The organism is Leclercia sp., from assembly GCF_036780805.1.
Lineage (GTDB): Bacteria > Pseudomonadota > Gammaproteobacteria > Enterobacterales > Enterobacteriaceae > Enterobacter.
The window spans coordinates 112,914-169,607 of the sequence record NZ_DAIQCE010000004.1 but is presented as its reverse complement, the minus strand read 5'-3'; the positions used below and the strand labels follow the sequence as shown (position 1 = coordinate 169,607).

The 56,694-nt window shown below is 56.6% G+C and carries 53 protein-coding genes and 1 tRNA gene (2 of these 54 running past the window's edge); 34 read left to right on the top strand and 20 right to left on the bottom strand.

All coding sequences use genetic code 11. The features are described 5' to 3' along the window. From V7Q49_RS13640 to kbl, 3 genes are all read right to left on the bottom strand, one after another. Positions 1-528, bottom strand: partial view of a glycosyltransferase family 2 protein gene (locus V7Q49_RS13640; protein ID WP_333852706.1) — the 5' portion only. The gene continues 273 nt to the left of window position 1, outside the view; the window shows 528 of its 801 coding nt (coding positions 1-528); its start codon is at positions 526-528; its stop codon lies beyond the left edge, outside the window. A 139-nt stretch (positions 529-667) separates the two neighbouring features. Continuing rightward, a complete protein-coding gene (gene tdh / locus V7Q49_RS13635; protein WP_333852704.1) occupies positions 668-1,693 on the bottom strand; it encodes an L-threonine 3-dehydrogenase in 1,026 nt (341 codons plus the stop codon). 9 nt (positions 1,694-1,702) lie between these two features. Next, on the bottom strand, positions 1,703-2,899 hold the full coding sequence (kbl, locus tag V7Q49_RS13630; protein ID WP_333852702.1) for a glycine C-acetyltransferase: 1,197 nt from the start codon (positions 2,897-2,899) through the stop codon (positions 1,703-1,705). Between the two features lie 215 nt (positions 2,900-3,114). Here kbl and rfaD point away from each other — a divergent pair, with 215 nt between their 5' ends. The 5 genes from rfaD to V7Q49_RS13605 are packed head-to-tail and all read left to right on the top strand — an operon-like array spanning position 3,115 to position 8,288. Beyond that, positions 3,115-4,047, top strand: a complete 933-nt coding sequence (rfaD, locus tag V7Q49_RS13625; protein WP_156262640.1) for an ADP-glyceromanno-heptose 6-epimerase — start codon at positions 3,115-3,117, stop codon at positions 4,045-4,047. Between the two features lie 2 nt (positions 4,048-4,049). Next, positions 4,050-5,096, top strand: a complete 1,047-nt coding sequence (rfaF, locus tag V7Q49_RS13620; RefSeq protein WP_333852698.1) for an ADP-heptose--LPS heptosyltransferase RfaF — start codon at positions 4,050-4,052, stop codon at positions 5,094-5,096. Positions 5,097-5,099: 3 nt separating this feature from the next. Further along, positions 5,100-6,086: a lipopolysaccharide heptosyltransferase RfaC gene (gene rfaC, locus V7Q49_RS13615; protein ID WP_333852696.1), complete on the top strand. Its 987-nt coding sequence runs from the start codon at positions 5,100-5,102 to the stop codon at positions 6,084-6,086. Beyond that, positions 6,079-7,182: a putative lipopolysaccharide heptosyltransferase III gene (rfaQ, locus tag V7Q49_RS13610; RefSeq protein WP_333852694.1), complete on the top strand. Its 1,104-nt coding sequence runs from the start codon at positions 6,079-6,081 to the stop codon at positions 7,180-7,182. Before rfaC ends, rfaQ begins: the two co-directional genes overlap by 8 nt. Beyond that, entirely contained in the window at positions 7,179-8,288 is a 1,110-nt protein-coding gene (locus tag V7Q49_RS13605; protein WP_333852693.1) for a glycosyltransferase family 4 protein, read from the top strand. Before rfaQ ends, V7Q49_RS13605 begins: the two co-directional genes overlap by 4 nt. Here V7Q49_RS13605 and V7Q49_RS13600 read toward each other — a convergent pair. Beyond that, positions 8,267-9,370 carry a glycosyltransferase family 4 protein gene (locus tag V7Q49_RS13600; RefSeq protein ID WP_333852692.1) on the bottom strand — a complete coding sequence of 368 codons (1,104 nt, stop codon included), beginning with the start codon at positions 9,368-9,370 and terminating at the stop codon, positions 8,267-8,269. The genes V7Q49_RS13605 and V7Q49_RS13600 overlap by 22 nt on opposite strands. A gap of 256 nt (positions 9,371-9,626) precedes the next feature. On the opposite strand from V7Q49_RS13600, the gene V7Q49_RS13595 reads away from it, so the two are divergent. The 7 genes from V7Q49_RS13595 (at position 9,627) to coaD (ending at position 17,420) form a co-directional block, all read left to right on the top strand. Continuing rightward, positions 9,627-10,997: an O-antigen ligase family protein gene (locus V7Q49_RS13595; protein WP_333852869.1), complete on the top strand. Its 1,371-nt coding sequence runs from the start codon at positions 9,627-9,629 to the stop codon at positions 10,995-10,997. A 124-nt stretch (positions 10,998-11,121) separates the two neighbouring features. Beyond that, positions 11,122-12,105 carry a glycosyltransferase gene (locus V7Q49_RS13590; RefSeq protein ID WP_333852690.1) on the top strand — a complete coding sequence of 328 codons (984 nt, stop codon included), beginning with the start codon at positions 11,122-11,124 and terminating at the stop codon, positions 12,103-12,105. Between the two features lie 8 nt (positions 12,106-12,113). Further along, positions 12,114-13,085 carry a glycosyltransferase gene (locus tag V7Q49_RS13585; RefSeq protein ID WP_333852689.1) on the top strand — a complete coding sequence of 324 codons (972 nt, stop codon included), beginning with the start codon at positions 12,114-12,116 and terminating at the stop codon, positions 13,083-13,085. Between the two features lie 18 nt (positions 13,086-13,103). After that, on the top strand, positions 13,104-14,738 hold the full coding sequence (locus tag V7Q49_RS13580) for a sulfatase-like hydrolase/transferase (RefSeq protein WP_333852687.1): 1,635 nt from the start codon (positions 13,104-13,106) through the stop codon (positions 14,736-14,738). Positions 14,739-14,892: 154 nt separating this feature from the next. Beyond that, a complete protein-coding gene (waaA, locus tag V7Q49_RS13575) occupies positions 14,893-16,167 on the top strand; it encodes a lipid IV(A) 3-deoxy-D-manno-octulosonic acid transferase (RefSeq protein ID WP_333852685.1) in 1,275 nt (424 codons plus the stop codon). Continuing rightward, the gene (locus V7Q49_RS13570; RefSeq protein WP_333852683.1) at positions 16,167-16,937 is read left to right on the top strand and encodes a glycosyltransferase family 2 protein; all 771 of its coding nucleotides are present in this window, start codon (positions 16,167-16,169) and stop codon (positions 16,935-16,937) included. Before waaA ends, V7Q49_RS13570 begins: the two co-directional genes overlap by 1 nt. 3 nt (positions 16,938-16,940) lie before the next feature. Then, positions 16,941-17,420, top strand: a complete 480-nt coding sequence (gene coaD, locus V7Q49_RS13565) for a pantetheine-phosphate adenylyltransferase (RefSeq protein WP_333852681.1) — start codon at positions 16,941-16,943, stop codon at positions 17,418-17,420. Positions 17,421-17,469: 49 nt separating this feature from the next. On the opposite strand, the gene mutM is transcribed toward coaD, so the two are convergent. The 4 genes from mutM to radC all read right to left on the bottom strand — a co-directional run bounded on the left by mutM (position 17,470) and on the right by radC (position 19,660). Continuing rightward, positions 17,470-18,279: a bifunctional DNA-formamidopyrimidine glycosylase/DNA-(apurinic or apyrimidinic site) lyase gene (gene mutM, locus V7Q49_RS13560; RefSeq protein WP_333852679.1), complete on the bottom strand. Its 810-nt coding sequence runs from the start codon at positions 18,277-18,279 to the stop codon at positions 17,470-17,472. 72 nt (positions 18,280-18,351) lie between these two features. Beyond that, positions 18,352-18,519 carry a 50S ribosomal protein L33 gene (rpmG, locus tag V7Q49_RS13555; protein WP_003024094.1) on the bottom strand — a complete coding sequence of 56 codons (168 nt, stop codon included), beginning with the start codon at positions 18,517-18,519 and terminating at the stop codon, positions 18,352-18,354. Between the two features lie 22 nt (positions 18,520-18,541). Further along, the gene (rpmB, locus tag V7Q49_RS13550) at positions 18,542-18,778 is read right to left on the bottom strand and encodes a 50S ribosomal protein L28 (protein WP_002436699.1); all 237 of its coding nucleotides are present in this window, start codon (positions 18,776-18,778) and stop codon (positions 18,542-18,544) included. A gap of 216 nt (positions 18,779-18,994) precedes the next feature. Next, positions 18,995-19,660, bottom strand: coding sequence for a RadC family protein (gene radC / locus V7Q49_RS13545; RefSeq protein ID WP_333852677.1), 666 nt, complete (start codon positions 19,658-19,660; stop codon positions 18,995-18,997). A gap of 174 nt (positions 19,661-19,834) precedes the next feature. On the opposite strand from radC, the gene coaBC reads away from it, so the two are divergent. From coaBC to V7Q49_RS13525, 4 genes are all read left to right on the top strand, one after another. After that, the gene (coaBC, locus tag V7Q49_RS13540) at positions 19,835-21,046 is read left to right on the top strand and encodes a bifunctional phosphopantothenoylcysteine decarboxylase/phosphopantothenate--cysteine ligase CoaBC (RefSeq protein ID WP_333852867.1); all 1,212 of its coding nucleotides are present in this window, start codon (positions 19,835-19,837) and stop codon (positions 21,044-21,046) included. After that, positions 21,024-21,482, top strand: coding sequence for a dUTP diphosphatase (dut, locus tag V7Q49_RS13535; RefSeq protein WP_139563925.1), 459 nt, complete (start codon positions 21,024-21,026; stop codon positions 21,480-21,482). The genes coaBC and dut overlap by 23 nt, the downstream gene beginning before the upstream one ends. 117 nt (positions 21,483-21,599) lie before the next feature. Next, the gene (slmA, locus tag V7Q49_RS13530) at positions 21,600-22,196 is read left to right on the top strand and encodes a nucleoid occlusion factor SlmA (protein WP_032615703.1); all 597 of its coding nucleotides are present in this window, start codon (positions 21,600-21,602) and stop codon (positions 22,194-22,196) included. Positions 22,197-22,348: 152 nt separating this feature from the next. After that, complete coding sequence (locus V7Q49_RS13525; protein ID WP_333852674.1) at positions 22,349-23,365, top strand: SMP-30/gluconolactonase/LRE family protein; 1,017 nt, start codon at positions 22,349-22,351, stop codon at positions 23,363-23,365. A gap of 34 nt (positions 23,366-23,399) precedes the next feature. Here V7Q49_RS13525 and pyrE read toward each other — a convergent pair whose 3' ends face one another. Beyond that, the gene (gene pyrE / locus V7Q49_RS13520) at positions 23,400-24,041 is read right to left on the bottom strand and encodes an orotate phosphoribosyltransferase (RefSeq protein ID WP_333852672.1); all 642 of its coding nucleotides are present in this window, start codon (positions 24,039-24,041) and stop codon (positions 23,400-23,402) included. 71 nt (positions 24,042-24,112) lie between these two features. Further along, positions 24,113-24,829 carry a ribonuclease PH gene (gene rph / locus V7Q49_RS13515; RefSeq protein ID WP_032615700.1) on the bottom strand — a complete coding sequence of 239 codons (717 nt, stop codon included), beginning with the start codon at positions 24,827-24,829 and terminating at the stop codon, positions 24,113-24,115. A 124-nt stretch (positions 24,830-24,953) separates the two neighbouring features. On the opposite strand from rph, the gene V7Q49_RS13510 reads away from it, so the two are divergent. The 3 genes from V7Q49_RS13510 (at position 24,954) to V7Q49_RS13500 (ending at position 28,414) form a co-directional block, all read left to right on the top strand. After that, positions 24,954-25,817, top strand: a complete 864-nt coding sequence (locus V7Q49_RS13510; RefSeq protein WP_333852669.1) for a YicC/YloC family endoribonuclease — start codon at positions 24,954-24,956, stop codon at positions 25,815-25,817. A 204-nt stretch (positions 25,818-26,021) separates the two neighbouring features. After that, complete coding sequence (locus tag V7Q49_RS13505) at positions 26,022-26,639, top strand: trimeric intracellular cation channel family protein (RefSeq protein WP_333852667.1); 618 nt, start codon at positions 26,022-26,024, stop codon at positions 26,637-26,639. 122 nt (positions 26,640-26,761) lie between these two features. Beyond that, on the top strand, positions 26,762-28,414 hold the full coding sequence (locus V7Q49_RS13500; RefSeq protein WP_333852665.1) for a phosphoethanolamine transferase: 1,653 nt from the start codon (positions 26,762-26,764) through the stop codon (positions 28,412-28,414). Here V7Q49_RS13500 and ligB read toward each other — a convergent pair. Then, entirely contained in the window at positions 28,411-30,081 is a 1,671-nt protein-coding gene (ligB, locus tag V7Q49_RS13495) for an NAD-dependent DNA ligase LigB (protein ID WP_333852663.1), read from the bottom strand. The genes V7Q49_RS13500 and ligB overlap by 4 nt on opposite strands. A gap of 251 nt (positions 30,082-30,332) precedes the next feature. Between ligB and gmk the strand changes: the two genes are divergently transcribed. The 5 genes from gmk to recG all read left to right on the top strand — a co-directional run bounded on the left by gmk (position 30,333) and on the right by recG (position 36,320). After that, complete coding sequence (gene gmk / locus V7Q49_RS13490; protein ID WP_333852661.1) at positions 30,333-30,956, top strand: guanylate kinase; 624 nt, start codon at positions 30,333-30,335, stop codon at positions 30,954-30,956. A 54-nt stretch (positions 30,957-31,010) separates the two neighbouring features. Beyond that, positions 31,011-31,286: a DNA-directed RNA polymerase subunit omega gene (gene rpoZ, locus V7Q49_RS13485; protein WP_032615688.1), complete on the top strand. Its 276-nt coding sequence runs from the start codon at positions 31,011-31,013 to the stop codon at positions 31,284-31,286. A 19-nt stretch (positions 31,287-31,305) separates the two neighbouring features. Next, positions 31,306-33,420, top strand: a complete 2,115-nt coding sequence (gene spoT, locus V7Q49_RS13480) for a bifunctional GTP diphosphokinase/guanosine-3',5'-bis pyrophosphate 3'-pyrophosphohydrolase (RefSeq protein ID WP_106995430.1) — start codon at positions 31,306-31,308, stop codon at positions 33,418-33,420. 129 nt (positions 33,421-33,549) lie between these two features. Continuing rightward, the gene (trmH, locus tag V7Q49_RS13475; RefSeq protein WP_333852658.1) at positions 33,550-34,239 is read left to right on the top strand and encodes a tRNA (guanosine(18)-2'-O)-methyltransferase TrmH; all 690 of its coding nucleotides are present in this window, start codon (positions 33,550-33,552) and stop codon (positions 34,237-34,239) included. Positions 34,240-34,241: 2 nt separating this feature from the next. Then, complete coding sequence (gene recG / locus V7Q49_RS13470; RefSeq protein WP_333852656.1) at positions 34,242-36,320, top strand: ATP-dependent DNA helicase RecG; 2,079 nt, start codon at positions 34,242-34,244, stop codon at positions 36,318-36,320. Here recG and gltS read toward each other — a convergent pair whose 3' ends face one another. Continuing rightward, positions 36,321-37,523 carry a sodium/glutamate symporter gene (gene gltS, locus V7Q49_RS13465; protein ID WP_333852654.1) on the bottom strand — a complete coding sequence of 401 codons (1,203 nt, stop codon included), beginning with the start codon at positions 37,521-37,523 and terminating at the stop codon, positions 36,321-36,323. A 224-nt stretch (positions 37,524-37,747) separates the two neighbouring features. On the opposite strand from gltS, the gene V7Q49_RS13460 reads away from it, so the two are divergent. Further along, positions 37,748-39,139 carry a nucleobase:cation symporter-2 family protein gene (locus tag V7Q49_RS13460; RefSeq protein ID WP_333852652.1) on the top strand — a complete coding sequence of 464 codons (1,392 nt, stop codon included), beginning with the start codon at positions 37,748-37,750 and terminating at the stop codon, positions 39,137-39,139. 118 nt (positions 39,140-39,257) lie between these two features. After that, a complete protein-coding gene (locus tag V7Q49_RS13455) occupies positions 39,258-40,970 on the top strand; it encodes an AsmA family protein (RefSeq protein ID WP_333852650.1) in 1,713 nt (570 codons plus the stop codon). Between the two features lie 106 nt (positions 40,971-41,076). On the opposite strand, the gene yicI is transcribed toward V7Q49_RS13455, so the two are convergent. Next, positions 41,077-43,395, bottom strand: coding sequence for an alpha-xylosidase (gene yicI / locus V7Q49_RS13450; RefSeq protein ID WP_333852648.1), 2,319 nt, complete (start codon positions 43,393-43,395; stop codon positions 41,077-41,079). 12 nt (positions 43,396-43,407) lie between these two features. Further along, positions 43,408-44,802, bottom strand: a complete 1,395-nt coding sequence (locus tag V7Q49_RS13445; protein ID WP_333852646.1) for a glycoside-pentoside-hexuronide family transporter — start codon at positions 44,800-44,802, stop codon at positions 43,408-43,410. A gap of 283 nt (positions 44,803-45,085) precedes the next feature. On the opposite strand from V7Q49_RS13445, the gene V7Q49_RS13440 reads away from it, so the two are divergent. Then, positions 45,086-45,180 (top strand) — tRNA-Sec (locus V7Q49_RS13440). A 16-nt stretch (positions 45,181-45,196) separates the two neighbouring features. On the opposite strand, the gene V7Q49_RS13435 is transcribed toward V7Q49_RS13440, so the two are convergent. From V7Q49_RS13435 to V7Q49_RS13425, 3 genes are all read right to left on the bottom strand, one after another. Continuing rightward, positions 45,197-46,093: a Kiwa anti-phage protein KwaB-like domain-containing protein gene (locus tag V7Q49_RS13435; RefSeq protein WP_333852643.1), complete on the bottom strand. Its 897-nt coding sequence runs from the start codon at positions 46,091-46,093 to the stop codon at positions 45,197-45,199. 7 nt (positions 46,094-46,100) lie between these two features. Then, positions 46,101-46,619 (bottom strand): hypothetical protein, encoded by a 519-nt coding sequence (locus V7Q49_RS13430; protein WP_333852641.1) that lies wholly within the window; start codon positions 46,617-46,619, stop codon positions 46,101-46,103. 83 nt (positions 46,620-46,702) lie between these two features. Continuing rightward, on the bottom strand, positions 46,703-46,894 hold the full coding sequence (locus tag V7Q49_RS13425) for a toxin-antitoxin system HicB family antitoxin (protein ID WP_077226502.1): 192 nt from the start codon (positions 46,892-46,894) through the stop codon (positions 46,703-46,705). A 125-nt stretch (positions 46,895-47,019) separates the two neighbouring features. Here V7Q49_RS13425 and V7Q49_RS13420 point away from each other — a divergent pair, with 125 nt between their 5' ends. The 4 genes from V7Q49_RS13420 (at position 47,020) to V7Q49_RS13405 (ending at position 52,312) form a co-directional block, all read left to right on the top strand. Beyond that, complete coding sequence (locus tag V7Q49_RS13420) at positions 47,020-47,310, top strand: SymE family type I addiction module toxin (RefSeq protein ID WP_333852639.1); 291 nt, start codon at positions 47,020-47,022, stop codon at positions 47,308-47,310. Positions 47,311-47,555: 245 nt separating this feature from the next. Next, entirely contained in the window at positions 47,556-48,917 is a 1,362-nt protein-coding gene (locus tag V7Q49_RS13415) for an MFS transporter (RefSeq protein ID WP_333852637.1), read from the top strand. A gap of 15 nt (positions 48,918-48,932) precedes the next feature. Then, positions 48,933-51,287, top strand: coding sequence for a beta-glucosidase (locus tag V7Q49_RS13410; RefSeq protein ID WP_333852635.1), 2,355 nt, complete (start codon positions 48,933-48,935; stop codon positions 51,285-51,287). A 59-nt stretch (positions 51,288-51,346) separates the two neighbouring features. Further along, on the top strand, positions 51,347-52,312 hold the full coding sequence (locus V7Q49_RS13405) for an AraC family transcriptional regulator (RefSeq protein WP_333852633.1): 966 nt from the start codon (positions 51,347-51,349) through the stop codon (positions 52,310-52,312). A 111-nt stretch (positions 52,313-52,423) separates the two neighbouring features. Here the strand turns inward: V7Q49_RS13405 and V7Q49_RS13400 are convergent, their stop codons facing one another. The 3 genes from V7Q49_RS13400 to V7Q49_RS13390 all read right to left on the bottom strand — a co-directional run bounded on the left by V7Q49_RS13400 (position 52,424) and on the right by V7Q49_RS13390 (position 54,752). Further along, on the bottom strand, positions 52,424-52,861 hold the full coding sequence (locus tag V7Q49_RS13400) for an acetyltransferase (RefSeq protein ID WP_333852631.1): 438 nt from the start codon (positions 52,859-52,861) through the stop codon (positions 52,424-52,426). A 292-nt stretch (positions 52,862-53,153) separates the two neighbouring features. After that, positions 53,154-54,152, bottom strand: a complete 999-nt coding sequence (locus V7Q49_RS13395; protein WP_333852630.1) for an SAM-dependent methyltransferase — start codon at positions 54,150-54,152, stop codon at positions 53,154-53,156. A 75-nt stretch (positions 54,153-54,227) separates the two neighbouring features. Next, a complete protein-coding gene (locus V7Q49_RS13390) occupies positions 54,228-54,752 on the bottom strand; it encodes a lipocalin family protein (RefSeq protein ID WP_333852628.1) in 525 nt (174 codons plus the stop codon). 115 nt (positions 54,753-54,867) lie between these two features. Between V7Q49_RS13390 and V7Q49_RS13385 the strand changes: the two genes are divergently transcribed. The 3 genes from V7Q49_RS13385 to V7Q49_RS13375 form a co-directional block, all read left to right on the top strand. Next, on the top strand, positions 54,868-55,593 hold the full coding sequence (locus V7Q49_RS13385; protein ID WP_333852627.1) for a MerR family transcriptional regulator: 726 nt from the start codon (positions 54,868-54,870) through the stop codon (positions 55,591-55,593). 99 nt (positions 55,594-55,692) lie between these two features. Further along, complete coding sequence (uraH, locus tag V7Q49_RS13380; RefSeq protein WP_106995614.1) at positions 55,693-56,106, top strand: hydroxyisourate hydrolase; 414 nt, start codon at positions 55,693-55,695, stop codon at positions 56,104-56,106. A 102-nt stretch (positions 56,107-56,208) separates the two neighbouring features. Beyond that, positions 56,209-56,694, top strand: partial view of a YbgA family protein gene (locus tag V7Q49_RS13375; protein WP_333852626.1) — the 5' portion only. 474 nt of this gene lie beyond the right edge of the window; the window shows 486 of its 960 coding nt (coding positions 1-486); the start codon lies at positions 56,209-56,211; its stop codon lies off the right edge, out of view.

The following is a 56,694-nucleotide window of genomic DNA, read 5'->3' as shown; positions in this document are numbered from 1 at the left end:
GTGCAGCGAATAGAAGGTGTCATGACGCACGCGGCCCGGGATTTTAACCGACTGGATGATCCCTTCCACTTTGTCATCCACCGGCCGCTGATTAAAGCGCGCCTGAGTACGGTTAAAGAGCCGTACCGGGAAATCGGGCGAGGAGATGGGATAAATCGTCCGCACCTCTTCCCCCAGGACATGCCAGTAGCGGGCAATTCGCCATGCCTGCTGCGGATGAGGTTCGTCACCCGCCTTCAGGCGCAGGATAAAATCGACGGTTTCGGCATCCAGAATCTCATCGCTGTCCATGCACAGCACCCAGTCGTTATTCGCCAGATCGATGGCATGGTTCATCTGCACGCCATGCATGGTATAGGGCTGGTGATGGGGAGTGATGCCGTATTCCTGGCAAATCGCTAATGTGGCGTCGTGGCTACCCGAGTCGAGGACGATGATTTCATCGGCAACAACGATCAACGGAGGCAGGACTTCACGCAGCAGTCGTGCTGAGTTACAGGTCAATAAACAAACGGTGAGCTTGAACATAGGCGCTGTAAAGTTGAGTAAACTTCCCCAAACTCTATAAGCGAAGACTGAAAAAAGCGAAGAAAACCTGACAACTATCCGTTTGTGGACTGAAAAACGTGAGGCCAGCGGAAAAAAAGCGCCCGCAGGCGCTTTTTGTTTAGTCCCAGCTCAGGATCACTTTCCCGGACTGGCCTGAACGCATCGCGTCAAAGCCCTGCTGGAACTCATCGATGGAGAAACGATGAGTAATGATTGGGGACAGATCCAGACCGGACTGGATCAGCGCCGCCATCTTGTACCAGGTTTCGAACATCTCGCGGCCATAAATCCCCTTGATGAACAGCCCCTTGAAGATGACTTTGTTCCAGTCGATGGACATATCTGACGGTGGAATACCCAGCATCGCGATACGGCCGCCGTGGTTCATGGTGTCGAGCATGGTGCGGAACGCCGGTGGCGCGCCGGACATCTCAAGGCCGACGTCAAAGCCTTCGGTCATCCCCAGCTCTTCCATCACGTCGGCCAGGCTCTCTTTAGAGACATCCACCGCACGGGTGACGCCCATCTTGCGCGCCAGCGACAGGCGGTATTCGTTGACGTCGGTGATCACCACGTTGCGGGCACCTACGTGCTTCGCCACCGCTGCCGCCATGATACCGATTGGGCCCGCGCCGGAGACCAGCACGTCTTCGCCTACCAGGTCGAACGACAGGGCGGTGTGCACCGCGTTGCCGAACGGGTCGAAGATAGAGGCCAGATCGTCAGAGATATTGTCCGGGATTTTGAAGGCGTTAAACGCCGGGATCACCAGATATTCTGCGAAGCAGCCCGGACGGTTCACGCCCACGCCGACGGTGTTGCGGCACAGATGCGTGCGGCCGCCGCGGCAGTTACGGCAGTGGCCGCAGGTGATATGGCCTTCGCCGGAGACGCGATCGCCGATTTTAAAGCCCTTCACTTCCTGGCCAATACCCACCACTTCGCCGACATATTCGTGACCGACCACCATCGGCACCGGAATGGTCTTCTGCGACCACTGGTCCCAGTTGTAGATATGCACGTCGGTACCGCAGATGGCGGTTTTACGAATTTTGATCAGCAGATCGTTATGACCGACTTCCGGCTCAGGAACGTCGGTCATCCAGATGCCTTCTTCTGCTTTCAGTTTGGATAATGCTTTCATTACGCGTCCTCAGGCAATCACGCCCAGTTGTTTGCCGATGCGGGTAAAGGCTTCCACCGCACGCTCAATTTGCTCAGGGGAATGCGCCGCCGACATCTGGGTGCGAATACGCGCCTGGCCTTTTGGCACCACCGGGAAGAAGAATCCGGTGACGTAAATGCCCTCTTTCTGCAGCTCGCGGGCAAAGTTCTGCGCCACCACCGCATCGCCCAGCATCACCGGGATAATGGCGTGATCGGCACCGGCCAGGGTAAAGCCCGCCGCGGTCATTTTTTCGCGGAACAGACGGGCATTGGCCCACAGACGGTTACGCAGTTCAGCACCGGATTCCACCATCTCCAGCACCTTGATAGAGGCGGAAACAATGGCCGGGGCCAGCGAGTTAGAGAACAGGTACGGGCGGGAACGCTGACGCAGCCACTCGACCACCTCTTTGCGCGCGGCCGTGTAGCCGCCAGATGCGCCGCCGAGCGCTTTGCCCAGGGTGCCGGTGATGATGTCCACGCGGCCCATGACGTCACAGTATTCGTGGGATCCACGACCGTTTTCGCCGACAAAACCGACCGCGTGCGAGTCATCGACCATCACCAGCGCATCGTATTTGTCCGCCAGGTCGCAGACGCCTTTCAGGTTGGCGATCACGCCGTCCATGGAGAACACGCCGTCGGTGGCGATCAGCACATGACGCGCCCCGGCCTCGCGAGCCTCTTTCAGACGCGCTTCCAGCTCAACCATGTCGTTGTTGGCGTAGCGGAAACGCTTCGCTTTACACAGACGCACGCCGTCGATGATTGAAGCGTGGTTCAGGGCATCGGAGATAATGGCATCTTCCGCACCGAGCAGGGTCTCAAACAGACCGCCGTTGGCGTCGAAACAGGAAGAGTACAGAATCGCATCCTCCATGCCGAGGAAGGCGGCCAGCTTGCTCTCCAGCGCCTTGTGGCTGTCCTGGGTGCCGCAGATGAAACGCACGGAGGCCATGCCAAAACCGTGGGTGTCCATGCCTGCCTTCGCGGCAGCGATCAGCTCAGGGTGATTCGCCAGACCTAAATAGTTGTTGGCGCAGAAGTTGATCACGTGGCTGCCGTCGGCAACGGTAATATCCGCCTGTTGAGCGGACGTAATGATTCGCTCTTCTTTGAACAACCCTTCCGCTCGCGCGGTTTCCAGGTCACTGTTTAACTGTTTGTAAAAATCACCACGCATTGCAATTCTCCAGACTCGGCAAATTTCGGCACATATTACCCAAAGCTATACCCCGATACGAGATGACGCATTAACAGTTCTCGTTTTTGCAGCATAAATCACGTGTACCCCTGCGCTGTGAAGGTGAATGGCTGAAGGGCAGCCATACTAATGATATGATAGAAACATTAGCGTCCGGGATTGTCCCCGGACTCCACACTTCAAAGGTTACAGCTATGATCATCGTTACCGGCGGCGCGGGCTTTATCGGCAGCAATATTATTAAGGCCCTCAATGACAAAGGCATCACCGACATCCTGGTGGTGGACAACCTGAAAGACGGCACCAAGTTTGTTAACCTGGTGGATCTGAACATTGCCGACTACATGGATAAAGAAGACTTCCTTATCCAGATTATGGCGGGTGAAGAGTTCGGTGAGATTGAGGCTATCTTCCATGAAGGTGCCTGCTCCTCTACCACGGAGTGGGACGGCAAGTACATGATGGACAACAACTATCAGTACTCCAAAGAGATCCTGCATTACTGCCTGGAGCGTGAAATCCCCTTCCTGTACGCCTCTTCTGCAGCGACCTACGGCGGCCGTACCTCTGACTTTATTGAATCCCGTGAATACGAGCAGCCGCTGAACGTCTACGGCTACTCCAAGTTCCTGTTCGACGAATACGTGCGCCAGGTATTGCCAGAAGCGAACTCCCAGATCGTTGGCTTCCGCTACTTCAACGTCTACGGACCGCGCGAAGGGCATAAAGGCAGCATGGCGAGCGTGGCCTTCCACCTGAACACGCAGCTGAATAATGGCGAAAGTCCGAAACTGTTCGAAGGCAGCGATGGCTTCAAGCGCGACTTCGTTTACGTAGGCGACGTGGCAGCGGTGAACCTGTGGTTCTGGGAAAACGGCGTTTCCGGCATCTTTAACCTGGGTACCGGCCGCGCAGAATCCTTCCAGGCCGTTGCAGACGCGGCGCTGGCGTACCATCAGAAAGGCAGCCTTGAATACATCCCGTTCCCGGACAAGCTGAAAGGCCGTTACCAGGCGTTCACCCAGGCTGACCTGACCAACCTGCGCGCCGCAGGCTATGACAAGCCGTTCAAGACCGTTGCCGAAGGGGTGACGGAATATATGGCCTGGCTGAACCGCGACGCGTAAGTATGAAAATTTTGGTGATAGGCCCGTCCTGGGTGGGCGACATGATGATGTCGCAAAGTCTCTATCGCACGCTCAAGGCGCGCTATCCCCAGGCGATAATCGACGTGATGGCACCCGCGTGGTGCCGTCCGCTGTTATCGCGGATGCCGGAAGTTAACGAAGCTATCCCGATGCCGCTTGGTCACGGGGCACTGGAACTCGCAGAGCGCCGCAAGCTCGGCCATAACCTGCGCGACAAGCGCTACGACCGCGCTTACGTGCTGCCTAACTCCTTCAAGTCTGCGCTGGTGCCTTTCTTTGCCAGCGTGCCGCACCGCACCGGCTGGCGTGGCGAGATGCGCTATGGCCTGCTGAACGACGCCCGGATACTCGATAAAGAGGCCTGGCCGCTGATGGTGGAACGCTATGTGGCGCTGGCCTATGACAAAGGCGTAATGCGCAGCGCGAAAGATCTGCCGCAGCCGCTGCTGTGGCCTCAGCTCCAGGTTAACGAGGGTGAAAAATCCCAGACCTATAACGCGTTTGGACTGTCGGCTGAACGCCCGATGATTGGCTTCTGCCCTGGCGCCGAATTTGGCCCGGCGAAGCGCTGGCCGCACTATCACTATGCTGAGCTGGCAAAGCAGCTGATTGACGAAGGCTACCAGATAGTCCTGTTCGGCTCGGCAAAAGACCACGAGGCAGGCAATGAAATCCTCGCCACGCTGAGCATCGAGCAGGAGGCCTGGTGCCGTAATCTGGCCGGGGAAACCCAGCTGGAGCAGGCCGTCATTCTGCTGGCCGCCTGTAGAGCCGTGGTCACTAACGACTCCGGCCTGATGCACGTTGCCGCGGCGCTGAACCGCCCGCTGGTAGCGCTGTACGGCCCGAGCAGCCCGGACTTTACCCCGCCGCTGTCGCATAAAGCGCGGGTGATCCGCCTGATCACCGGCTACCACAAAGTACGTAAGGGTGACGCCGCCGAAGGCTATCACCAGAGTCTGATCGACATTACCCCGCAGCGTGTCCTCGACGAGCTTAACGAACTGCTGTTGAGCGAAGAAGGATAACGGATGCGGGTACTGATCGTTAAAACCTCCTCGATGGGCGACGTGCTGCATACCCTGCCCTCGCTTACCGACGCCATGCAGGCTATCCCGGGCATCCGTTTTGACTGGGTGGTGGAAGAAGGCTTCGCGCAGATCCCGGGCTGGCACGAAGCCGTAGACCGGGTGATCCCGGTGGCGATCCGTCGCTGGCGCAAAGCCTGGTTCTCCGCGCCCATTAAGGCTGAACGTCAGGCCTTTCGCGACACGGTTCAGGCTCAGCGTTACGATGCGATCATCGACGCTCAGGGGCTGGTGAAAAGCGCGGCGCTGGTCACCCGACTGGCGCACGGCGTAAAGCACGGAATGGACTGGCACAGCGCCCGCGAACCGCTGGCGAGCCTGTTCTACAATCGCCGCCACGCCATCGCCAGGCAGCAGCACGCGGTGGAACGCACCCGGGAGCTGTTCGCCAAAAGCCTGGACTACGCAAAACCGCAAATCCAGGGGGATTACGCGATCTCCCGTCATTTCCTCCACGATGCGGAACACGCCAGCACGCCTTATCTTATTTTCCTGCACGCCACCACCCGGGATGACAAGCACTGGCCGGAAGCCCACTGGCGCGATCTGATCGGCCTGTTGAGCGGTGCGGGCCTGCGCATCAGGCTCCCGTGGGGCGCCCCGCATGAAGAGGCGCGGGCGAAGCGGCTGGCAGAAGGTTTTGATTACGTGGACGTGCTGCCCCGCATGAAGCTGGACGGCGTGGCGAAGCAGCTGGCGGGTGCCGCGGCGGTGGTGTCGGTGGATACCGGCCTCAGCCACCTGACGGCGGCGCTGGATCGTCCTAATATTACGCTTTACGGCCCGACGGATCCGGGTCTGATTGGCGGCTATGGCAAAAATCAATATATCTGCCGCCCGGAACATTCATCGCAGCTGAGCGACCTTTCCGCCGCTGCGGTATTTGCGCAATTAGAGCCGTTGCTGGCAGCAGAGAGAGCCTATGTCTGATTTTTTCTCAGCGGAGCGTCCACCGAAGCGCGTGCTGATCGTTAAGCTGCGTCACCACGGTGACGTCCTGCTGACCTCGCCGGTCTTTACGGTGTTGAAAAAGAACTACCCCGATGTCGAAGTGGATGCCCTGGTGTATGACGACACCCAGGCGATGCTCACCAGCCACCCTTATATCGACCAGGTACATACCATTGGCCGCAACTGGCGCAAAAAAGGCTGGTTCGCACAGTTCCGTCTGTACCGTGCTCTGCTGAATACCCTGAAGGCGCGTCAGTATGACGTGCTGATCAACCTGACCGAACACTGGCACGGTGCGCGTCTGGCGCGTCGTCTGAAACCGCGCGTGTCCGTCGGCTTTAAGCCCGATAAACGCGGCGGGCTGGCGCGTCGCCGCTGGGTGAAATCCTTCACCACCCTCTACCCGGCGATCCAGGATAACAGCCGCCATATGGTGGAGGTGAATCTGGATGCGCTGCGGCGGATCGGCATTCATCCGCAGACCGATGCCGATAAACATACCCTGTTTGTACCGGGCGATGCGGCGGAAGCGTCGATTGCAGAGAAACTGGCCGGCTTCGGGCTGGCGAGCCAGTCCTACATTCTGGTACACCCGACGTCGCGCTGGATGTTTAAGGCCTGGGATATTAACAAGCTGGCGGCGACCATCGATAACCTGGCGGCCCGCGGCCTGCCGATTATCCTCTCGGCGGCGCCGTCAAAAGAAGAGACCGCTTACATGGATGAGCTGCGTGCTGCGCTCACCCAGCCGGTGTTTGATTTAAGCGGCCAGCTTAATCTGAAAGAGCTGGGCGCGCTGATGAAGCACGCGCGGGTCTACTTTGGCGTCGATTCGATGCCGATGCACCTCGCCAGCGCGGTGGGAACGCCGACCGTCGCCATCTTCGGCCCGACCGGGGCGATCAAGTGGGCGCCGTGGGGGGTCAACTATCGCGTGATCGTTGCTGGCTTTACCTGCCAGCCCTGCGGTAAAGCGGGCTGCGGCGACAGCGGCGTCTCCGACTGCATTACGGCGATCACCCCGCAAATGGTACTGAGCGCCATCGATACGCTGCTGCTGGAAAACCCGGCATGAAGCTCGCTATCGTCCGACAGACCTATAATCCCAACGGCGGTGCGGAGCGCTTTGTCTCCCGCGCGCTGAACGTACTGGCGCAGGATACGGCTCTGGACGTAACGCTGATTGCCCGTCAGTGGGAGGACGCCGCCGGCTGGAAAACCCTGACGGTCAACCCGGCCTTCCGCAACCGTCTCGACCGCGAGTCGGGTTTTGCCGCTGCCGCGGCGGCGCAGTTTGCCCAGTTTGATATCGTGCAGAGCCACGAGCGCATTCCGGGGGCGACCCTCTTCCGCGCCGGGGATGGCGTACACGCCACCTGGCTTGCGCAGTACAACCGTATCCAGTCGCCGCTGGCGCGCTGGGCGCAGTCCCTGAGCCGCTACCATCGCTATATTTTGCAGGCGGAAGCGCAAATGTTTACCCATCCTGCGCTGCGCAACGTCATCTGCAATTCGAAAATGGTCCGGGATGATATCGCCCGCCGTTTTGGCCTGCCGGATGACAAACTGACGGTGATCTACAACGGTGTGGATACTGCGCACTTCAGCCCTGAGGTGCGCTCCCTCTCCCGGCGTGATGCGCTGGGGATCCCGCCGACGGCACCCGTACTGGCCTACGTCGGTTCCGGGTTCAGCCGTAAAGGGGTAGCGACAGCGCTGCGCGCTATTGTTCCCCATTCGCATGTCTGGCTGTTGGTGGCCGGGCGCGATAAACACGCGCGCAAATTTGAAAAGCTGGCGCAGACCCTCGGCGTGGCATCGCGGGTGCGTTTTCTGGGGCCGGTTGCCGATGTCCGTCAGGTGTACGGTACCGCCGATGCGCTGATCCTGCCCACGCTGTACGATCCCTTCCCGAATGTCTGCGTTGAAGCGCTGGCCTGCGGCCTGCCGCTGCTCACCAGCCATGGCTGCGGCGCGGCGGAGTGGATAGAAGAAGGGGTTAACGGCTGGGTGCGCGACGCGCTCGACGGCGCTGGCTATCAGCAGGCGATCGGCGAATGGCTGAATGGCCGTGAACAGGGTGTGGATTACTCAGCAGCGGCGCGCGCCACTGCTGAGCCTTATACTCTGGAACGGATGGCGAAAGAGCTGCAGGCGCTTTACCGCGACCTGCTGCGCTGAGCCGCGGCGGCAAAGACCTTCTCCATCGCCTCCAGCATGCATTCACGGGTGAAATGGCTGCTCAGGTAGTCGTACCCCTGCTGCGCCAGCTGTTCACGCAGCGCGGCGTCATCGTATAACTGCACAATCGCCTCGCGCAGCGCCGTTTCGTCGCGCTGCGCAATCAGGATCCCGGTCTGGCCGTTAATCACCGCATCTGCCGTACCGCCCGCGTCGGTGGCAATGGTCGCAATTCGCGAAGCCAGTGACTGCAGAACGCCCTGCGGAACACCTTCCATATCGTGCGACGGGCTGAGCGCAACATCAAAGGCCGGGAACCAGCGCTCTGGATCGCTGCGGTGTCCCGCCATTACGACCCGCTGCTGCAAGCCGAGGTCGATAATCTCCTGCTCCAGCGTCGCTTTATGCGGCCCTTCACCGACGATCGCCAGCCTGATGTGCGGGTTGTCTATGGCGGCTAACGCACGCAGCAGCACGCTATGGCCTTTGTTAGGCCGCAGGTGCGACACCACACCCAGCCAGAAATCCTCCTGCGACAGGCCGCAATGTTCACGGGCAGCCTGTTTATCCGCCGGATGAAAACGCTGCGTGTCCACGCCGCTCGGCACGGACGTGCTCTGGGCCATCGGCACACCGATATCCGCCATCTGCTGACGCAGCGCCTCACCGGTGGTCACGATATGGGCGCAGGCTTTGCGAAACAGCCAGCGGGTAGTCCAGTTATTACGCGGGACACCCGAGGCGTGACGGGTACGCACCAGCGGAACCGGGTTAGACAGCGTAAGATTGGCCAGCGCCACCAGCCAGGTATCGGCGGAATTGTGACTGTTGATGACATCAACGGACGGGCGGTTCTCTTTTAGCCAGCGGCGCAGTAGCTGCAGGTTATGCAGGTTTTTACGCCGAAGCGGCATAGTCACCACCGTTAACCCGGCATCGCGGGCCAGACCGTGTAGCGGTGCACTCTCCGGGCAAAGTATGGTCACTTGATGGCCGCGCTGAATCATCCCTAAGGACTCATTAATGATGCGTAATGGCTGACCGCCCTTACCACCGTCTGCTTCAGTGTGAACGATATGCATACTTTTCCTGTTTATTGTGCAAGGACTTGCCATAACAACAAATTATAACCGTTACGGCTTAGGTAATACATAAAGCCTGGCGCCGGAAAGCGCGTAACGGATTATTCTTGCTTACAAACATTGTCCTTCTGTAGGTCAGGCATTTGTGATAGTTTTCTCTGGCTTTTTATTTCCCACGGAAAAACCGTGGAGATCGCTCACAGCGTTATTAACCAGCCGGTCAAGAACCGAAAAATCCTTAACCAGCCTAAAATATATGACAAATACTCGTAACATTCTGACAGGTCTGTTAGTCCTTGCTGTACTGGCTTTATGTTTTATGTGGCCTATTCCCAACGATCAGCTGCCGTTTCACCGCAATGGATTGATTTACCCAATCGTCGCCGTGGCACTTGGCCTGTTCTTTAGTGAGATAACAACCAGACAACGGCTGGATTTAAGCAAAATTAAGTTCGTTCTTATTGTGATATGGGCGTTAACTTTCTTTATCGTGATTAATGGCTTTTTTGTCGCCCCCGACATAAAAGAAATGGTTTCTGCATGGAGTGGCCAGTGGCTACGCCCGGTATTACTGTTCTGCGCTGGCCTGGTATTATTACCGGCTATCCAGCGGACATTCCCCTCCATGACCGCCGCCCGCTTCTTTACATTAGTCATCCTCTTTTTCTGGGGCGTGGTCTGCGTACATTTGCTGGATTCAGTCTGGCTCTACTGGCGCGACGGTTATATCCACTGGGGCGAAACGCGGATCGTCTATAACCGCACCCGCATGAGTTTCCAGGTCAACATGATCACCGGCTTTTTAATGGCCGAGTTGCTGGCGCGGGGCCTGTTACATCAACGCTTCCTGCGCCTGAAAACGCCTTTGTTGGCATTAATGCTGCTCAGTAACCTGCTGTGTACCGCGCTGGTTGATTCCCGCTGGGGTACCATTGGCCTGATCGGCAGCCTGTTTTCGACCTTTTTCCTGCTGAGCCTGCACAGCATGCGGCGCAGCCGGGTCGTCGCCACAGGCGGTATCCTTGTCGGAATTATCATTGCCTCGGTGTTACTGGGCTACGCTTCATGGAAATCTGACCCACGCTGGCAAAGTCTGGAAAGCGATGCCATAACGGGCTGGAACGCGCCGTTTACCAGCTATTGCTACAATAAAACGGACGGTATGATTCCCCTAAATGGGTTTGGGAAGCCAATGGATCATTCCAACGGCTGTCGTGCCAGCTTCTTCCATCAGGGTTGGCAGCTTATTGCCAAACATCCTGCAGGGATCGGAGAGCGCAAAGAGGCCTTCCGCTACGTACTGCGTCGGGATACCCAGGATAACCGTATTAATATTCCCCATAGCCACTACGGCCTGATTGAATTTGGTATTCAGAACGGTGTGATTGGTATTGCAGGCTGGCTAATTCTGCTGGTGGGCTGCTGGTACATCGGCTGGCGGGAGTTCCGTCGCGGCAACATGATGGTGGGGATGTTCCTGCTGCTCTTTACCGTTGGCTTCTTCTGCCGAACCATGGTCGATCACAATCTCAAAGATCACTATCTGGAGCAGTATATGTTACTGACCGGCCTGCTGGTTGGCATGTGTGCCCTGCGCCCTGCCCAGAGAGAAAAGCAAACGTCCTGATCAATCTGACGCGCCAGTGGGATAATCACCCTGGCGCGGAACGCTTTAGCCTGTCGGCTGTCGAATTGCCAACAAATGGCCTCGTTATACCCTTTTTATTGCTGCGTATTTTTACGGAGAAAGCATGTCTGAAACGCCTCAATTAAGCCTCATCGTTGCCGTTTATAATGGCGAAAAATTCCTGAGCGCTTTTTTTGACAGCATTAAACAGCAGAATTTATCGAGCCTGGAACTCGTTATTGTTAATGATGGATCAACGGATCGTTCAGCGGAAATCATTGCCCGCTATGCCAGTGAATTTAGCCATTTCCAGATAATCGATCAGCCTAATGGCGGCGTATCGGCCGCACGCAATACCGGTCTTGCGCTGGCGACCGGCGAATACGTTGCCTTCCCCGATATTGATGATGTTATTTACCCTGGCATGTACCCAAGACTGTTGGATATCGCTTTCGCGGGCCAGCTGGATGTGGCGACCTGCAACGGCACCTATATTTATGACGACGGCCGTCCGTCGAAAAAGATTTTTCCGTCCGACAAGCTGGCTTCAACAGGGGTGCTGGACGGCCCGGAGTGGCTGCAGATGGCGCTGGCCTCGCGCAAATTCCTGCACGTCACCTGGCTGAATATCTATCGCCACGCCTTTATCAAAGCGCAGGGTTTTACCTTCGAACACGGCCTGCGTCATCAGGATATTCCCTGGACTACGGAAGTGCTGCTGACCGCCAAACGCGTGCAGTATATTGACGAAGTCTATTATGACTATCTGATCCATTCTGCCTCGGTATCACACACGCCAGGCACCGACGACACGCGGATGCGCTCTTCGCGTCACTATATGAAAATCCTTGAAATGCTGGATGCCATCAATAAACGCTACCCGGAACAGGTGAAGCGCGCCCCGGCCTGCCAGTGGCAAATTGCCAAAGAGGGATTAGGTATTCTGCACAGCATTAACAATATCGAAGACAGCGCGAAAAAACGCGAAATCACCCAGGAACTGTTCGATCGCGGCATCTGGTCGATGATCTGGCAAAACGCCCGTGGTTTGCGTCAGCGCTGGCGTCTGGGACGTCGTTACTTCCGCCTTAAGAAAATCATCGGCTAACGAACATTATGAGCAAACTTAAATTACACGCGGTCTCCCGCGCTGATTTCATCGCAAAAAACTATGCAGACTTCCAGACGCTGCTGGATAACCGCGTCAATCCGGATACCATCCCGGAGCGTTTCTACTGCGGCGGGCGCGGCGGCTGGACGTTCCAGACCACCCTGGCGCTGAAACACTATTACGGTGACGACATCGAGTGCTCGTTTGGTTCGGAGTGTCGCCCGGATGCCATCAATCTGATGCATAACGATGATTTTGGATCGCGCGTCAAACCCTGGCGTGGCGTGACCGTCGTCGCCCGTGCCGACCGCCCACCGGTGATTGGTGCTGACGTGGTCGTGGATCAGAACCCGGAAGCCGATAACCGTAGCAACGGTGTTTTTGTTCCCTACTGGCCGCAGCCGGGAGTGAAACCGCGCGAACGTACCGATGAAACCGTCAAAACCGTGGCCTTTTTTGGCCGCGTGGACAGCTTCCCGGAGGCATTCCGCAGCGAGGCCTTTAAGCAGCGCCTTGCTGAGCAGGGCATTGACCTGCGCATCTCCTTTGATAACTGGACTGACTACCAGGACGTGGACGTCTGTATCAGCTTCCGCAAATCACACGACCACAAACTGGCCCGTAAACCTGCCAGCAAGCTGATTAACAACTGGCTTGGACGCACTGTTATGATCTGCGACGACGAGCCTTCGTACCGCGCAATCCGCGAAAGCGAGTTCGACTACCTGATCGCCAAAACGCCAGACGAAGCCTTTGATGCCATTATGCGGCTGAAAAACTCGCCGGAACTGTATCGCCAGATGCGCGAGCAGGGCGACAAACGTCTGCAGGTTTACTCCCGCGAAGCGGTCGCCGCACGCTGGTTCAGCCTGTTTGAGGATATCTGGCGTAAAGGACTGCATCAACGCCCAACCCTGGTTCGTGCACTGCGCTTTGGTTTCGGTAAAGCCATTCGCCCGCTGACTAAAAAGTTTTAAGTAACCTTGAGTCCGTTCATGTTTAAAACATCCTCACGTTCGTCACTCACGCCGCGCCGCAATATCCTGCGTACCGTGATCCTCACGCTGGTTTTCCTGGTGCTGTTTTCCCTGTGTGAAATCATCATCCTGCTGAAAGACCATGTTTATCAGCCGAAATCCAGCGACATGTCGCTGTATCTGATCATTTCCGTGCTGGCGGCCGTCAGCGCCCGCTTTTTCCTGACCCGTCTGCTGCTGGCGGTCACCTTTATCGTACAGATATCGGAAGCGGTCTATTACCAGTTCTACGGCCAGTTTTACGGCCCGAGTGAAGTCTGGCTGGCCTTTGTCGAAACCAAAGACATCGCCAGCGGCATTACGGACAGTCTGGGATCGCTTGGGATCTACTTTGCCATCATGGCCGTCGCGGTGATCTTTGCGCTGGTCTTTACCCGTCGTCTGGCGCCGCAGTGGCATAAGTGGGTGGCGATGCCGTGCCTGCTGGCTATTCTGGTGATGTTCGCGGGTCAGTTCTATAAAGCCATCGACGGGCAGATGTATAAATTCAACCCGGACCTGCGCCACTCTTTACTGCGCAACGGTCTGTCGGCCATGAGTTACAGTACCATTCGCCTGATCCCGGAAGCCCTTTCCGGCGAAAACCAGAGCGTGACGCACTATGAGCCCTATCAGGTCACACCGGTGGAGGGCAGCCACGCCGGGAAATATTCCATCATCCTGGCGATTGGCGAGAGTCTCAACCCGCATCATGTCAGCGCCCTGGGCTACGAACGCGACACCACGCCGGAACTGAAGGCGCTGCTGCAACAGTATCAGGGTACGGGTCGTCTGATCGTCTCCAATGCGGTCTCGACCCGCGTGGCGATCCCTATGCTGGTCAATAACCTGCGCGAACCGGACAACTACGACGCCTATAAGTCAAAATCGACCAATATCTTCACCAATGCCAAAAAGCAGGGCTACCAGACGGCGTTTATCTCCGCCCAGGGTCTGGAAGGGCTGAGCAACTGGATTGGCATCCATGATATCGACCTGTGGGAAGATACGCAGATCCGCCCGGCGCCGGATGTGGGTGCCGACGTGGTACTGACGCCGTCCGTTGAACAGGCGAAGCTGGACTGGAACAAACCTTTCCTGATGGTGCTGAACAGCCGTGCGCCGCATATTCCTTATGAGCGCAACATCCCGCAGGGCTTCGCCAAATTCTCTACCCCACGCCTGAGCGACGACGTGGCGCAGAAGAAAAATGAGTACGATGATGCCGTGCGCCTGTACGACAAAGAGCTGGCCTCGGCGATCCGTACCGCGATGGCGAAATCTAAACTGCCGGTGCTGGTGTTTATTACCTCGGATCACGGCGAACGCGTCGGTGACGGCGGGCTGTTCGGCCACTCGATTGTCGAAATGCCGATTGCCCAGGTGCCGTTCCTCTACTTCAGTAACGATCCGGCGTATGCGATGAGCGCCATCAGCCCACAGGCCCCGCTCAACCATTTCCAGGTGGCGACGCTGATCAACAAGATGCTGGGGTATGCGGTCAGTAACCCGAACCAGAAGGACGACAGCTACTACATCACCGGGGGGGATATTCGCGGCCTGTCGGAGCGCGTCACCTACCATCTGAACGAACTGCCGGAAGCGGAACGTTAAGCAGAAATCATTAAACGGGCATTGAATGCCCGTTTTTTTATCTGTGAACGCACGTAACACAGGCAAATGGCTGAGCAAAAGCGCCAAAGAGATAGCTTTAAACGGCCTAAATGCTTAGAATTTGCCCGCCGAAACTGAAAAAACGGATAATCGCTTGGAATTGTTGTATACCGCTCTGCTCTACATTATTCAGCCACTGGTGTGGCTACGACTGCTGCTACGTAGCCGTAAAGCGCCTGCCTACCGTAAACGCTGGGCTGAACGCTATGGTTTCTGCCGCAACAAAGTTGCGCCAGACGGTATCCTTCTCCACTCCGTGTCCGTGGGCGAAACGCTGGCGGCCATTCCACTGGTCCGCGCCCTGCGCCACCGCTATCCGTCATTGCCGATCACCGTCACCACCATGACGCCAACCGGTTCCGAACGCGCCATGTCCGCCTTTGGCAAAGACGTGCATCACGTCTATCTGCCTTACGATTTACCCTGCGCCATGAACCGTTTCCTTAATACCGTGCGCCCTAAGCTGGTGATCGTGATGGAAACTGAACTGTGGCCCAATATGATTTCTGCCCTGCACAGCCGTAAAATTCCGCTGGTGGTGGCCAACGCCCGCCTGTCGGAACGCTCTGCGAAGGGGTATGGCAAGCTGGGCAAATTTATGCGCCGCCTGCTGAGTAAAATCACCCTGATCGCCGCCCAGAATGAAGAAGACGGTGCGCGATTCCTGTCGCTGGGCCTGAAGCGCAATCAGCTGGCGGTCACCGGTAGCCTGAAGTTTGATATTTCGGTTACCCCGGAGCTGGCTGCAAGAGCGGTGACCCTGCGTCGCCAGTGGGCACCGCGCCGTAAAGTGTGGATCGCCACCAGCACCCACGACGGCGAAGAAGAGATTATCCTCCAGGCGCATCGCCAGCTTCTGGAAAGCTTCCCGGATCTGCTGTTAATTCTGGTGCCACGTCATCCTGAGCGTTTTAAAGACGCCCGTGACATGGTGCAGAAAGGCGGATTCAGCTTCATTATGCGCAGCAGCGGTGAAATCCCCTCCTCCAGCACCCAGGTGGTGATTGGCGACACCATGGGCGAGCTGATGTTGCTGTACGGAATTGCCGACCTGGCCTTTGTTGGCGGTAGCCTCGTGGAGCGCGGCGGGCATAACCCGCTTGAACCGGCAGCGCACGCCATTCCTGTGCTGATGGGGCCGCACACCTTCAACTTCAAAGATATCTGCGCCAAACTGCAGCAGGCTGACGGGCTGATTACGGTCACCGATGCCAATTCAATCGTGAAAGAAATCTCGACCCTGCTGACCGACGAAGACTATCGTCTGTGGTATGGCCGCCACGCTGTCGAAGTACTGCATCAGAATCAGGGCGCATTGACCCGTCTGCTGCAGCTTCTGCAACCTTATCTGCCCGTGCGGAGCCACTAATGTCTGCGCGTCTGTCGGTCGTGATGATCGCCAAAAACGCCGCAGACCTGCTGCCGGATTGCCTTGCCTCCGTAGCCTGGGCCGATGAGATCGTCCTGCTCGATTCTGGCAGCACCGACGCCACGGTGGAGGTCGCCCGCGCGGCCGGCGTACAGGTCTATATCAATACCGACTGGCAGGGCTATGGCACCCAGCGCCAGCGCGCGCAGCGGTTCGCCACCGGCGAGTATGTGTTGATGATCGATACCGACGAGCGCGTCACGCCAGAGCTGCAACAGGCCATCCAGCGCGTGCTGGCGGCACCTCAGCCCGATGCCGTCTACAGCATCGCCCGGCGCAACTACTTTCTGGGCCGCTTTATGCGTCACAGCGGCTGGTATCCCGATCGCGTGATGCGCCTGTACCCACGCACGCGCTTTCAATACAACGACAACCTGGTGCATGAATCGCTGGCCTGCGACGGCGCGCACGTGGTTGCCCTCGACGGCGATCTGCTGCACCTCACCTGCCGTGATTTCGCCAGCTTCCAGCGTAAACAGCTTAACTACGCCACGGCCTGGGCTCAGGAGCGTCATCAGCGCGGTAAAACAACCTCGCTGGCGGGTATCTTCAGCCACACCGCAGGGGCGTTCCTGAAGACACTGGTACTGCGTGGTGGTGTGTTGGACGGTAAACAGGGTTGGTTACTGGCGGTGGTTAACGCTCAGTATACTTTCAATAAATACACCGAGCTGTGGGCGCTGAACCGCGGCTACTCAGAGAAAGCGTGAGCCATGAGCACAAAAGCGATCTATCCGGGTACCTTCGATCCCATTACCAACGGTCACATCGACATCGTCACCCGTGCCGCCAGCATGTTTGATACGGTGGTTCTGGCGATTGCCGCCAGCCCCAGCAAAAAGCCGCTGTTCGACCTTGAGGAGCGGGTTGCCCTGGCGAAAGCCGCCACCGCGCACCTGCCGAATGTGGACGTCGTGGGCTTCAGTGACCTGATGGCGAATTTTGCTCGCGCTCAGCAGGCCAATATCCTGATTCGCGGCCTGCGTGCGGTAGCCGATTTTGAATATGAAATGCAGCTGGCGCACATGAATCGCCATCTGATGCCCGAGCTGGAGAGCGTCTTCCTGATGCCATCCAAAGAGTGGTCGTTTATCTCCTCTTCGCTGGTGAAAGAGGTGGCGCGCCACGCGGGTGATGTCACCCATTTCCTGCCTGCTGTCGTGCATCAGGCATTGATGGACAAGCTGAAGTAGTTCCTGCCTTTTGCCCGGTAGCGCTGCGCTTACCGGGCCTGGAAATCCGTTATTTCTGGCACTGTCGGCAGTAGAAGGTGGCGCGCTGAGCGTGCTTCGTGGCCACAATCGGCGCACCGCAGACCCGGCACGGCTCATCTTTACGACCATACACCTGCAGCTCCTGGGCAAAGTAGCCCGGCTTACCGTCGCTCTGCAGGAAGTCCTTCAGGGTGGTTCCGCCCTGCTCAATCGAACGCAGCAGCACCGCTTTGATCACCCTGACCAGCAGCTCGCACTCTTGCGCGGAAAGCGAGGAGGCCAGGCGATCGGGATGGATCCCGGCGGCAAAGAGCGATTCGCTGGCGTAGATGTTACCCACGCCGACCACCAGCTTGTTATCCATCAGCCAGGGTTTAATCGGGCTTTTCTTCTTCGCGCACTTCGCTTTCAGGTATTCCGCATCAAAGTCATCTGAAAGCGGTTCCGGCCCCAGATGCGCCAGCACGTTATGCCCTTCCAGCTCTTTGGTCCACAGCCAGGCGCCAAAGCGGCGAGGATCGGTATAGCGCAGGACTTTACCGTTGCTCATCACCAGGTCGACATGGTCATGTTTTTCAGCAGGCAGCTCTTCGCTGAGGATACGTAAGCTCCCGGACATCCCCAGATGGATGATGATCCAGCCATCAGGCAGCTCCAGCAGCAGGTACTTCGCGCGGCGCTGTACGCTGAGGACGGGTTTATCGCTGAGCGCGTGGATCTCATCTGAAACCGGCCAGCGGAGACGACCGTTGCGGACGACAGCGTGAAGAATGGTCGCACCGACCAGGTGGGGCTCAATGCCACGGCGGCTGGTCTCTACCTCAGGTAATTCAGGCATGGTTCCTCCGTTGAGATGCAGAATGCAAAAAACCCCGCAGTTGCGGGGTTTTTCAGTACAAGGAGTCTAAAATTATTTAATTTTAGCTTCTTTGTACAGTACGTGCTGGCGTACAACTGGATCGAACTTTTTCAGTTCCAGTTTTTCCGGCTTAGTACGTTTGTTCTTCGTGGTGGTGTAGAAGTGACCTGTACCAGCAGAAGAAACCAGCTTGATTTTCTCACGAATACCTTTAGCCATGATTTATTTCCTCTTTAAGTACTTAGTACTTTTCGCCACGGGCACGCAGTTCGGACAGAACTGTATCGATGCCTTTCTTATCAATAACACGCATACCTTTAGCAGATACACGCAGGGTGACAAAACGCTTCTCGCTCTCAACCCAGAAACGGTGAGAGTGCAGGTTCGGCAGGAAACGGCGTTTAGTCGCGTTCAGTGCGTGGGAACGGTTGTTACCGGTCACCGGACGCTTGCCAGTAACTTGGCAGACTCGGGACATGTCTATTCTCCAAAAATCAAATTAGCTCGAGCTTCGTATGGGGTATCGGCGCCTCGTCAGGCTTTACAGCCCAGTCATCGCAGTTCTAAGTGAACCATCGATTGCCAGGCCCAATTGCCAAACCCGAGATTCTCAAAGGTGGCGTAGTATACGCTGACTCGAGGATGTGCTCAAGTCCCGAACAGACAAAGATCCCGATGGATCGCGAGAAATGGCTTAAATCCATCCACGTTCAGCAAACGAAACGTACTCCCCGCGACCTATCACCAGATGGTCAAGAACACGAATGTCCATGAATTGACAGCATTTCATGATGCGTGCGGTCACGTCTCTGTCGGCTTTGCTCGGTTCGGCGCGCCCTGAGGGATGATTATGCGCGAGGATCACGCCAGCGGCATTCACTTTTATCGCTTCGCGCACAATTTCTCGTGGATGCACCTCCACATGGCTTAGAGTTCCCGAAAATAACCGGGAATGTTTCAGCACCCGGTTTTGATTATCGAGGAAAATCACCATGAAAATTTCTCGCTCCTCTTCCGCCAGCTGGCTGTGCACAAACTCCCGGGTCATCTCCGGATTCTCCAGCGGGCTTTCTCGCCTGATCCCCGAGCAGTAGTAGCGACGGGCAAGCTCCGCAATGCCCCTGAGCTGGGCGAAGGTCGCAATACCGATCCCGTCGACCCGCCTGAAGGCCGCCAGCTCGGCAGTCAGCAAGCCATGCAGAGAGCCAAAATGCTGCAGCAGGTCTTTAGAAAGCGTGAAAACGCTTTTACTTCGCGTTCCGGTTCGCAGGAACAGCGCCAGCAGTTCATCGTCCGTCAGCGTCGTCGCGCCATCAGCGAGCATTTTTTCCCGCGGCAACTGCGGGGATGATGTATCCATACTCTCTCCTCCTCCATCGTCAGGCTATGCTGCCACAGACCCGGGTTCCTCACGATGGCGGATTTCTGGTCTTGCGTGGCCCCTCGCAAAGTGGCGGGTGGACAACATCCCGATGCATTTCGGATTGTGATAAAATGCTCGCCTCTCAGGTGAACCCAACAGGAAAGAATCATGATGAGCCTGGCCGGTAAAAAAATCGTTCTCGGCGTCAGCGGCGGCATTGCGGCCTATAAAACGCCGGAACTGGTGCGCCGTTTGCGCGAGCGCGGCGCGGACGTGCGGGTGGCAATAACCGAAGGGGGCAAAGCGTTCATTACGCCATTGAGCCTGCAGGCCGTTTCGGGCTACCCGGTGTCGGACAGCCTGCTCGATCCCGCCGCAGAAGCCGCCATGGGCCATATCGAGCTGGGGAAATGGGCAGATTTAGTCATCCTCGCGCCGGCCACCGCCGATCTCATCGCCCGCGTGGCTGCCGGCATGGCCAACGATCTGGTCTCCACCATCTGCCTGGCCACGCCCGCGCCGGTCGCCGTGGTGCCTGCCATGAACCAGCAGATGTACCGCAACGCGGCCACCCAGCATAACCTTGAAACGCTGGCTTCCCGCGGCCTGCTGATCTGGGGGCCGGACAGCGGCAGCCAGGCCTGTGGCGATATCGGCCCGGGCCGCATGCTGGATCCGCTGGCGATTGTGGATCTGGCCGCCAGCCATTTTTCACCTGTCAACGATCTGCAACATCTCAGCATCATGATTACCGCGGGTCCGACGCGTGAGCCGTTGGATCCGGTGCGCTATATCACGAACCAAAGCTCCGGCAAGATGGGCTTTGCGATTGCCGCCGCCGCCGCGCAGCGCGGAGCCAGGGTCACGCTGGTCAGCGGCCCGGTGTCGCTGCCGACGCCGCCGCGGGTGCAGCGCATTGATGTGACAACCGCACAGGAGATGGAAGCGGCCGTCCAGGCGCAGGCGCAACAGCAGCAGATTTTTATTGGCTGTGCCGCCGTGGCAGACTACCGCGCAGCCGCCGTGGCGGATGAGAAAATCAAAAAGCAAGGCGATGAAATCACGATAAAAATGGTGAAAAACCCGGATATCGTTGCCGGTGTCGCCGCGCTAAAAGATCGTCGGCCTTACGTTGTTGGGTTTGCCGCTGAAACGAATAATGTGGAAGAATATGCCCGGCAAAAACGTACCCGCAAAAACCTCGATTTGATTTGCGCGAACGACGTATCGCTGGCCACCCAAGGATTTAACAGCGACAGCAACGCATTGCACCTATTCTGGCAGGATGGAGATAAAGTCTTACCGCTTGAGCGCAAGGAACTCCTGGGCCAACTATTACTGGACGAGATCGTTACCCGTTATGATGAAAAAAATCGACGTTAAGATTCTGGACCCGCGTGTTGGCCAGCAATTCCCGCTGCCGACCTATGCCACTTCCGGCTCTGCCGGTCTTGACCTGCGCGCCTGCCTCGACGACGCCGTAGAGCTGGCGCCAGGCGCCACCACGCTGCTGCCGACCGGTCTTGCCATCCACATTGCCGATGCCTCTCTGGCGGCGGTAATTCTGCCGCGTTCTGGCCTGGGCCATAAGCATGGTATCGTGCTGGGCAACCTGGTGGGACTGATCGATTCCGACTATCAGGGTCAGCTGATGGTCTCCGTCTGGAACCGTGGCCAGGACAGCTTCACCATTCAACCGGGCGAGCGTGTTGCCCAGATGGTATTCGTCCCGGTGGTACAGGCTGAATTTAATCTGGTAGAAGACTTCGACGCCACCGATCGCGGCGAAGGCGGCTTCGGCCATTCCGGGCGTAAATAAACCCGGCTAAACGCATCCCACAATCTAATAACGTATTAACAAACCGCAAACGTCTGTTTGCGGTCGTTGTGTGGATGTCAGCCTGACAAGTGCTTATTTTCAGGGGTATTTTGCAACATGGCAGAAAAACAAACAGCGAAAAGGAATCGTCGCGAAGAAATACTTCAATCTCTGGCTCTGATGCTTGAATCCAGCGATGGCAGTCAACGCATCACCACCGCGAAACTGGCCGCCTCTGTGGGCGTGTCGGAAGCGGCGCTGTACCGTCATTTCCCCAGCAAAACGCGGATGTTCGACAGCCTGATCGAGTTTATCGAAGACAGCCTGATCACGCGTATCAACCTGATCCTGAAGGATGAAAAAGACACCACCGCACGGCTGCGTCTGATTGTTCAGCTGATCCTCGGTTTCGGCGAGCGCAATCCGGGTTTGACCCGTATCCTGACCGGCCACGCGCTGATGTTTGAGCAGGACAGGCTGCAGGGGCGTATTAACCAGCTGTTTGAGCGCATTGAAGCGCAGCTGCGCCAGGTATTGCGCGAAAAGAAGATGCGTGAAGGCGAGGGTTATAGCATGGATGAATCGCTGCTTGCCGGGCAGGTGCTGGCCTTCTGTGAAGGAATGCTCTCCCGCTTTGTGCGCAGTGAATTCAAATATCGCCCAACGGATGATTTTGACGCCCGCTGGCCGTTAGTCGCCGCGCAGCTGCAGTAAAATACAGCATGCAGCCAGCGCATGGCTGCATGTTCTTCTCCCGCGATTTGTCATTAAGCCCAATACAATTCGTTGAATTGCCAGATGTTCCACGCCGTAGGCTCTCCTAACATCCGCTAAACGGATCGAAAACCCACGGCAAGGAAAAAACGATGGCAACCTCACGACGTGATTTACTGAAACTGGGCAGTCTGGCGACGGCATCTCTGATGCTAAGCCCAAAAAGCGTAGCGGCCTGGGCCCCCTCTGCACGTTATCCCGATCCGCGCATCATCGCGGTGGATGATAGCTTTCGCCGCTATATGCTTTCCAGCGCGAAGGTTGAACAAATCGCCACTGGCAACCGGTGGGCAGAAGGACCGGTTTGGTTTGGCGACATGCGGATGCTGCTATGGAGCGATATCCCCAACAATGCCATCATGCGCTGGAATGAAGTGACAGGTGAAACCGATGTATTCCGCCATCCCGCCAACTATACGAATGGCCACGCCCGTGACAGGCAAGGCCGCCTGATAAGCTGTGAACACGACACCCGCCGCATTACCCGCACCGAGTTCGACGGCACCATCAGGGTGCTGGCCGACAGCTTCGATGGCAAGCCCCTCAATTCGCCAAATGATATTGTGGTGAAATCAGATGGCTCCGTCTGGTTCACCGATCCCCCCTTCGGCATTGCAGGCTTTTATGAAGGTCATCAGGCCACCCCGCAGCTGCCGCAGAATGTTTATCGCCTGGATCCCGAAAGCCGCAAGCTGGAGGTCGTGCTGGGGGATGTGAAAGGGCCGAACGGCCTGTGCTTCTCACCCGATGAAAAAACCCTGTTCGTGGTGGAGAGCCGCGCGACACCAAACCGGCTGATTCTGGCGTGGGATGTGGTGAATAACACCCTGCAAAACAAACGGGTGCATATCGATTGTGGCAACGGTACGGCGGATGGCATCGCCTGCGATGTTGATGGCAATTTGTGGTGCGGATGGGGGACGGGTACCGAAGAACTTGATGGCGTGCGCGTTTTCAATCCACAGGGAAAACACATCGGCACCATCCAGCTGCCGGAACGCTGTGCGAACCTGTGCTTCGGCGGTGAACAGCGCAATCGCCTGTTCATGGCCTCCAGTACCTCAATCTATTCGCTCTACGTGAACACCCAGGGGGCGAAGTTGATTTAAGCCAATCCCGGCAGCTGGCTGCCGGGATTAAAAATCAAACGCCGAATGCTTCCCGATAGGCGCGTACTGCCGCCAGGTTTTCCGCCATCTCCGGTTTCTCTTCCAGCCAGACAATCAGGTCTTTCAGAGTGATGATTGAGGTCACTTTGCAGCTGTAGTCGCGCTCCACTTCCTGAATGGCAGAAATATCGCCACGTCCGCGTTCCTGGCGGTCCAGCGAAATCAGTACGCCCGCCAGCGTTGCGTTGTTCGCCTGGATAATCTCCATCGATTCACGTATGGCGGTACCCGCAGTGATCACATCGTCCACCAGCATGACGCGGCCCTGCAGCGCGCTACCGACCAGATTACCGCCTTCGCCATGGGTTTTAGCCTCTTTACGATTAAAGCAGTACGGCACGTCGCGATCGTGATGCTCCGCCAGCGCTACGGCGGTGGTGGTGGCAATCGGAATACCTTTGTACGCCGGGCCAAACAGCAGGTCGAATTCAATCCCGGAATTCACCAGCGCTTCGGCATAGAAGCGACCTAACAGTGCCAGATCGCGCCCGGTATTAAACAGCCCGGCGTTAAAGAAATAAGGGCTCTTGCGCCCGGATTTCAGCGTAAATTCGCCAAACTTAAGTACCTGCTTGCTAAGCGCAAACTCAATAAACTGGCGCTGATAGGGTTTCATGGATTCGCTCCTCATCTTACTTATGCTTTTCTACGGACAAAAAAAAGGCGACTCATCAGTCGCCTTTAAAATCAATTTTCTAACGCCGCCTTCTGCGTCGTTACGATAGATTCGATTCCCTCTCGGGCTAACGCCAACAGCGCGAGAAGTTCTTCATGGGTAAACGGCTCACCCTCTGCAGTGCCCTGCACCTCGATGATACGACCGTCTTCGGTCATCACCACGTTCATGTCGGTTTCTGCCGCGGAGTCTTCAACGTACTCCAGATCGCACAGCGCTTCGCCATTAACGATCCCAACAGACACCGCCGCAACCATGCCTTTCAGCGGGTTAGCTTTCAGCTTACCGGCCGCGACCAGTTTGTTCAGGGCATCGGCCAGCGCTACACAGGCACCGGTAATGGAAGCAGTGCGGGTGCCGCCGTCTGCCTGGATCACGTCGCAGTCCAGGGTGATGGTGAATTCGCCCAGCGTTTTCAGATCAACCGCAGCGCGCAGCGCACGCGCGATCAGACGCTGGATTTCCATGGTGCGGCCGCCCTGTTTACCCTTCGCCGCTTCGCGGGCGTTACGGGTATGGGTCGAGCGTGGCAGCATGCCGTACTCAGCGGTGATCCAGCCCTGCCCCTGGCCTTTCAGGAAGCGTGGCACACCCTCTTCGATGGAGGCGGTGCACAGCACTTTGGTGTCACCAAATTCAACAAGCACAGAGCCTTCAGCGTGTTTTGTATAGTTACGGGTCAGGGTGACGGGGCGCACCTGGTTGGCGCTACGACCTGATGGACGCATGATGATATCTCCGGCTTGAAACGAATGTGGCTGCGCATTATACGGATTAAACGCGCTTATTCCTATCCTGAGAAAGCCCCGAAAGCTATAATCCCCCCATCTCTCCTTAAAAACGGAAATGTCTATGATCCGCAGTATGACCGCCTACGCCCGCCGTGAAATCAAGGGAAGCTGGGGCAGCGCGACCTGGGAAATGCGCTCGGTAAACCAACGCTATCTTGAAACCTATTTCCGTATGCCGGAGCAGTTCCGCAGTCTTGAGCCTGTGGTTCGTGAGCGTATTCGTGCTCGCCTGACGCGTGGAAAGGTTGAATGCAACCTGCGTTTTGAGCCTGATGCAAGCGCGCAAGGGGAGCTGATCCTCAATGAAAAACTGGCTAAACAGCTGGTGAACGCCGCTAACTGGGTCAAAATGCAGAGCGACGAAGGCGAAATCAACCCGGTAGATATTCTGCGCTGGCCAGGGGTGATGGCGGCTGGCGAACAGGATCTGGACGCGATTACCACTGAGATCCTGGCTGCGCTGGACGGTACGCTGGACGATTTCATCGTTGCCCGTGAAACCGAAGGTCAGGCGCTGAAAGCCCTGATCGAGCAGCGTCTGGAAGGCGTGAGCGGCGAAGTGGTGAAAGTCCGTTCCCATATGCCAGAGATCCTGCAGTGGCAGCGTGAGCGTCTGGTCGCCAAGCTGGAAGATGCCGAAGTTCAGCTGGAAAATAACCGTCTCGAGCAGGAGCTGGTACTGATGGCCCAGCGTATCGATGTTGCCGAAGAGCTGGACCGTCTGGAAGCACACGTCAAAGAGACCTACAACATTCTGAAGAAGAAAGAGGCCGTAGGCCGCCGTCTCGACTTTATGATGCAGGAGTTCAACCGCGAATCGAACACCCTGGCGTCGAAATCAATCAATGCCGAAGTGACTAACTCAGCCATTGAGCTGAAGGTGTTGATTGAACAAATGCGCGAGCAAATTCAGAACATCGAATAATCATGATGGGTAGCTCAGCGTGAGTTACCCATTAGTTTTTCTCATGCCATAAACTATCGTTCAAGAATAATTCTTAGCTCATCACTGATAAAAATGCCGTTAACGGATTAGCTTAACTAAGCTAAAAATCTTCGCCTTAGAAAATCTCAATCGTGATCTGCTCCACAAAAGGCTACTCTGCTGCGAGTTTTCTGGGGGGCGACAATGCTTTTACACATTCTTTATCTGGTCGGAATTACGGCCGAAGCGATGACCGGTGCGCTGGCTGCCGGGCGTCGTCGTATGGACACGTTTGGTGTCATCATTATCGCCACCGCAACGGCACTCGGCGGGGGTTCTGTTCGCGATATCTTGTTAGGGCACTATCCTCTCGGCTGGGTCAAACATCCAGAGTATGTTGTGATTGTTGCTGTTGCTGCTGTGCTCACGACCATTGTTGCCCCTGTGATGCCCTATCTTCGACGTCTGTTTCTGGTACTGGACGCAATAGGCCTGATCGTGTTCTCTATTATTGGCGCGCAGATTGCGCTGGATATGGGGGAAGGCCCGATCATTGCAACTATCGCCGCCGTGGTGACCGGCGTATTTGGCGGCGTTCTGCGCGATATGTTCTGTAAGCGTATCCCGCTGGTTTTCCAGAAAGAGCTTTACGCCGGCATCTCGTTCGCTGCGGCCTTGCTATACATCGCATTGCAGCATTACGTCTCGAACAATGATGTCATCGTGATTACGACGCTACTCTTTGGTTTTACCCTGCGAATGATGGCACTGCGCTTAAAACTGGGGCTACCCGTTTTTCATTACACACACGATTCGCACTGAGTTTTTAACAAAAGGATAAGAGGAAAATGGACAGAAAAAAGCATTTTTGTGGGCTTATAATATATCGAAAAGCGAATACAATACCGCTCTGTCACCCTCTTGAAAATTTGCATTAAGAACTGATGTCATTTGCTAAAGCCTCTGTCCTTATCATAGATAAAAAGATCTGCAGCCATTTTTTAATCCTGCTGCTGAGCTCTGTATTGATTCAACTATGGCCGGTGTATTTCACGCAACCGGCTCGTTTTATGGTGCGCATTGCGATTTGTAATAGCCTGCTGTTGCTGGCTGCTGCCGCTATCTATCGCTACCTTCCCGGTAAGATTATTGCCTTCGCACTGACTGTTCTGTTGACGCTTAATTTTGCGTTTGCGTTCAGTACGTGGAATGTTTACCAGAGCGAATTCAACACCGTTTTTGCCATGAGCATCCTGGCGACCCACATTGCTGAAGCTAAAAGTATGTCGGGGCTCTATATCAATAGCCTACCCGTTGTCATCGCCTATTTTGTTATTACATGGTATGCCATTAAGTCTCTCAGCGAGAATCTGTCTGACCGGGCAAAAACCATCAGCATGGTATTACTGGTTGGCTATATGGGCTGGTACTCCACCGCAAACTGGCTTAAAAAGCGCAAGGACCTGGAGGTCTACTATCCGCTAAGTTCGCGGATCCTGACTAATACGCCCTTTTACATCGGTTCCGAATTTATTATTGCTCACCGGGATAACGCGTTAGCTGACAAAATCACCCAGCAAAATGTGCATTATCCGGCCCTGCAATATCATCGCACCGGTATCGAAAACTACGTGGTTATCGTCGGGGAATCTGCGCGTCGCAGCAATATGCAGCTTTATGGTTTCAACCAGGACACCACGCCGGTCGAGTCGTCTTTTAAAAAGAACGCGCTGATCTTCAGGAATGCCATTGCCCCCGCATCGGCCACGGTGCTGGCGGTTCCAATGATTCTCAGCCAGGCTGACCCCGATAATTTCACTGTAGACAAACTCGCCGACAATGTTGTCAGCATTGCCAGGAAAACCGGCTATTACACGGAGTGGATCAGCGCGCAAGGCAACTCAGGAAAGAGCAATAATTATATTGCGGCCATTGCTTCCACTAGCCAAAAATTGCACTGGATTAATACACAATATGACACCGAACTTTTACCCGCTCTTGAAGAGGCACTAAAAAACCCCGGTAAAAAATTCATTGTCCTGCACATTAATGGCAGCCATGAAATGGCCTGTGACCGCTACCCTGCATCAGCAGGCGTTCTTGATACAGGAAATAAGTACGAAGATTGCTATAACAATGCGATTCGTTATACCGATTACTTTATCGGCGAAGTGGCTAAACGCTTGCAAAACACTGCCTCTTCAATCCTTTATTTTTCCGATCACGGCCTGGAAAAAAATCCACAGCTGGAATCTATTTATATGCATGGTTCTCGTAATCCAAGTAAAGAGGCTTACGAAGTCCCGCAGTTCATCTGGTACAGCCAGCCGGCACTTTCCAGCCAAAAACGGCGGTTAGGGTGGATTAATGACGCCTGGTCCACCACAAATAACTATTGGTTGATGCTTAACTGGCTTGGCGTCTCTACCGGGAATGAACATTGTCTTTCAGTGCTGGAAACCTGCTACCAGGAGCCAACGTCCCTTCCGGTTATGGATGGCGGACGTCATATCTTCGATTACAACCAGTTACGCGATACCTTTAGTTCAAAAGATAAAAAAACGCCCTGGCGGAAAGCACAACCCGGATCGCTTTAAAAGCCCTGGATGCCCTGTTCTCCCAGCCAGGCCGCCAGGGCGGCGATCGCAGGATCATGAAAAAACGCGACCAGCTTTTGTGCCTTTTCCGTGCCGACGCCGGGAAGCTGCTGCCAGCTTCCCACATTTTTATCGCGTAACTGCTGCCAGGAGTGCTCAGTAAGCGCTTTTACTGCGGCTCCCGGCAAAGGAACGCCCATCGCAACAATCCACCGTATAAAGGGCTGCTTACGAGCGAACTCAAAACGATGCCACAGGGTTAAGCCCCGCGTGGCATTCATTCCCGGCGTGTTCTGGAGCTGCTCTTTAGTCCACCCGAGCCACGAAAAAATGTTCTCCAAATGAAGGGCTTGATGTAATAGCCGCCAGCTCGACTCACCTGCCCCTTCAATATCGAGCACGTGTTTCGAACTCATCCAGGCCAGCCGGGCCATAAACTGCTCGTGGCATTCCGGCGAGGCAGTGAAACAGGTGAGCGGCGTAAAACGCGGTTCCGGCGGGACCGGTTTTTGTCGGTCGATTCCTCGCCAGACGACTTTATCCACCCGTGGGATCCCCTGCCCGGCCAGGCTGACCTGAACCTGATCGCCCGGCGCAATATCCAGTGCCTGCCAACGACCCACCGACCCCAGACTGACGCGCTGCACCCGTTTATCATCAAGCTGCACGGGCTCGAGGGTGGCGACCACCGCAATCCTGCCGGTACGCCCCACGGCAAAGTTGATAGCCCGGACCTCAGCGACCCGTGCGGCCGGGGCATATTTCCAGGCCACTACCCAGCTGCCATCCCCGGGCATCCAGCGGCTGCCTGCGGGCTCCTGTGCCGAGCGGATAATAATTCCATCGGTGACAAAGGGCAGAGGCGACGTCAGCCAGCGGTCACGCATTTTTTCAGCCTCCTCCACTGAACTGACCCGCTGCGTCCAGGGTTCGGTCAGGGTGAAGCCCGCCCGGGTTAAGGCCTGCAGGCGTTCGTCCATCGCGGTGGGACCGTCCGGCCAGGCCCAGATAAAAATACCGATGTGATCCAGGACGGTACTGGCGTCCTGCCGCATCATCGTCCCGGCGACTTTTGCCCGCGCGTTCATGCCGCCCATCTGGTGCTGGATATGGTTATCGCGGCGTAAGAAGAGTTCCCCCTGCAACACGCTGTTGGCGAGCGGGCCTGTTACCCGAGCGGGCACTGAGGCGATGCGCTTCACTTTTGCCGTCCAGTCTTCACCTTTCAGCCCGTCGCCCCGGCTGGTAGCCTGCACCAGTTGCCCCTGACGGTAGACCAGGGTCACCGCCACGCCGTCCACCTTTGGCTGGATCCACAGGTCGCGACGCGAACGCATCCACTGCCGCAGCCCGGTTTTATCGGCCACCTTCGTCACCCCGGTATGGCTGACAGGGTGCCTGACCGAACCCTGCACAGGTGCCAGCGCGTCTGTCGTCGGTTCATCGCCAAAGCAGTGCCGCCACTGTTTCAGCCGCGCCGCCAGTTGGTCATAGACGTCGTCGTTCACGTCGCTGACGCCCTGCTGCCAGTACGCCTTGTCCCAGCGGGCCATTTGCGCACTGAGCCGGGCGATCTCCTGCTCTGCCTGCGCGGGTGACCAGACCGGGCATACCGCAAGCCCCCAGCTGCTCCAGAGCATCATAAGTACACTAAAACATCGCCGCATCGTCGTCCCTCCCTGTTTCAGAAGGGGTATAACGCGGTGCGAAACCCAATGCCACAGGCAAAACCAGACTTTACGAGCCCGCATCAGGACTTTGATTCTGTTGCAGCAAACGGTGGAGAAAAGCGGAAAAGAGAGAGCAAAAATCAACTAAGAAGCGGAAAAAGTGTGACAAAGGCTACGTCACGAAGCGGCGACGTGTATAATAAGCCCGTATGTAGGACTTTCTTCGCTAACACATACAAAAGACTCTCATGGCTCAAGGCACGCTTTATATTGTTTCTGCCCCTAGTGGCGCGGGTAAATCCAGCCTGATTCAGGCACTGTTAAAAACCCAACCGTTGTACGATACCCAGGTATCGGTTTCTCACACCACGCGCGCGCCGCGTCCGGGTGAGGTGCACGGTGAACACTATTTCTTTGTCGATCACGACGAATTCAGAACGATGATTGGCAGAGATGCGTTTCTTGAACACGCGGAAGTCTTTGGTAACTACTACGGTACCTCGCGTGAGACTATCGAGCAGGTACTGTCGACCGGCGTGAACGTGTTCCTTGATATCGACTGGCAGGGCGCACAGCAGATTCGTAAGAAAATGCCTGATTCGCGCAGTATTTTTATTTTACCGCCGTCGAAAGATGAGCTGGATCGCCGTCTTCGTGGCCGCGGCCAGGACAGCGAAGAGGTTATCGCAAAACGTATGGCTCAGGCAGTTGCGGAAATGAGCCATTACGCCGAATATGATTACCTGATTGTGAATGATGATTTTGACGCCGCCCTGAGCGATCTCAAAATTATCCTTCGCGCCGAACGTCTGCGCATGAGCCGCCAGAAGCAGCGACATGACGCATTAATCACCAAACTGTTGGCAGACTGAACCCACATTCAGTATCATGCCCAGTCATTTCTTCATCTGTGGAGCATTTTAAGTATGGCACGCGTAACTGTTCAGGACGCTGTAGAGAAAATTGGTAACCGTTTTGACCTGGTGCTGGTCGCCGCGCGTCGCGCTCGTCAGATGCAGTCAGGCGGTAAAGATCCACTGGTACCGGAAGAAAACGATAAAACTACCGTTATCGCACTGCGCGAAATCGAAGAAGGTCTGATCAACAACCAGATCCTCGATGTTCGTGAGCGCCAGGAGCAGCAAGAGCAGGAAGCCGCAGAACTGCAGGCCGTTACCGCCATTGCTGAAGGTCGTCGTTAATTAAACCTGCGGGTCGCCCTTGTATCTGTTTGAAAGCCTGAATCAACTGATTCAAACCTACCTGCCGGTAGACCAGATTAAACGTCTCCAGCAGGCGTATCTCGTTGCACGTGACGCTCACGAGGGCCAGACACGTTCAAGCGGTGAACCCTATATCACGCACCCGGTAGCGGTGGCCTGTATTCTGGCCGAGATGAAACTCGACTACGAAACGCTGATGGCCGCCCTGCTGCATGATGTGATCGAAGATACCCCCGCCACCTACCAGGATATGGAACAGCTGTTTGGCAAAAGCGTTGCCGAGCTGGTGGAAGGGGTCTCTAAGCTTGATAAGCTGAATTTCCGCGATAAGAAAGAGGCGCAGGCCGAAAACTTCCGCAAAATGATCATGGCGATGGTGCAGGATATCCGCGTCATTCTGATCAAACTCGCTGACCGTACCCACAATATGCGCACCCTGGGCTCGCTGCGCCCGGACAAACGTCGTCGCATTGCCCGTGAAACCCTCGAAATCTACAGCCCGCTGGCGCACCGTTTAGGTATTCATCACATTAAAACCGAGCTGGAAGAGCTGGGTTTTGAAGCGTTGTACCCGAACCGCTTCCGGGTGATCAAAGAGGTGGTGAAAGCCGCGCGTGGTAACCGTAAAGAGATGATTCAGAAGATCCTCTCTGAAATCGAAGGACGTTTGCAGGAAGCCGGTATCCCCTGCCGCGTCAGCGGTCGCGAAAAGCACTTGTACTCCATCTACTGCAAAATGGTGCTCAAAGAGCAGCGTTTTCACTCGATCATGGATATCTACGCGTTCCGCGTGATCGTCCACGACTCCGACACCTGCTATCGCGTGCTCGGTCAGATGCACAGCCTGTATAAACCGCGTCCGGGTCGGATGAAAGACTATATCGCCATTCCAAAGGCGAACGGATATCAGTCTCTCCACACCTCGATGATTGGCCCGCACGGCGTGCCGGTTGAGGTGCAGATCCGTACCGAAGATATGGATCAGATGGCGGAGATGGGTGTTGCCGCGCACTGGGCCTATAAAGAGCGTGGCGGCGAAAGCAGCACTACCGCGCAGATCCGCGCCCAGCGCTGGATGCAGAGCCTGCTGGAGCTGCAACAGAGCGCCGGTAGCTCGTTTGAATTTATCGAGAGCGTTAAATCCGATCTCTTCCCGGATGAGATTTACGTTTTCACGCCAGAGGGGCGTATTGTCGAGCTGCCTGCTGGCGCAACCCCGGTCGACTTCGCTTACGCCGTGCATACCGATATCGGTCATGCCTGTGTCGGCGCGCGCGTCGACAGGCAGCCGTACCCGCTGTCACAGCCGTTGACCAGCGGCCAGACGGTGGAAATCATTACTGCACCTGGCGCACGTCCGAACGCGGCGTGGCTCAACTTTGTCGTGAGCTCGAAGGCTCGCGCCAAAATCCGCCAGCTGCTGAAGAACCTCAAACGCGACGACTCCGTCAGCCTGGGCCGTCGTCTGCTCAACCACGCGTTGGGCGGCAGCCGTAAGCTGGCCGAGATCCCGAAAGAGAACGTGCAGCGTGAGATAGAGCGTATGAAGCTCGCCACGCTTGACGATCTGCTGGCGGAAATCGGTCTGGGTAACGCGATGAGCGTGGTGGTGGCGAAGAACCTGCAGCAGGGCGAAACCTCTGTGCCGCAGCCGTCATCAACCAGCCACGGCCATCTGCCGATCAAAGGCGCCGACGGCGTGTTGATCACCTTTGCCAAGTGCTGCCGACCGATCCCCGGCGACCCGATTATTGCCCACGTCAGTCCTGGTAAGGGCCTGGTTATCCACCACGAGTCCTGTCGTAACATCCGTGGCTACCAGAAAGAGCCTGAGAAGTTTATGGCGGTAGAGTGGGATAAAGAGACCGAGCAGGAGTTCATCACCGAAATCAAGGTGGACATGTTCAACCACCAGGGTGCGCTGGCGAACCTGACGGCGGCAATCAACACCGCCTCTTCCAACATTCATAGCCTGAATACGGAAGAGAAAGATGGTCGTGTCTACAGCGCCTTTATTCGTCTGACCGCGCGGGACCGTGTGCATCTGGCGAACATCATGCGCAAAATCCGCGTGATGGCCGACGTGATCAAAGTCACCCGTAACCGAAACTAGGTCCAAACACAAAAGCATTCGAATTGCATCAAGGCGGCAAGCGAATGAATTCCCTGGAGCGTACAGAAGTACGTGACTGGGGTGAGTGAGAGCAGCCAACGCCGAGGCAATTTGAAGGATGAAGTGTTTATGAATTCAACACGTTATGCCAGGATTAGCGAAATGCTCGCCAGGCGTCAGCCCGATCTGACGGTCTGCATGGAGCAGGTGCATAAGCCTCATAACGTCGCTGCTATCGTCCGTACTGCAGACGCCGTCGGTGTGCATGAAGTGCACGCCGTCTGGAAGGGCACGCGGATGCGGCCCATGGCCTCGGCTGCCGCAGGCAGCAACAGCTGGGTACAGGTCAAAGCCCACAACACGATTGGCGAAGCCATTTCGCATCTGAAAGGGCGCGGCATGCAGATTCTGGCGACCCACCTTTCCGACAAAGCCGTCGATTTCCGCGAGATTGATTATACCCGCCCGACCTGCATTCTGATGGGTCAGGAGAAGACGGGGATCACCCAGGAAGCCCTGGATCTGGCGGATCAGGATATCATCATTCCGATGACCGGCATGGTGCAGTCCCTGAACGTCTCCGTGGCCTCCGCGCTCATTCTGTATGAAGCCCAGCGCCAGCGCCAAAATGCCGGGATGTACAAACGCGAGAACAGCATGCTGCCGGAAGACGAGCAGCAGCGCCTGCTGTTTGAAGGCGGTTATCCGGTGCTGGCCAACGTGGCGAAGCAGAAAAGATTACCCTACCCCCACGTGAATATGCAGGGCGAAATTGAAGCCGATGCGACGTGGTGGGCCACCATGCAAGCGGCGAAGTAATCATGCAAGGCCGCCTGCTGGATGCGGTGCCGCTCAATTCCCTGACGGGCGTTGGTGCGGCCCAGAGCAGTAAACTGGCAAAAATCGGCCTGCATACCGTGCAGGATCTCCTCCTGCATCTCCCCCTGCGTTACGAAGACCGCACTCAGCTGTATCAAATTGGCGATCTGCTGCCCGGGATTTATGCCACGGTTGAAGGCGAAGTCCTGAACAGCAACATCACCTTCGGCGGTCGCCGGATGATGACCTGCCAGATCAGCGACGGCTCCGGCATCCTGACGATGCGCTTCTTTAACTTCAGCGCGGCAATGAAAAACAGCCTCGCCGCCGGGCGACGGGTGCTGGCCTACGGCGAAGCCAAACGCGGGAAATACGGCGCGGAGATGATCCACCCGGAATACCGCGTGCAGGGCGATCTCAGTACCCCGGAGATGCAGGAGACGCTGACCCCGGTCTACCCGACTACCGAAGGCATCAAGCAGGCGACGCTGCGCAAGCTGACCGATCAGGCGCTGGAGCTGCTCGACACCTGCGCCATTGCCGAACTGCTGCCGCCCGAGCTGGCGCAGGGGATGATGAGCCTGCCGGAGGCGTTGCGCACCCTGCACCGCCCACCGCCGACGCTGCAACTTACTGATTTAGAGAGCGGGCAACATCCGGCCCAGCGCCGCCTGATTCTGGAAGAGCTGCTGGCGCATAACCTGAGCATGCTGGCGCTGCGCGCCGGTGCCCAGCGTTTTCACGCCCTGCCGCTCCCGGCCCGTAACGAATTAAAAGATAGACTGCTGGCCTCGCTGCCGTTTAAACCTACCGGGGCGCAGGCCCGCGTGACCGCCGAGATCGAGCGCGACCTGGCCCTGGACGTGCCGATGATGCGTCTGGTGCAGGGCGACGTTGGCTCCGGTAAAACGCTGGTGGCCGCCCTGGCCGCGCTGCGTGCCATTGCGCACGGCAGACAGGTCGCCCTGATGGCGCCGACCGAACTGCTGGCCGAGCAGCATGCGAATAATTTCCGCAGCTGGTTTGCCCCGCTGGGCGTAGAAGTGGGCTGGCTGGCCGGGAAGCAAAAAGGCAAGGCGCGGCAGGCGCAGCAGGACGCCATCGCCAGCGGTCAGGTGCAGATGATTGTCGGCACCCACGCCATCTTCCAGGAGCAGGTGCAGTTCCACGGCCTGGCGCTGGTGATCATTGATGAGCAGCACCGGTTTGGCGTGCATCAGCGTCTGGCGCTGTGGGAAAAAGGACTCCAGCAGGGGTACCATCCGCACCAGCTGATCATGACCGCGACGCCGATCCCGCGCACCCTGGCGATGACCGCCTATGCCGATCTCGACACCTCCACCATCGACGAGCTGCCGCCGGGCCGTACGCCGGTGACCACCGTCGCTATCCCGGACACGCGCCGCAGCGACATCATCGATCGCGTGCGCAACGCCTGCCAGGAAGGCCGTCAGGCCTACTGGGTCTGTACCCTGATTGAAGAGTCGGATCTGCTGGAAGCCCAGGCGGCAGAAGCCACCTGGGAAGAGTTAAAGCTGGCCCTGCCAGAGCTGAACGTCGGCCTGGTACATGGCCGCATGAAGCCTGCCGAGAAGCAGGCGGTGATGCAGGCCTTCAAGCAGGGCGATCTGCATCTGCTGATCGCCACAACCGTAATTGAAGTTGGGGTGGATGTGCCTAACGCCAGCCTGATGATCATTGAAAACCCGGAGCGCCTGGGCCTGGCGCAGCTCCACCAGCTGCGCGGTCGCGTCGGACGTGGCGCGGTGGCCTCGCACTGCGTGCTGCTCTACAAAGCCCCGCTGTCGAAAACCGCCCAGAAACGTCTGCAGGTGCTGCGCGACAGCAACGACGGCTTTGTGATTGCGCAACAGGATCTGGAGATCCGCGGTCCTGGCGAACTGCTCGGCACCCGCCAGACCGGCAATGCCGAGTTTAAAGTGGCCGATTTGCTACGCGATCAGGGCATGATCCCCGAAGTTCAGCGTCTGGCACGCCATATCCATGAACGCTACCCCGACCAGGCGGCAGCGTTAATCGAGCGCTGGATGCCCGAAACCGAGCGCTACTCCAACGCCTGATCAGCCAAACATCGGCAGCATCAGATAGAGTTTGATCACCAGCGCGTTGACGATATCAATAAAGAACGCCCCCACCATCGGCACCACCAGAAACGCCATATGCGACGGACCGAAACGCTCGGTGATGGCCTGCATGTTGGCGATCGCCGTCGGCGTGGCCCCCAGACCAAAGCCGCAATGCCCTGCCGCCAGCACCGCCGCGTCGTAGTTTTTGCCCATCATCCGCCAGGTCACGAACACCGCGTAGAACGCCATAAACAGGGTCTGCACGGCGAGAATCGCCAGCATCGGCAGCGCCAGCGAGGCCAGCTCCCACAGCTTGAGGCTCATCAGCGCCATCGCCAGGAACAGCGACAGGCAGACGTTGCCCAGCACCGATACCGCCCGCTCAAAGACGCGATAAAAGCCCATCAGCGCCAGTCCGTTGCTGAGGATCACCCCCACAAACAGCACGCAGACAAAGGTCGGCAGCTCAAATGCGGTCCCCACCAGCAGTTGCGCAATCACTTTACCCACCGTCAGGCAGATGGCGATAAGCGCAATGGTTTCGATCAGCACGAGGGAGGTAATGATGCGTCCGACGTCCGGCTTTTCAAACGCTAACGGCACCGCTTCATCTTCCGGGCAGCCGTTCGGGGTTGCGGAGTGCTTCACCAGATAGCGCGCCACCGGCCCGCCGATCAGCCCGCCCAGCACCAGCCCGAAGGTGGCGCAGGCCATCGCCACTTCGGTGGCGTTCTCGAAACCATAGCGCTCGATAAACAGCTTGCTCCACGCCGCCCCGGTGCCATGTCCGCCGGAAAGGGTAATAGAGCCAGCCAGCAGGCCCATCAGCGGGTCCAGCCCCAGCAGGGAGGCCATGCCGATACCGATGGCGTTCTGCATCACCAGCAGCCCGACCACCACAATTAAAAACACCCCCAGCACTTTGCCGCCTGCCCGCAGGCTGGCGAGGTTGGCGTTCAGGCCGATGGTGGCGAAAAAGGCCAGCATCAGCGGGTCTTTCAAGGACATATCAAAGTTGATTTCCCAACCCATGCTTTTGTTCAGCACCAGCAGCGCAACGGCGGCCAGCAACCCGCCTGCAACGGGCTCCGGGATGGTGTATTTTCTGAGAAGGGGGACACTGTGAACCAGTTTACGGCCAAGCAGTAAAACCAGCGTTGCCGCAACGAGGGTCGACAACGTATCGAGATAAATCATAGTGGGCTCCTTGTATGGCACGTGCTCCATCAACATGCGCGTTTTCCTGTGCCGTTTGCGCGACTTAAACGCAATCGGGAGCAGGAGTGTAATGAACTTTGTCATGGCGTGACAGAAAAGCCGCACGAAGCAGATGGTTTTCTCTACGATTTTTGCGAGCAATCGTTTGCTTTTCTCATCCACTCCGCTAAAATGCCCGCTTTTCTTCCTGGGGATCGCAGCAGATGTCCGTTAACGCCGTAGAACAGCAAGATGCGCAACCGATTGCGCAGCCGCATAACAGTGAACTGATTTACCGTCTCGAAGACCGCCCGCCGCTGGCGCAGACCTTGTTCGCCGCCTGTCAGCATCTGCTGGCGATGTTTGTGGCCGTCATCACCCCTGCCCTGCTGATCTGCCAGGCGCTCGGCTTACCGGCGCAGGACACCCAGCACATCATCAGCATGTCGCTGTTTGCTTCGGGCGTGGCCTCCATCATTCAGATTAAGGCCTGGGGTCCGGTGGGTTCCGGTCTGCTGTCGATTCAGGGCACCAGCTTTAACTTTGTGGCTCCGCTGATCATGGGCGGTACGGCGCTGAAAACCGGCGGCGCGGATGTGCCGACGATGATGGCGGCGCTGTTCGGCACCCTGATGCTGGCAAGCTGCACCGAGATGGTCATCTCCCGCGTACTGCACCTGGCGCGCCGCATTATTACTCCGCTGGTCTCCGGCGTGGTGGTGATGATTATCGGCCTGTCGCTGATTCAGGTCGGTTTGACCTCCATCGGCGGCGGTTATGCGGCAATGGCCGACCACACCTTCGGTGCCCCGAAAAACCTGCTGCTGGCGGGCGTGGTGCTGGCGATCATTATTCTGCTCAACCGTCAGCGTAACCCGTACCTGCGCGTCGCCTCGCTGGTGATCGCCATGGCGGCAGGCTATCTGGCCGCCTGGGCAATGGACATGCTGCCGCAGTCTGCCGCTGCGACCGACAGCCCGCTGATCGTGGTCCCGACCCCGCTCTACTACGGCCTGGGTATCGACTGGAACCTGCTTCTGCCGCTGATGCTGGTGTTTATGATCACCTCCCTGGAAACCATCGGGGATATCACCGCCACCTCCGACGTCTCTGAGCAGCCGGTCTCTGGCCCGCTGTACATGAAGCGCCTGAAGGGCGGCGTGCTGGCTAACGGCCTGAACTCCTTTGTCTCCGGCGTGTTCAACACCTTCCCGAACTCCTGCTTTGGCCAGAACAACGGCGTGATCCAACTGACCGGCGTGGCCAGCCGCTACGTGGGCTTTGTGGTGGCGCTGATGCTGATCGTGCTCGGGCTGTTCCCGGCGGTAAGCGGCTTTGTGCAGCACATTCCTGAGCCGGTGCTGGGCGGCGCAACGCTGGTCATGTTCGGTACCATCGCGGCATCGGGCGTGCGTATCGTCTCCCGCGAGCCGCTGAACCGCCGTGCCATCATGATTATCGCCCTGTCGCTGGCAGTGGGTCTGGGTGTGTCTCAGCAGCCGCTGATCCTGCAGTTCGCCCCGGACTGGGTGAAAAACCTGCTCTCTTCCGGCATCGCCGCCGGCGGGATCACCGCTATCGTTCTGAACCTGATTTTCCCGCCAGAAAAGAACTAATCTCTTTCACGGCAGCAGGCAACTGCTGCCGTAACCCGGAATTCCGCTCTTCCCGCCTTGAGCATTGCGTATAAATCGTGCATAACTCCTTTATGTGCGTTTTACGTGATGGAAGACCATGAAATTTATTGGAAAGCTTCTGGTCGGTATTCTGGCCGTTCTGCTTATTGCGATCCTCGCGCTCTATATCCTCGTTCAGACCCGCTGGGGCGCGGCGCAGGTCAGTAGCTGGATCACGGTAAACACCGACTACGAACTCAATTTCGACCTGATGGATCACCGCTTCTCGTCGCCCACGCACCTGGTGCTGAAAAACGTCACCTTCGGGCGCGACGGTCAACCTGCGACCCTGGTCGCAAAAATGGTCGATATCGGCGTGAGCAGCCGCCAGCTCACCGATCCGCTGCACATGGATACCATCGCCCTGTTTGACGGCACGCTGAACCTCTCGCCGCAGACCGCCCCCCTTCCCTTCCAGGCCGATCGCCTGCTGCTGAACAACATGGCCTTTAACAGCCCGAATACTGCGTGGGATCTGAGTGCGCAGAAGGTGACCGGCGGCGTGCGCCCGTGGCAGCCCGAGGCGGGCAACGTGCTGGGTAAAAAAGCCAACATCCAGATCAGCGCCGGGTCGCTGACGCTGAACGGCGTACCGGCCAGCAACGTGCTGATCGAGGGCGAGCTGACCGACAAAGAGGTGGTCCTGACCACCATCGGTGCCGACATGGCGCGGGGCTCGCTCACCGGCACCGCGCGCCGCGACGCCAACGGCGGCTGGAAGGTGGACAACATGCGCCTGAACGAGATCCGCCTGCAGAGCGATAAATCGCTGTCCGACTTTTTTGCCCCGATCACTACCCTGCCGTCGTTGCAGATTGGCCGCCTCGACGTGACCGACGCCCGCCTGCAGGGGCCGGACTGGGCGGTCACCGACCTCGATTTAAGCTTGCGCAACCTGACCCTGACCCACGGCGACTGGCAGAGCGAGGACGGTCGCCTGTCGATGAATGCCAGCGAGTATATCTACGGCTCGGTGCATCTGTTCGACCCGATCCTCAACGCCGAATTTTCTCCGCAGGGGATCGCCCTGCGCCAGTTCACCTCACGCTGGGAAGGCGGGATGGTGCGCACCTCCGGCAACTGGTTGCGCAGCGGTAAAGCGCTGGTGCTGGATGATGTCGCCGTCGCCGGGCTGGAATACACCCTGCCGGAAAACTGGAAAACGCAGTGGATGGAGTCCCTGCCGGAGTGGCTGCACAGCGTCACGCTGCGCAAATTCAGCCTGAGCCGTAACCTGGTGATCGATGTTGATTCCACCTTCCCGTGGCAGGTCACCGCCCTTGACGGCTACGGCACTAACCTGCAATTAGCGAAAGACCGCCAGTGGGGCGTGTGGGCGGGCACCGCCACGCTCAACGGCGCGGCCGCCACTTTTAACCGCGTGGACGTGCGCCGTCCGTCGCTCTCCCTGACGGCCAATGCCTCGACGGTGAATATCAATGAGCTGAGCGCCTTTACCGAGAAAGGCATTCTGGAAGCGAAGGCCAGCGTCTCGCAGACGCCGGGGCGGCAGACCACCATTAACCTGACCGGACGCGGCGTACCGTTGAACGTGATCCAGCAGTGGGGATGGCCCGCATTGCCGGTGACGGGCGACGGTAATTTCCAGCTCACCGCCAGCGGCAATGTGCAGAAAGATTCGCCGTTGAAGCCAACGGTCAACGGCAGGCTGAATGCGGTGAATATGAATAAACAGCAGGTCACGCAGACGATGACGGGTGGGGCGGTGAGTACGGTTGAGCAACAACCCTCACCCCAGCCCTCTCCCTGAGGGAGAGGGAGTAAACCAGCCGGGTGGCGGCTTCGCCTTACCCGGCCTACAACATCAAAACCGTAGGCCCGGTAAGCGCAGCGCCACCGGGCGTTTTACAGACGGCTCAGAGATGAATAACTACCTCTTCCCCTTCGGCTTTCACCAACACGCCCCACTCGCTTCCTGCATGAGATGCGCCTTTCACGCCGCTAATCTGATGCACATTGCGCAAACAGACCGACCAGCTCCGAGCCTCGCCACTGCCTTTTAACGTCAGGGTATTGCCGCTGCGCGTCGCGGTCAGGGTAAAGGCCACGGCACCGTTAGCCGCAGGCACTTCGCTTACCGCCGTGGCGCCATCGTCGAGGTTAAACAGCTGGAAAGCGGTGCCTTCGTTCCACGCATAGTCCGGCTTCTGGTCGTTGTTGCCCAGCGCCAGCAGGGTGTTGTCGCGCACATAGACCGGCAGGCTCTGGAAGTCGTGCTGCTGTTTGTGCCAGCGGCTGCCCTGGATTTCGTCGTTGTGCCACAGGTGCGTCCAGCGCCCTTCCGGCAGGTAGAACTGCACGTCGCCCGCCTCGCTGAACACCGGAGCCACCATCACCGCATCCCCCAGCATGTACTGACGGTCGAGGTAGTCGCAGGCCGGATCGTCCGGGAACTCGAGCATCATCGCCCGCAGCATCGGCGTACCGAACTCACGGGCCAGCGCTGCCTGGCGATAGAGGTACGGCATCATCCGACATTTGAGCTGCGTAAAGTGGCGCACCACGTTGCAGGACTCGTCATCGTAGGCCCACGGCACCCGGTAGGATTTACTGCCGTGCAGGCGGCTGTGGCTGGAGAGCAGCCCGAACGCACACCAGCGTTTGTAAACGTGCGCCGGGGCGGTGTTTTCGAACCCGCCGATATCGTGGCTCCAGAAACCGAACCCGGAGAGCCCAATCGACAGCCCGCCGCGCAGGCTTTCGGCCATCGACTCGTAGTTGGCGTAGCAGTCGCCGCCCCAGTGCACCGGGAACTGTTGCGCGCCCACCGAGGCCGAACGGGCAAACAGCACCGCCTCTTCCTCGCCCACCGTCTCTTTCAGCACGTTCCACACCAGCTCGTTGTAGATGTAGGCGTAGTGGTTGTGCATCTTCTGCGGATCGGAACCGTCGAACCACTGCACGTCGGTCGGGATACGCTCGCCGAAGTCGGTTTTAAAGCAGTCGACGCCAATATCCACCAGGCCTTTCAGCTTGTCGACATACCATGTACAGGCTTCCGGGTTGGTGAAGTCGTAGATCGCCAGCCCCGGCTGCCACTTATCCCACTGCCACAGGGATCCGTCCGGGCGTTTCAGCAGGTAGCCCTTCTCTTTCAGCTCTTTAAAGATCGGTGATTTTTGCCCGATGTACGGGTTGATCCACACGCAGACCTTCAGACCTTTGTCCTTCAGGCGGCGGATCATCCCTTCCGGGTCCGGGAAGGTCACCGGGTCCCACTCGAAGTCACACCACTGGAAGGCCTTCATCCAGAAGCAGTCGAAGTGGAAGACGTGCAGGGGCAGATCGCGTTCGGCCATGCCGTCGATAAAGCTGTTCACCGTTGCTTCGTCGTAGTTGGTAGTGAACGAGGTGGTGAGCCACAGGCCAAACGACCACGCGGGCGGCAGCGCCGGACGGCCGGTGAACCGGGTATAGCGGTTAAGCACCTCTTTCGGCGTCGGGCCGTCGATCACGAAATACTCCAGATACTCGCCTTCCACGCTGAACTGCACTTTGGAGACTTTCTCAGAGCCGATTTCAAACGAGACGTTTTCCGGGTGGTTCACCAGCACGCCGTAGCCGCGATTGGTGAGGTAGAACGGGATATTCTTGTACGACTGTTCGGTGCTGGTGCCGCCGTCGCGGTTCCAGGTTTCGACCGTCTGGCCGTTGCGCACCAGGGCGGTAAAGCGCTCGCCGAGGCCGTAGACGGTCTCGCCCACGCCCAGATCCAGACGCTCGAACAGATAGTTGCGATCGCTGTTGCCGTCCTGCACGTAGCCGTTGTTTTTCAGCTGGCTGCCGGTAATGCGCTGACCGTCACGCAGGAAATCGAGCGCCCAGAACTCGCCTTTGGTAACGCGCACGCTGATGTTGCCGCTTTTCAGCTCGGCAAACTCAGCGTTGTTTTCAATCTGCACCTTGACGTCTTTCAGGACGTTGAGCGGGTAGTGCGGGCCCTTATCCAGCGCGCCCTGGAAGTGCTCGATGCGCACCCCGACAATCCCCTCCTGCGGCGCAAACAGGCGCACCGTGAACATCAGGGTATCGAGCTGCCAGGTGCGCTCACGCACGTCGCGCGGGGCGACATAGACCACCAGGTCGTTGCCCTGCTGCTCCACATCGAATACCTGCACCGGGTAGGTCACGTTCAGACCCGGTTGAATGAGCCAGTTTCCATCACTGATTTTCATGCTTTCGTCCTCTTAGTTCTGCAATTCTTTGCTGACCGGCAGATTTTCAAATTCCTGCTGGTTACGACGCGCGCCCTGTGCCAGATCGTTCATGATTTTCATCAGGAATGGCGTTTTCAGGCTGTAGTAGCGTTTGGCGATCACCGCGCTCAGCAGATAGCAAGCCGCCGGGACCAGGGTAAACAGGGCAATGATGATGCTGATGGTGGCGCTGTTCTGGGTTTTGGCTGCGGCATCGTAGCCGCCGCCTGCCAGCATCCAGCCGATGAGCGCTCCGCCCAGGGCCAGGCCCAGCTTGAGCACGAACAGCGTGCCCGCAAAGCTGATGCCGGTGAGGCGTTTGCCGTTAGTCCACTCGCCGTAATCGACGGTATCGGACATCATCACCCACTGGATCGGCGTCACCAGCTGGTGCAGGACGCCAATCACGAAGATAAAGCCGAACATGGTGATGCTGGCCTGCATCGGCACGAAGAACATCGCCACGCTTGCCACCGCCAGCAGGGCGTTGGTCCACCAGAAGACGCTGACTTTGCATTTCCAGTCGGTGAGCGGTTTCGCCAGCGCGGAGCCAATCAGGTTGCCGACGCAGTAGGTGGTGAGGAAGGCAACGAACAGCTCCGGCGAGCCCATGATCCAGGTGACGTAATACATCATCGCCCCGCCGCGCACGCAGACCGCCAGAATATTGAGGATGGTGAGCAGCCCGACGATGCGCCACTGGTCGTTGTGCCAGATGTCGCGCAGATCTTCACGCATGGAGGTGGTACTTGGCGGCACCTGGATGCGCTCTTTGGTGGTGAAGAAGCAGAACGCCAGCATCAGGAAGGCCACCACCGACAGCACCGCGATGCCGCCCTGGAAGCCGAGCGCTTTATCCTCGCCGCCAATCATATTCACCAGCGGCATCATCAGCACCGTGGAGAGCATGCCGCCCGCCGTCGCCAGCACAAAGCGCCAGGACTGGAGGGAGATACGCTGCGTCGGGTCATTGGTGATCACCCCGCCCAGTGCGCAGTAAGGGATGTTGACCACGGTATAGAGCAGGGTCAGCAGGGTGTAGGTGACGGCGGCGTAGATCATTTTGCCGTTCAGGCTGAGGTCCGGCGTGGTGTAGGCCAGCACGCAGACCAGGCCAAACGGGATGGCGCCGAACAGGATCCACGGGCGGAACTTACCCCAGCGGCTGCGGGTGCGGTCGGCCAGCAGCCCCATGCAGGGGTCGGAGATGGCATCCAGCGCGCGCGCCAGCAGGAACATGGTGCCGACGAACCCGGCGGGGATACCGAAGATATCGGTGTAGAAGAACATCATGTAGAGCATGACGTTGTCGAAAATGATGTGACTTGCGGCGTCACCCATGCCGTAACCAATTTTCTCTTTGACGGATAAAACTTCGCTTTTCATTGTTATTCCTTCACGCGTAGGGCGCTGAGACCGGTTACAGGTTTTGTAAACCATTCACCAACTGCCAGGTATTCCGTTTTCTGGTTACGTTTTTACGATTCTTGTTTTTTGTGATCGCGGTAAAACTGCGGACAGGAAAAATGTAAGCTGAGGATTTTGTTGAGATTTACCTTGGAAGGGGTAACGCAGGTCAAAAAAGGGGTGAAATAAGTGTGCGAAAGGTTGGGGTAAATGATTGAAAGTAGCTATAATGCGCCCCGCCTCCATGTAGCAATCGAGGCGCGGAAGATCGTCATCTCCGGTGAGGTGGCTGGACTTCAAATCCAGTTGGGGCCGCCAGCGGTCCTGGGCAGGTTCGACTCCTGTGATCTTCCGCCAAAATTGCCTCTTATTACTAACGATATCTATAAGGCCGCTTCGAATTTGTTAACATTAATTCGTTCGTAATAATTGAGTTGAATACTCCTTGATCTAAAAAATAAAGAAGTTGCTTAATATCTTTTTTTTGACTTGGCATAATTATTTTCCTTGACCCATTACTTTCAGATATGTGTAGTTGATAACCAATATTATCAGCACAGTCTTTTAGTTTATCTATTGTATGATCTTCTAATATTCCTGAACTCATAATAAGAGAAACCTTCTTTTTAATTGAAGAATCTGCATTCTCAATGAAATTATCTTGATTACTTACTTCAAAAATATCATTACTGATAAATGAAGCTAAATCTTCACGTGTCGCTTCATTAAAATACTCTTCCATATTGAAAAATCTGCGGAGCATGAAAAAGCTTTTAAAGATAAGTTTATCTCCAATAAGTAATGCTGTGAGCCTATCACTTAAAGAAAAACCGGGTCGGTTGGAAACACTAAATCTATTGTTTGGCTGAGTCACCATTTGAAATAGTGATCTCTCGTTATTTATAATTTGTCTTCTATCAAAGGATTGAATCAAAACTTTAGCCGGATGGTTATCATGCTCTGGGATGCCAGAAAAAATAGCTTTGAAATAATGTACAGAAATCTCCTGTGGATCCCATACAGGAATTGCATCTGGAGTCTGAATAGCATTCAGTACACCTATCTCATCATCAAAACCATTAATAACGAAATATTCATTATCCCTGACCGAGTAAGAAGCACAAAATTCTACCTCCTCATCATCGTCACCATAAAAATTGGCCTCTTGATTTAAAAATATTTCCTCAACCACCGGCTGGGCTAAGGCATCAATATCGATCTTAACAATTCTACGCGGAATGCTGCTGTCTGTAATTGCAAAAAGTTCCATAATTTCCTCAAACAATCATATATGTATGTTCTGTTAATTTTTTAACTTTCAATCCATTAATTTTTGCGTTTGTCAATGGTTCCCTTGTTAGCAATACAAAGCTAACACCTGTATCATCCTCAGCTTCATAAAACTTGAACTTGAAAAATATAGATAATATCGGATTAAAGCTATATGATGACGAGTGCTTGATATAAAAAAACAAACTCAGATAGAAAAATAATGCTATTCTCCAATCCATAAAAGTCGTTGGCCCAGAAATAAGGGGAAAAAGATAAGTTAAAAAATAATTAGTTATCTCTTTATCAGCTGGTGAAGCTGACTCTAAATTCTTAATAGTAATAGGATTATATTTTTTAGCCTGATAAATTATTAATACACAGAATAAAATACTCAAACAAGCTAAGGCTAACGAGCAAAATAATATAATTATATTATTATTAATAAAAGCTAAAAAAGCGAGTGTAATGCAGACAGGAGCAACTGAACTGGCTGTCAAAGCGTATCTAGCAAATCCATTAAGCATATAGCCTCCAAATTCACTGTACAAAAAAACAGTATACGTCTTTTGAAATGCCATCTCTAATTAAATTAGTAGATTTTTTGCTCTTATCCTTTCGGTTGGATTCCTCGCAAACGCAGAGCCTCCCTCGCCAGTTCCTTCAACCAGCTGGCGAGACTCACCCCTTCCTCCGCCGCCACAGCATCCAACTGTTCCTTCAATGCCGGATCAATACGCATTTTAAACTGCGGGGATTGTCCGCCGCCTTTTGGTTTTTTTTCGCGCGCTATGATTGACATGGGGCCACCTATCCATCTACTCTAAACCATATTAGGAGGCCATCTAAACCTCCAGTTTTATCAACGCTCCAATGTGCAGGAACACACCGGAGCGTCTAACCTCACCAACTATCAAGGAGTTGATTATGGCTGATTCGCATTCTACCCCAGACACCACCGCAACCGGAACTGAGCGTACATTAATTGTGGGATATCGCCCGCAAGGTCTCGATCGCAGTACGCCAAACCTGATCCTTTCCGGCAAATGGCTGCGTGCGGCGGGGTTTGATACCGGAGATAAAGTCACGGTGAAAGTCATGGACGGCTGCATTGTCGTGATGGCGCATAGCCCGCATGAAAAGGCACTGCTTGCTGAATTAAAGCAGGCGCAGCAGAAGCTGAAAGGGATTGAAGGGGCGTTGGCTCTGGCATCGTGAACCCGGGTTAAACCGAGTGCGGGATGTTCCCCCTCACCCCAACCCTCTCCCTCAGGGAGAGGGAGAAGTTCATGCCCGTATGTTTCCCCTCTCTCCAACTCAACTCCCTGTGACCCCCTTCACAACTCCACCGCAAACTCTCCTCCGCGCAAAAAATGGGAACTCTATGAACAAAGGCTGGCAAGCCGCCCTTTAGCGCCCCGGTATACTCAGGACGACACAAATCAGAATGAGTACCCTACAACATGAAAACAACAGACATCGCCTCGGGCAGTTACGTCAAAGTCAGCGTTCGGGAAAAGATTGGCTACGGGTTTGGCGATCTGGCTTCCAACCTGTCGTTTGGGTTTGTTTCGCTGTTCTTACTGTTCTTCTATACCAACATCTACGGCATTACCGCCGTTCAGGCGAGCCTGATTTTTGTTATCGCCCGCGTGCTGGACGCTCTGTTCAATATCTTTATCGGCTACGTGATCGATAAAACCCATACCCGCTACGGCAAGCTGCGCCCTTATTTGCTGTTCGGTGCCGTGCCGCTGGGGCTGCTCACCATCCTCTGCTTCAGCACCCTGGGCGACGAGTTCAAGTTTTACTACGCCCTGATCTCCTACACCCTCTATTGCCTGGCCTATACCGCGGTGAATACCCCCTACTCCGCGATGACCAACATGCTCACCCAGCATGAAGGTTCCCGCGCGTCGCTCTCGGTCTACCGTATGGTGATGGCGATTGTCGGATATCTGATTGTCTCGACCACGGCGGATATGCTGATTTCACAGTTCACCGATAAGAAGCTGGGCTACGTGTTTGCCGTCAGCTGCTTCAGCCTGCTCGCCACTTTCTTCTTCCTCGCCTGCTTTGGCATGACCAAAGAGCGCGTTAAAAACCAGACCGAGCAAAAAGCCCCGACGCTGAAAGAGATGATCGCCGCGGTCTCCGGCAACCTGCCGTTAATCAACCTCTCGGCGTTTACCGTGTTCTTCTACATGGCCTACACGGTGTGGATGGCCATCGCGATTTACTTCATCAAATACACCCTGGGCGATGAGGCCTTTACCGCCAAATTCTTTATGATCCAGTCGGCGGCGTACGTGGCAGGCACCGTGGTCTCCGAAAAACTGATCGCCATGATGGGCAAAAAGCGCATGGTGCAGTTCGCGCTGCTGATCGGCATCCTCGGCATGCTGTTCCAGTATTTCCTCGCAGGCAGCAACGGCACCCTGATCATGACCGGCGTCTGCCTGTTCAGTATCACCTTAGGGATGGGCTTCGTGGCGATGTGGTCGATGATTGCCGACACCGTGGAGTACGCCGAATGGAAACAGGGCGTGCGTGCCGAAGGGGCGATTTACGGCTTCTTTAACTTCATTACCAAAATCGCGATGGCCATTGGCGGCGGCTGCGCCGGGCTGATGCTCGACTATTTTGACTACTCTTCCGACCATCTGAGCGCCAGCGCCCTGAACGGCATCAACCTGATGATGACCCTGTTCCCGGCCCTGATGTTTGCCCTGAGCATGGTGTTCATCTTCTTCTACACCCTCGATGAAAACACCTACCGAAATATCATCAAAGACATTGCGTTACGCAAAGCCAACGCGCTGTGATCCTGAGGAAAAATGATGAAAACTGACTTTCACACCCTGATTGCGGCGATGAGCGCCGAAGATAAAGTTAACCTGCTTACCGGCAGCGGCCTGTGGCGCACTGCCACCCTGCCGCAACACGGCATTGAAGACATCGTGATGACCGACGGCACCTACGGCGTGCGCTACAGCACCAGCCAGATCGAACAGGGCGAAAGCTGGAATATCACCGATTTTCTCGACGTGATTGCGCAAAGTGCCGGTGATGTGGAGAACGAAGAGCAGAAAGGCGGCTCCGAGGCGCTGTTCAGTAAATCCAGACCGGCCACCTGCTTCCCGAACGGCTCGACCCTGGCCTGTAGCTGGGATATCTCACTGGTGTATCAGATGGGCGAGGCGCTGGCGAACGAGTGTCAGGAGATGGGCGTCGGCATTCTGCTCGGGCCGGGCATCAATATTCGCCGCACGCCGCTGGCCGGGCGCGGATATGAATATTATTCAGAAGATCCGGTGGTGAGTGGCGACATTGCCGCCGCGCTGATCAACGGCCTGCAGGACAACGGCGTGGGTGCCAGCCTGAAGCATTTTGCCGCCAACAACTCCGAATACCACCGCACCGAGATGGACTCGGTGATTGAAGAGCGGGCGCTGCGTGAGATCTACCTGGCGGGCTTTAAGCGCGCTATCGATAAATCGAATCCGTGGACGGTGATGTCCTCCTACAACCTGCTCAACGGCGTGCAGACCTCGCAAAACCACTGGCTGCTGACCGACGTGCTGCGTAACGAGTGGCAGTACGACGGGCTGGTGATGTCCGACTGGTACGGGATCAAAAACCGTCCGGCGTCCCTGCTGGCGGGCAACGATCTGGCGATGCCGGAAACCCGCCGCGATAAACAGGAGCTGCTCGAAGCCATCCACCGGGGCGAGATCCCCGCCGATATCCTCGACACCGCCTGCCTGCGGATGTTGACTCTGATCGAAAAGGTCCAGCGCCACCGCAAGTCGGGCTTTAAGGCCGATTTCCACCAGCATCACCAGCTGGCGCAGCGTCTGGCCGCCGAATCCATCGTCCTGCTGAAAAATGAAGACGCCATCCTGCCGCTGCAAAAAGGCAAACAGCGCACCCTGGCGGTGCTGGGCAAGCCCGCTCAGGAGCCGGTCATTCAGGGCTCCGGCTGTGCGACAACCGTGCCCTATATGCTCGACCGCCCGCTGGACGAGATTTTTGAGGTCGCCGGAAACGATTTCAACATCGAGTACGCAGTGGGTACGCCGGAGGATAACGCCACCGATGAACAGGCGCTGGCGCAGGCCGTGGCGGTGGCGAAAAACGCCGATGTGGCGATCCTGTTTGTCAGCACCGCCATCGGTGAAGACGGGGAAAACGGCGATCGCAAAGACCTGGCTATTTTGCCTGGGCATGAGGCGCTGATCCGCGCCGTCGCCCGCGTGCAGCCCAACGTGGTGGTGGTGCTGGCCAACAGCGATGCGGTGGTAATGCCGTGGCTCGGGGAGTGCAAAGCCCTGCTGGAAACCCATTTTGGCGGCCAGGGCATGGGCCGCGCGGTAGCGGATATTCTGTTTGGCCGCGCCAACCCGTGCGGCAAGCTGACGGTCACCGTACCCAATACCCTGGAAGAGACCCCGGCCTGGCTCAGCTATCCCGGCGAGAACCTGCGTCATCACTACAGCGAAGGGCTGTTCGTGGGATATCGCTACTACGATCGCCGTAAGCTCACGCCGCTGTTCCCGTTTGGCTTTGGCCTGAGCTACACCACCTTCGACTACCGCGGCCTGACTACCTCGGTGAGCGAGCTGGACGAGGGCCAGGGGTTAACCGTCAGCGTGGACGTGACCAACACCGGCAGCATGGCGGGTAAAGAGGTGGTTCAGCTCTATCTTTCCGCCCCTGCGGGGGAGCTGCTGCGTGAAGAGAAAACCCTGAAAGCCTTTGCCAAAGTGCATCTCGAACCCGGCGAAACCAAAACCGTGACCCTGCCGCTAAGCTGGGACGATCTCGCCTGTTACCATCCGGGCATTGGCGACTGGATCGTCGATGCCGGGGAGTATCAGCTGCAGGTTGCACGATCGTCGCGGGATATTGCGTTGAGCACCGCCATCACCGTGCGGGCCGCGCCGCGCTATGCCCCGCTGGAGATTAATAATTCATTGACCCAGCTGATCAACAACCCGCCAGCCTTCGCCCGGGTAGTGAAGCTGGTCGCCAGCAAAAATGGTGTGCCAGAGGAGCGGGTACGGGAAAAACTGTGTGCGATTGCGCCCGATCTGGTCTTTGGTCTGTTTATCTCCTTAACCGAATTCCTGACGATAGATATTACGCGTGAGGAGCTGGCGGAAGCCCTTGCGGGGCCTGCAACACAGCAGTAAAGTCCGATCGGTCCCTCTTGCTTTGGCAAGAGGGCCTTCACTCGACGGAGAGCCAGCCGATGTTTCCATTTTCTGTTACCCAGCATCCAGGGAGGGTCTCACAGCAGCAGGCCGGGACCACCGTCCATGAAGGCAGCGGCTACGAACTGATCTCCTTTGATGCGGAGAAGCTGAACGTGTTTGCCGCCGAGGTGTACTACTGCGAGCCGCACTGGCACTCGGCCCCGGAGCTGATCTGCATTCTGGCGGGAGAGTTTTCCGTCACCCTCGGGCATACCACCTCGGTATTTACCGCTGGGGGCATGCTGTGGATCAACCCGGATGAGATCCACTCCCTGGAGGCGCGCGCGCCGAACAGCCAGCTGCTGACCATTCAGTTTGCACCAAACCTGTTTGATGAGGCTCATCCGGCACCGCTGCTGGAGAATGGCTCCCTGACCAATCAGCAGGAGAGCCAGATCAGAAACAACGTGATTGCGCTGGTCGAGCATCTGGTGCATGCCCAGCCCTCATTCAGCCGCATCGCCCTGATTTATCAGCTGTTAGGCTCCCTTTCCGCCGCAGGCAGCGTCCAGGAGGACCGTCAGCAGGTGATCATCAGAAAAAAGGATCAGCAGCTGGTGAAGTACGGCATTGAGTTTATCAATCAGCATTTTGATGATGAGCTGAGCTTAAGCACCATCGCCGATAATGCCGGCGTCAGCTACCACCACTTTTCGCGCATTTTTAAGAAGATCAGCGGCTACAACTTTAAAGAGTATCTGACCATGATCCGCATAAATAAGGCCAAGCGGCTGCTGAAGGATACTCAGATCCCGATCACCGATATCAGCTACAGCTGCGGGTTTAGCGGCCATAAGCAGCTGATTTTTGCCTTCAACAAATATTGCCGCATGACGCCCACGGCCTTCAGGAAGCGCTATATCACGGCGATCAATGCTGCCGAAGCGTTGCAGGTGATGACCGACTCACGGTTTTTGCCGCTGGATGAAGGGGTGATTGCGCAGCTGCGCGAGTCGGCCTGATGCCCGGTGGCGCTGCGCTTACCGGGCCTACGGTTTTGATTTTGGTTTTGGTTTTGGTGTTGGTTTTGTAGGCCGGGTAAGGCGAAGCCGCCACCCGGCGTTGTGCAGGAGTTACCCCTCGTACCGCATATGCAACAACGGGAACGGATTGCCCTGCCCGTCCAGCTCCGACCGCCCGGTTTGCACAAACCCCATATGCTGATAAAACCCCACGCCCTGCGGGTTTTGCTCGTTGACGTCCACCTCGTTAGCACCGAGTTGGTCAATGGCGTATTTCAGCAGCAGCTTGCCAACGCCTTTTCCCCGGCTTGCGTCGTCGACAAACAGCATTTCAATACGGTTTTCGTCCACGCCCAAAAAGCCGTGGATTGCGCCAGCTTCATCCCGGGCAATCACGACGTTTAAATTTGGCAGATAAGCATTGAGCAGCAGCGGGCGTAAGGCCGCAATATCACTCTCCTGCAGAAAGTGGTGAGTGGCGCGAACGGAGGACTCCCAGATCGCGACGAGACGTTCAAATTGTGAGGGAACTGCGGTTTCGATTTTCATAATGCGATCATCATACGATAACGGAACAATATCAAGCGTAGCCATGCACTTATAAACAAGGACGATAAAGGTAATGACAGATCATTCTATCAACAACTCATTTCTCCGACCCGAAAAGAGTAAATTGAATACTTTGAATGAATTGATAGCTTTCCGTTCACCAGAAAGCCAACAGCGCATCAAAACAGCTGCCGATAAGATAATTCGGGAAACACGTCAGCAAATGCTGCGCGACGGGTTGAAAGGGTCATAGCAACTTTGCTCCGCTCCATCTCCCAACGGAAGAGGCAACTTAAACCCGCACCTCCATCACCGCATACACCCCATCTTTCGGTACGATCACCGTAACGTTTTCCACTGCGATACCCGCCGCGAGATGGATATCCTGCAGCTGCTGCAACGTGCGCGGGAAGATGGGCGTCCAGCCGATGCAGCGCAGAGCAAAATCAATCTGCGGACTGCTGGTCAGCATGTTGGAGATAATCAGCGCCCCGCCGGGTTTAATCAGGCGCAGGACATGTTGCAGGAAGGTCACCGCTTCAGCGTCGTTGAAGTATTCGAAGATCCCCAGCGCGTCCACCAGCTCGACCTTGCCTTCGCCCAGCTCACGCACCAGTTTGTCGCTGTGGATCAGGCCGTCTTTCAGATCGCGCTGTAATATCGTCACCTGCTCACCCACCTTCAGCCCTTCGGCAGCGGCCATTTTCTCGGCCCAGCGCAGGGAGACGGGATCGTAATCCACCAGCGTTAAATGCACTTTCTGCCCGTCCAGATGGGCGCTGCGCAACGCCTCCAGCACCGGGACGGCCGCGCCGCTGGCCAGGCTGACCCAGACGTTCTCGATATCGTTATGCAGATACTGTTCCGCCAGCACGGAGAGCACCTTCGCACGGGAGCGGATGCCGATGGCATCGTTGGCGTGGATAAACCACTGGCGGCTGCGGCTGTCCATCCGGGTGCCGTCGGGAAGATGTTCATCCAGCGGATTCTGGATGGCATACAGGGCCAGCGCGGTGGGCACCAGTCGGGTACGCCAGGCGACGACCGCCGGGCGTGACGCAAAAGCCTCTTCAGACCAGGGGTGCTGACATTTAATCGTCTTCTCGCCGCTGGCATCCTTTTCAATCAGCGGCGGCATCAGCTCTGGCTCCGCTTTTAACGCCCGATCGACGGCGTTCAGCTCGCGCGTCACCTCGTCTTTCATCGGCCAGTTGTTGCTGACATCAGGAAACGACGCGCTGTAGAGGGTCATATTGGTCGGCGCGGTGCCGCGAAAGGGTTGCCAGTGCATATGTCATCTCCCGTGAGCCCATGACGCAAGTTTATTACCTTTCGCGCACATTGCCCCAGGAAGAAAGCACGATCTTTACTGTTTCACCCAAATCAACTCATCCACCCGGAAGCCCAGGCTGCGCGCGGTATTGAGGTAATCCTGCTTCACCGCATCCGGAATGGTCGGCGTGCGCGACAGGATCCACAGGTAGTCGCGGTCCGGGCCGCTGACCAGCGCGTACTGGTAGTCATCGTCCAGCTTGATCACGTTATAACCGCCGTAGAACGGGCCGAAGAAGGAGACCTTGAGCGCAGCGGTGGTTGGCGCACCGGTGTAAAACGCTTTACCTTCGCTCTCACTCCACTTGCGCTTCAGCGGATCATAGCCCCGGTTAAGCACGCTGATCCCGCCGTCGCTGCGCTTGCCGTAGGTGGCAGTCACCTGCTCCATCCCGCGCTCGAAGCGGTTTTCCAGACGGGCGATTTCATACCACTTGCCCAGATAGCGGTTGGCGTCAAAGTTCGTGATCGGCTGCACGCCTTTCGGCGGCGTAGGGGATTTACAGGCCACCAGGGTCAGCGCGATGGCGACACCGGTCACAACGGGCCATAGTTTCATGAGAACTCCTGTCATTTTGCTCGGTTGGAATTAAAGTGTAGTGCAGCGCTCTGGCGCTTCATCCCGCCGGAAAATATTCGTAGAATATTGAGACTAATCCTCTTCGGACGCAGACATGGCATACTCCATTGGCGAATTCGCCAGACTCAGTGGGATCACTCCCACCACGCTGCGGGCATGGCAGCGTCGCTACGGTTTACTCAAGCCGCTGCGCACCGAAGGCGGCCATCGCCAGTACAGCGATGACGATGTCCAGCAGGCGTTAAAAATCCTCGACTGGGTGAAAAAAGGCGTCCCGATCGGCCAGGTGAAGCCGCTGCTGGAACGCCCTACCCCGAGCCGCACCAACAACTGGCAAACGCTGCAACAGGCCATGCTGGAGCGTCTGCAGGCGGGCAAAATCGAATCCCTGCGCCAGATGATTTACGATGCCGGCCGCGAGTATCCGCGCCCGGAGCTGGTCGTTAACGTGTTACGCCCCCTGCGCAGCCTGGTCTCGGCCAACGTTCCCGCCGCCATGACCCTGCGCGAGATCCTCGATGGCATCATCATCGCCTACACCTCGTTTTGCCTTGAAGCCGATAAAAAAGCGCCGGGCGATAACCTTCTGCTCAGCGGCTGGCACCTGAACGACCCGTGCGAAATCTGGCTCGAAGCCCTGTCGCGCACCGGCCAGGGCCACCGTATTAACCTCCTGCCCATTCCCCCTGCCGCGCTGGCACCGGAGATTTTTCCGGACCGCCAGTGGCTGCTCGTCACCAGCGGTAAACTTACCGCCGCACGCAGAAAACAGGTGGAGCAGTGGCAGCAGCAGGTTGCCCTTGAGGTCATTATCCTCTGATTATTTTCTCCTGCGGGAATCTTCACGAAAAGTTGAATATTTTCCCGCGCAGCAAATGCTAACGTTTTCCTGTGACTTATCACTCCACAGGAAAAGATGATGAAAAAAACTGCCCCTCTGCTGATCCTCGCCTCCATGGCTTTTGCCCCTGTCGCCTTTGGTGCCGCCCCTGCTGGCACCCTGAGCGTGCATATTCTTGACCAGCAAACCGGCACGCCGCCGCCGGGCGTGACCGTCACGCTGGAAAAGCAGCAGCAGGATAAATGGACCCCACTTGCCAGCGGCAAAACCGACCAGGACGGCCGCATCAAGTCGCTCTATCCGGCCGACCAGGATATGCAGCCAGGCGTCTATAAAGTGACCTTCAAAACGGCAGAGTACTTCCACGGCAACAAGCTGGAGTCGTTCTTCCCGGAGATCCCGGTGCTGTTTACCGTAACCCGCACCAACGAAAAACTGCACATCCCCCTGCTGCTGAGTCAGTACGGTTACTCGACCTATAAGGGCAGTTAAAACTTGCTGATATCTATAAAAAATAAAAAATAGATCCGCCAATACTTGGACAAAATAATCATTTTGTGTAACTTTTAAAGAGTGACTTTGGAGGTGCATATCATGACAACGAAACCTGTACTGGGTATTAGCGGATGCTTGACCGGTTCCGCCGTTCGCTTCGACGGCGGGCATAAGCGTATGGGCTTTGTCATGGATGAGCTGGCCGAATGGGTGAATTTCCGGCCGGTTTGCCCGGAAATGGCGATCGGCCTGCCTACGCCGCGCCCGGCGCTGCGTCTGACGCAGACCACCAGCGGTGAGATCCAGATGCGGTTCAGCAAAGCGCCTCACGAAGAGGTCACGCAAAAAATGACCGACTTTGCGGCAGGTTATGTGCCGAAAATGGGCGATCTCTGCGGATTTATCGTCTGTGCCAAATCCCCAAGCTGCGGTATGGAACGCGTGCGGCTGTATGATGAAAAGGGTAATTCAGGCCGCAAGGAGGGTGTCGGGCTGTTCACCGCCGCCCTGCTTGAGACCTGGCCTTGGCTGCCGGTGGAGGAGGATGGACGCCTGCACGACCCGGTCCTGCGGGAGAACTTTATC

What these genes read in the sequence shown, in the direction of transcription:
- V7Q49_RS13585 (WP_333852689.1), top strand. Translation starts at nt 12,114, where the DNA reads ATGAGCAAACTTAAATTACACGCGGTCTCCCGCGCTGATTTCATCGCA.
- ligB (WP_333852663.1), bottom strand. Translation starts at nt 30,081, where the DNA reads ATGCGGCGATGTTTTAGTGTACTTATGATGCTCTGGAGCAGCTGGGGG.
- rpmG (WP_003024094.1), bottom strand. Translation starts at nt 18,519, where the DNA reads ATGGCTAAAGGTATTCGTGAGAAAATCAAGCTGGTTTCTTCTGCTGGT.
- recG (WP_333852656.1), top strand. Translation starts at nt 34,242, where the DNA reads ATGCAAGGCCGCCTGCTGGATGCGGTGCCGCTCAATTCCCTGACGGGC.
- radC (WP_333852677.1), bottom strand. Translation starts at nt 19,660, where the DNA reads ATGGATACATCATCCCCGCAGTTGCCGCGGGAAAAAATGCTCGCTGAT.
- V7Q49_RS13390 (WP_333852628.1), bottom strand. Translation starts at nt 54,752, where the DNA reads ATGAAACTATGGCCCGTTGTGACCGGTGTCGCCATCGCGCTGACCCTG.
- V7Q49_RS13455 (WP_333852650.1), top strand. Translation starts at nt 39,258, where the DNA reads ATGAAATTTATTGGAAAGCTTCTGGTCGGTATTCTGGCCGTTCTGCTT.
- V7Q49_RS13445 (WP_333852646.1), bottom strand. Translation starts at nt 44,802, where the DNA reads ATGAAAAGCGAAGTTTTATCCGTCAAAGAGAAAATTGGTTACGGCATG.
- V7Q49_RS13580 (WP_333852687.1), top strand. Translation starts at nt 13,104, where the DNA reads ATGTTTAAAACATCCTCACGTTCGTCACTCACGCCGCGCCGCAATATC.
- rfaC (WP_333852696.1), top strand. Translation starts at nt 5,100, where the DNA reads ATGCGGGTACTGATCGTTAAAACCTCCTCGATGGGCGACGTGCTGCAT.
- pyrE (WP_333852672.1), bottom strand. Translation starts at nt 24,041, where the DNA reads ATGAAACCCTATCAGCGCCAGTTTATTGAGTTTGCGCTTAGCAAGCAG.
- kbl (WP_333852702.1), bottom strand. Translation starts at nt 2,899, where the DNA reads ATGCGTGGTGATTTTTACAAACAGTTAAACAGTGACCTGGAAACCGCG.
- rph (WP_032615700.1), bottom strand. Translation starts at nt 24,829, where the DNA reads ATGCGTCCATCAGGTCGTAGCGCCAACCAGGTGCGCCCCGTCACCCTG.
- V7Q49_RS13595 (WP_333852869.1), top strand. Translation starts at nt 9,627, where the DNA reads ATGACAAATACTCGTAACATTCTGACAGGTCTGTTAGTCCTTGCTGTA.
- dut (WP_139563925.1), top strand. Translation starts at nt 21,024, where the DNA reads ATGATGAAAAAAATCGACGTTAAGATTCTGGACCCGCGTGTTGGCCAG.
- V7Q49_RS13590 (WP_333852690.1), top strand. Translation starts at nt 11,122, where the DNA reads ATGTCTGAAACGCCTCAATTAAGCCTCATCGTTGCCGTTTATAATGGC.
- gltS (WP_333852654.1), bottom strand. Translation starts at nt 37,523, where the DNA reads ATGATTTATCTCGATACGTTGTCGACCCTCGTTGCGGCAACGCTGGTT.
- V7Q49_RS13570 (WP_333852683.1), top strand. Translation starts at nt 16,167, where the DNA reads ATGTCTGCGCGTCTGTCGGTCGTGATGATCGCCAAAAACGCCGCAGAC.
- rpoZ (WP_032615688.1), top strand. Translation starts at nt 31,011, where the DNA reads ATGGCACGCGTAACTGTTCAGGACGCTGTAGAGAAAATTGGTAACCGT.
- V7Q49_RS13415 (WP_333852637.1), top strand. Translation starts at nt 47,556, where the DNA reads ATGAAAACAACAGACATCGCCTCGGGCAGTTACGTCAAAGTCAGCGTT.
- rpmB (WP_002436699.1), bottom strand. Translation starts at nt 18,778, where the DNA reads ATGTCCCGAGTCTGCCAAGTTACTGGCAAGCGTCCGGTGACCGGTAAC.
- slmA (WP_032615703.1), top strand. Translation starts at nt 21,600, where the DNA reads ATGGCAGAAAAACAAACAGCGAAAAGGAATCGTCGCGAAGAAATACTT.
- V7Q49_RS13500 (WP_333852665.1), top strand. Translation starts at nt 26,762, where the DNA reads ATGTCATTTGCTAAAGCCTCTGTCCTTATCATAGATAAAAAGATCTGC.
- gmk (WP_333852661.1), top strand. Translation starts at nt 30,333, where the DNA reads ATGGCTCAAGGCACGCTTTATATTGTTTCTGCCCCTAGTGGCGCGGGT.
- V7Q49_RS13505 (WP_333852667.1), top strand. Translation starts at nt 26,022, where the DNA reads ATGCTTTTACACATTCTTTATCTGGTCGGAATTACGGCCGAAGCGATG.
- V7Q49_RS13605 (WP_333852693.1), top strand. Translation starts at nt 7,179, where the DNA reads ATGAAGCTCGCTATCGTCCGACAGACCTATAATCCCAACGGCGGTGCG.
- V7Q49_RS13405 (WP_333852633.1), top strand. Translation starts at nt 51,347, where the DNA reads ATGTTTCCATTTTCTGTTACCCAGCATCCAGGGAGGGTCTCACAGCAG.
- uraH (WP_106995614.1), top strand. Translation starts at nt 55,693, where the DNA reads ATGAAAAAAACTGCCCCTCTGCTGATCCTCGCCTCCATGGCTTTTGCC.
- V7Q49_RS13420 (WP_333852639.1), top strand. Translation starts at nt 47,020, where the DNA reads ATGGCTGATTCGCATTCTACCCCAGACACCACCGCAACCGGAACTGAG.
- V7Q49_RS13525 (WP_333852674.1), top strand. Translation starts at nt 22,349, where the DNA reads ATGGCAACCTCACGACGTGATTTACTGAAACTGGGCAGTCTGGCGACG.
- V7Q49_RS13385 (WP_333852627.1), top strand. Translation starts at nt 54,868, where the DNA reads ATGGCATACTCCATTGGCGAATTCGCCAGACTCAGTGGGATCACTCCC.
- yicI (WP_333852648.1), bottom strand. Translation starts at nt 43,395, where the DNA reads ATGAAAATCAGTGATGGAAACTGGCTCATTCAACCGGGTCTGAACGTG.
- coaBC (WP_333852867.1), top strand. Translation starts at nt 19,835, where the DNA reads ATGAGCCTGGCCGGTAAAAAAATCGTTCTCGGCGTCAGCGGCGGCATT.
- V7Q49_RS13510 (WP_333852669.1), top strand. Translation starts at nt 24,954, where the DNA reads ATGATCCGCAGTATGACCGCCTACGCCCGCCGTGAAATCAAGGGAAGC.
- trmH (WP_333852658.1), top strand. Translation starts at nt 33,550, where the DNA reads ATGAATTCAACACGTTATGCCAGGATTAGCGAAATGCTCGCCAGGCGT.
- rfaQ (WP_333852694.1), top strand. Translation starts at nt 6,079, where the DNA reads ATGTCTGATTTTTTCTCAGCGGAGCGTCCACCGAAGCGCGTGCTGATC.
- V7Q49_RS13395 (WP_333852630.1), bottom strand. Translation starts at nt 54,152, where the DNA reads ATGCACTGGCAACCCTTTCGCGGCACCGCGCCGACCAATATGACCCTC.
- mutM (WP_333852679.1), bottom strand. Translation starts at nt 18,279, where the DNA reads ATGCCTGAATTACCTGAGGTAGAGACCAGCCGCCGTGGCATTGAGCCC.
- V7Q49_RS13460 (WP_333852652.1), top strand. Translation starts at nt 37,748, where the DNA reads ATGTCCGTTAACGCCGTAGAACAGCAAGATGCGCAACCGATTGCGCAG.
- V7Q49_RS13430 (WP_333852641.1), bottom strand. Translation starts at nt 46,619, where the DNA reads ATGCTTAATGGATTTGCTAGATACGCTTTGACAGCCAGTTCAGTTGCT.
- rfaF (WP_333852698.1), top strand. Translation starts at nt 4,050, where the DNA reads ATGAAAATTTTGGTGATAGGCCCGTCCTGGGTGGGCGACATGATGATG.
- tdh (WP_333852704.1), bottom strand. Translation starts at nt 1,693, where the DNA reads ATGAAAGCATTATCCAAACTGAAAGCAGAAGAAGGCATCTGGATGACC.
- rfaD (WP_156262640.1), top strand. Translation starts at nt 3,115, where the DNA reads ATGATCATCGTTACCGGCGGCGCGGGCTTTATCGGCAGCAATATTATT.
- V7Q49_RS13400 (WP_333852631.1), bottom strand. Translation starts at nt 52,861, where the DNA reads ATGAAAATCGAAACCGCAGTTCCCTCACAATTTGAACGTCTCGTCGCG.
- V7Q49_RS13435 (WP_333852643.1), bottom strand. Translation starts at nt 46,093, where the DNA reads ATGGAACTTTTTGCAATTACAGACAGCAGCATTCCGCGTAGAATTGTT.
- V7Q49_RS13600 (WP_333852692.1), bottom strand. Translation starts at nt 9,370, where the DNA reads ATGCATATCGTTCACACTGAAGCAGACGGTGGTAAGGGCGGTCAGCCA.
- coaD (WP_333852681.1), top strand. Translation starts at nt 16,941, where the DNA reads ATGAGCACAAAAGCGATCTATCCGGGTACCTTCGATCCCATTACCAAC.
- V7Q49_RS13410 (WP_333852635.1), top strand. Translation starts at nt 48,933, where the DNA reads ATGAAAACTGACTTTCACACCCTGATTGCGGCGATGAGCGCCGAAGAT.
- V7Q49_RS13425 (WP_077226502.1), bottom strand. Translation starts at nt 46,894, where the DNA reads ATGTCAATCATAGCGCGCGAAAAAAAACCAAAAGGCGGCGGACAATCC.